The organism is Pseudoduganella violacea, from assembly GCF_014191875.1.
In the GTDB taxonomy this organism is placed as follows: domain Bacteria; phylum Pseudomonadota; class Gammaproteobacteria; order Burkholderiales; family Burkholderiaceae_D; genus Rugamonas; species Rugamonas violacea_A.
Map to the genome: position 1 here is coordinate 224,618 of NZ_JACHXD010000003.1, position 53,689 is coordinate 278,306.

Here is a 53,689-nt window from a genome sequence, read left to right on the forward strand (position 1 = left end):
GACGACCTGATCGAACGCGTGCTGGGCGGCGAGATCCGCGTCTTTCCGCTCTCCTTCCAGCACGCCAACGGCCGCCTGATCGATTGCGAAATCCGCCTGGTGCCGCTGGAAAAGGACAAGCACCACCTGCTGCACCTGCGCCTGCTCGACGTCACCGGCCAGCGCCTGGCCGAAGCCCTGCGCGCGGGCCAGAACAAGCTGCTGGAAATGATCGCGCGCGGCGCGCCGCTGCACGCCACGCTGGACCGCCTGGTGAAGCTGGTGGAAACCCAGTCGCCCGAGCTGCTGTGCTCGGTGCTACTGCTGGACGAGGATGGCCAGCGCATGCGCAGCGGCTCCGCGCCCAGCCTGCCCGGCGCCTATATGGCTGCGATCGACGGCATGGAGATCGGCCCCATGGTCGGCTCCTGCGGCACCGCCATGTACCGGCGCGAAGCGGTGATCGTGTCCGACATCATGCACGATCCGCTGTGGGAGCCCTACCGCGGCCTGGCCAGCGCCTATGGCCTGCGCGCCTGCTGGTCCATGCCCATCATGCTGAATGAAGGCACGGTGCTGGGCAGCTTCGCCATGTATTACCGCGAGGTGCGCCACCCCAGCACGGAAGACCAGCGCCTGATCAGCGTGGCCACCCACCTGGCCGGCATTGCCATCGAACGCACGCGGCGCGAAGCCGAGCTGCAGCAGCACCGCAAGCATCTGGAGGAATTGGTGGCCGACCGCACCGCCGCCCTGCGCCGCGCCAAGGAGCAGGCCGAGCAAGCCAGCGGCGAGCTGGCGCGCGCGCTCGAACACCTGAGCCTGACCCAGGAAGAGCTGGTGCGGCGCGACAAGCTGGCCGCCCTGGGCGCCATCGTGGCCGGCGTGGCGCACGAGCTGAATACGCCCATCGGCAACAGCCTGATGGTGGCCACCACCATGAGCGAGCGCACCAGCGGCCTGCGCGCCGATGTCAACGCCGGCCTGCGCCGCTCGGCGCTGGAACAGTATCTGCTGCAGGCCGGCGAAGCCAATGAGCTGCTGGTGCGCAATCTGACGCGCACGGCCAAGCTGGTGGCCAGCTTCAAGCAGATCGCGGTCGATACCGCCAGCTCGCAGCGGCGCCGCTTCACCCTGGACAAATTCGTGGCCGAACTGGTGCTGCCGCTGGCGGCCACGCTCAAGCATCCCGGCCTGCGCGTGGTGCAGGAGGTCGCGCCGCACCTGGAAATGGACAGCTATCCCGGCCCGCTCGGCCAGGCGCTCTCCAGCCTGTTCGAGAACAGTGTGCTGCACGGCTTCGGCGGGCGTCCGGGCGGCACCATCACCATCGCCGGCCACGCCGTGGGCCAGGACGAGGTCGAGCTGAGCCTGGCCGACGACGGCGCCGGCATCGCGCCCGAGCATCAGGACCGCGTCTTCGATCCCTTCTTCACCACCAAACTGGGCGCGGGCGGTTCCGGCCTCGGCCTGCACATCACGCACAATATCGTCACCGGCGTGCTGGGCGGACGCATCGAACTGCATAGCGCGCCGGGCGCCGGCACCCGCTTCACCCTGCACCTGCCCCTGGTGGCGCCGCGATGAAACAGGCGCTCTGGCCACCCGCCGAAAACGCCGCGGACGCCACGCTGAACCATCTATCGAGCGAATTCCGCGATCCGGCCATGGAGCAGGCTTTCCTGCGCCACCACCTGCGCCTGAGCCAGCGCCAGCTGCGCATGACCTTCTGCTTCTGCGCCTTTTTCTATCTGGCTTTCGTGCTGTCGGATGTGGCCTGGCTCGGCTACAGCGGCCTGACCCTGATGCTGTTCTGCGCCCGCATCGGCGTCGTCACCTGCGCCCTGTTCGGCCTGCTCGCCATCCGCCTGCGGCCCAATTCCGTGGCGCTGACGCGCGCCGTCGCCACCCTGGTCGAGCTGGCCGGCACCGCCGTCTTCCTGCTGATCGTCGCCTTCCGGCCCTCGGAATTCGCGGGCCACGCCATTTCCATGACCATCGTCATCATGGTGCTGTATGTGTATGTGCCGAACCGCCTGCTGCACGCGGCCGCCATCGCCCTGCCCGCCACCCTGGTCTTCGTGCTGATGGCGCGCCACCGGCAAGACATCGAGGCGCTCGGTCTGGTCACCATGGGCCTGCTCCTGCTGCTGGCCAATCTGCTCGGCTATGTGACGGCACGGCGCTACCAGCTGCTGTGGCGCGAAGAATTCCGCACCCAGACCGAACTCAAGATCCAGTCCCTGCGCGATCCCCTGACCGGCTGCTTCAACCGGCGCCACCTGCACGAGCAGCTGATGGAAAACGAAATCATGCGCGCCCAGCGCTACCGCCTAAGCCTGGCCGTCATCATGTGCGACCTTGACCATTTCAAGCGGGTCAACGACGAATACGGCCACGCGGCGGGCGACGCCGTGCTGCAAGCGTTTTCGCGCCTGCTGCTGGCCATGACGCGCGAGAATGTCGACAGCGTGGTGCGCTACGGCGGCGAGGAATTCCTGCTGATCCTGCCCGAGACGGGGCTGGAAGGCGCCACCCTGCTGGCCGAGCGCCTGCGCCGCCGCTTCGAGGAAAGCACGGTGCGCTTCGAAGGCCATAATCTGCAGGCCACCGCCAGCTTCGGCGTGGTGACGGCCGACTTTGCCGACGGCGCCCAGGCGCTGCGGCCGGAAGAGAGCAGCCAGTACAGCCTGATCGCCAAGGCCGACGAATTGCTGTACGCTGCGAAGAATGGCGGCCGCAACCAAGTGCGGGCGCAAGCCCTGTCCTGAATCCGAATTGCCAAATGATTATGCTGAACAAGACTTCCCGCTTTCTGCTGCTGGCCGTGGCCGGCCTCACCCTGAGCACCAGCCTGAGCGCCGGGCCGGCCCCCTGGTATATCTGGCGCAGCAAGATCGACGGCGCCCGCGTCTGCCACCAAACCCCGCTCGGACCGGGCTGGGAACAGGAAAGCGGGCCGTACAAAGATAGTCATTGCGAAAAGTTAGTGCGTGCTCAATAATGGGCCAACAACAAGAAGCAAACGCCTTTTCACTCACCGAGGAGTTCGTATGTTTCAAAATCCCGAGCAATTCGCCTCCGCCACCAAGACACTGTTCGAGTTTCAGCTCGATACCTTCAATAGCTTGACCAGCAAGGCCGTGCAGGCGCTGGAACAGGTGTCGGCCCTGAATCTGGCCACCGCCAGGTCGAATGTGGAAAACACCCTGGCCACCGGCCGCGAACTGAGCGAAGCCAAAGACCCGAAAGCCGTGCTGGCCGTGGCGGCCTCCAAAGTCCAGCCGGGCGTGGCCGACGCCGCCGCCTATAACCAGCAGCTGAGCCAGATCATCGCCGAAATCCAGTCCGAGTTTGCGCGCGCCGCCGAAGCCCATATGGCCGAAGCCAAGTCGAGCTTGAGCGCCCTGATCTACGACGTCACCAAGAATGTGCGTCCGGGCTCGGAAAACGCGGTGCAGATCGTCAAGCAAGCCATCGACAATGCCTTCAAGGGTTATGAGCAGGTGACCACGGCCACGCGTGAAGCCGTCAGCACCTTCGAGGAACAGCTGGCGCGCGCCTCCGCCAGCGTGGCCGAGCATTCCCAGACCCGCCACTGATCCCGCCTCAAGAGCCCTCTTAGCCCCCCCCGTCCCGCGCCTGCACAAATGCTGTGCAAGTGCGGGCGGACGCGATATACTGTATAAATACACAGTTAGGCAAGCGCGTCCGTACACATGATCCGAGTTCTGGAAAACGAATTTTATTACCTGGATAACTTCCACCAGGTGCTGCAGTGGATCGCCGAACGCTATAGCGACTTGCTGACCGACGAGGAAAGCGCCTTCCTGTCCCGTTTCCCCACCCTGCCCCAAGCCTCGCGCGCCCTGTTCGTGCGCATGGTCATGCGCAAGGGCGAACTGTTCCGCGCCTCCAAACTGGTCTATGGCGAAATCGGCTGCGCGCTGGAAGCCTGCCGCCCGCTGTGCGAGCTGGGCTGGGTCGAAGCCGATCCCGAACTTTCGCTCGACGAGCTGTTCGAGCTGCTGCAAAAGCCCGAGATCGGCAGGATTTTCCAGCTCGCGCCGCACGAGCGCCAGGCGCGCAAGGCCGAGCAGCTGGAAGCTTTGCGCGAGCGGCATGCGGGCCGCCACCGCTTCTCGGCCTGGTATGGCCATGCCGGCGACCAGGTCTACCGCATCGTCGCCCAGCCCCTGTGCGACCGTCTGCGCCTTATCTTCTTCGGCAACTTCCACCAGGGCTGGTCGGAGTTCGTGCTGTCCGACCTGGGCGTCTACCGTTACGAGAAGGTGGAGTTCGCGCCGGCCGCGCGCGGCTTCCGCAGCCGGCGCGACATCGACGCCTACCTGGCCCTGCACCAGTGCCGCGAGCGTTTCCTGGACGGTGAGCCGCCGCTGGAAGTGCTGGCCAGCCTGGCGCCGCTGGAATCGGACAATGAATGGCTGCACAGCCGCCGCCACAAGCTGCTGTTCCAGATGGGCCAGCAGCTGGAAAAACTGCGCGACTGGCCCGGCGCGCTGAGCCTCTACCGCGCCACGCCGTATCCCGGCGCCCGCGCCCGCGCCATCCGCGTGCTGGAAAAGGACGGCCAGTTCGGCGCCGCCTACGCCCTTCTGCAGCAGGCCGAGTCCGTGCCGGAAAGCGAGGCGGAACGCCAGTCGCTGCTGCGCATGGGTCCGCGCCTGCGGCGCCAGCTCGGGCATGCGCGCGGCGCCGCGCACAAGCCGGCGCCGCCATTGCGCCTGGATCTGAGCCTGCCCCCGCCACAGGAAGACGGCTGGCATGTGGAAGGCGTGGTGCGCGACCATCTGTGGCGCGCGGAGGCCCCGGTCTACTATGTGGAAAACACCCTGATCAACTCCCTGTTCGGCCTGCTGTTCTGGGACGCCATCTTCTGCGCCGTGCCGGGCGCCTTCTTCCATCCCTTCCATCGCGGCCCGGCCGACCTGCACAGCGCCGACTTCCAGCAACGCCGCGCCGCCCAGTTCGCGGCCTGCTTCGCGCGCCTGGACGACGGCAGCTACCGCGAGGCGATCCGCGCCCGCCTGGCCGAAAAACAGGGCATCCAGTCGCCTTTCGTCTACTGGGAAATCCTCGACGAGGCATTGCTGGAACTGGCCCTGCGCTGCATCCCGGCGGCCCATCTGCGCAAATGCTTCGAGCGCATGCTGCTCGACATCAAGGCCAACCGCAGCGGCTTCCCCGACCTGATCCAGTTCTGGCCCGGGGAGCGGCGCTACAACATGATCGAAGTGAAGGGGCCGGGCGACCGCCTGCAGGACAACCAGCTGCGCTGGATAGCTTACTGCACCCAGCACCAGATGCCGATCTCGGTCTGCTACCTGCAATGGACGGCATAAGCTATACCGCCGCCGTGCGCGCGCTGTGCGAGTTCACGGCCAAGGTAGGCGACCTTGATCTGCGCTTCACGCCCGCGCCCACGGCCCAGGAAGGCATCGCCGGCCATGCCGTCGTCAGCGGGCGGCGCGACGACGATTACGAGCGCGAAGTGAGCCTGTCCGGCGAATTCGGCGCGCTGCGCGTGCGCGGCCGCGCCGACGGCTACGATCCACGCCAGAACCAGCTGGAGGAAATCAAGACCTATCGCGGCGACCTGGCGAAGATGCCGGCCAACCACCGCGCCCTGCACTGGGCCCAGCTCAAAATCTATGGTCATCTGCTATGCCAGGCGCGTGGCCTGGACACGCTGCGCCTGGCCCTGGTGTATTTCGATATCGGCAGCCAGAAGGAAACCCTGCTGCGGGAAGAGATGGACGCCACCGCCCTGCGCGTCTTCTGGGAAGAGCAATGCGGCCGCTTCCTGGCCTGGGCCGAACAGGAAATGGCGCACCGCGCCCTGCGCGACGAGCAGTTGAAGGCGATGCGCTTCCCGCATGGCGAATTCCGTCCCGGCCAGCGCCAGCTGGCTGAAGCCATGTACCGCAGCAGCGCGCGCGGCTGCGCCCTGCTGGCGCAGGCGCCGACCGGCATCGGCAAATCGGTCGGCAGCCTGTTCCCGCTGCTCAAAGCCAGCGCCGAACATGGCTTGGACAAGGTCTTCTTCCTCGCCGCCAAAACCTCGGGCCGACGCATGGCGCTGGACGCCGCCGCCAGCATCACGCGCGGCGCGCCGCTGCTGCCGCTGCGCACCCTGGAGCTGGCAGCCCGGAACACGGCCTGCGAGCATCCGGACAAGGCCTGCCATGGCGAATCCTGCCCGCTGGCGGCCGGCTTTTACGACCGCCTGCCCGCCGCGCGCGCCGCCGCCGCGCGCACAACCATGCTGGAACGCGCCACCGTGCGCGAGATCGCCTTGGCCCACGGCGTCTGTCCCTACTATCTGCAAATGGAGCTGGTGCGCTGGGCCGACGTGGTGGTGGGCGACTACAACTACTATTTCGACATCAGCGCCATGCTGTACAGCCTGACGCAGTTGAACGGCTGGAAGGTGGCCGTGCTGGCCGACGAGGCCCACAATATGGTGTCGCGCGCGCGCAAGATGTATTCGGCGGAACTGGATCACACCAGCCTGCGCCTGCTGCGCAAGAGCGCGCCCGAGGCCTTGAAGAAGCCGCTGGACAAGGTGCACCGCCAATGGCTCGCGCTGGAAAAGGAACAGGATGGCGCCTACCAGGGCTACCCCACCCTGCCCGAGAAATTCATGGGCGCGCTGCAAGCGGCCAGCAACGCCATCGGCGACTATATGGCTGAGCATCCGGCCTGGTTCGACGCCGAGGTACTGGAGTTCTACTTCCTGGCCCTGCATTTCGCGCGCCTGGCGGAAAGCTTCGGCGAGCACTCGCTATTCGATATCAGCAAGGGCGAAGGCGGCCGCGCCGGATCGCTGCTGTGCATCCGCAATATCGTGCCGGCGCCCTTCCTCAAGGCGCGCTTTGAAGCGGCCCACGCCTGCGCCCTGTTCTCGGCCACGCTCAGTCCCTGGAATTATTTCAGCGACACTCTGGGCATGCCCGATAACACCGCCTGGATCGACGTCGAATCGCCGTTTGCCGCCGAGCAGTTGGCGGTGCGCGTGGCCAGCCATATCTCGACGCGCTACCAGCACCGCGAACGCTCGCTGGCGCCCATCGCCCGCCTGATGGGCGAGCAGTACGCCAGCCAGCCGGGCAATTACCTGGCCTTCTTCAGCAGCTTCGATTATATGGACAAGGCGGCCGACCTCTTTTGCGCCGAATATCCGCAGGTGCCGGTGTGGCGCCAGCCGCGCCGCATGGACGAGACGGAGCGCGAAGCCTTCCTGGCCCGCTTCCGCGAGGATGGCCGCGGCATCGGCTTCGCCGTGCTGGGCGGCTCCTTCGGCGAAGGCATCGACCTGCCCGGCGCGCGCCTGATCGGCGCCTTCATCGCCACGCTCGGCCTGCCGCAGATCAATCCCGTCAACGAGCAGATACGCCAGCGCATGGACGCCATCTTCGGCGCCGGCTACGACTACACCTATCTGTATCCGGGCCTGCAGAAAGTGGTGCAGGCGGCCGGCCGCGTGATCCGCACCACCAGCGACCGCGGCACGGTGCACCTGATCGACGACCGCTTCGCGCGGCCCGAAGTGCGCCAGTTGCTACCGGCCTGGTGGCAGGTCGCTTAGGCGGCACACCATCTCGACCTGCCCATAAAACACGCCATCGACGCAAGTCGCTTCGGGCAGCACGCCGTAACGCTGGAAGCCCAGCGATTCGTACAGGGCGATAGCCTGGGTATTGGTTTCCGTCACGTCCAAGGTCAGCAAGCGCAGGTCCGGCAGGCTGCGCGCATGGTCCACAACGGTTTGCGCCAGCCTGCGCGCCAGGCCGCGCCCGCGCTGCTCCGGCCTCACATACACGCCGATCAGGGCGGCGCGATGGCTCTCTTTCTGGCGCGGCTCGCGCAGCAGGGCCGCCGTGCCGAGCAAGGCGCCATCGGCAAACGCGCCAAAGATGGCGGCGGCGGACAGGAAGGCTTCGGTGGAAGCCTGCGGACGCTCCTGCTCCTCTTCAAGGCTGGAGCCGAAAGCCGCCGGCGACTCGCGCAAGGCGTAGACCCGCAAGTCCTGGAAGGCTGCGGCATCGGGGAGAGAAAGTCGTTTTATATCCATAGCAGCATGCTACACTGAATCTCGCGCCCCGGCTCGGGGCCAGACGAGGTGTCCGATGAAACGACTTATGCCGCCGCATCCAGGCCCGCTATCGTTTTCCGTCCTGCTCGCGGCCACCCTCCTGTGCGGCGGCGTCCATGCCGCCGAAGGCAAGACTTTCACCGTCGGCGTAGAAGACTATAAACATTTCCTGCCCTATTCCGAAGTGCGCAACGATCAGTATGGCGGCCTGGGGCGCGATATTCTCGACGCCTTCGCCCGCCACAAGGGCTATGCCTTCGTCTATAAAATCTATCCGCTCAAGCGGCGCGACCGGCTCTTTGTCGACGGCCTGGTGGACCTGGCTTTTCCCGACAATCCCAACTGGGTCGCAGATCTGAAGAAGGACGTGAATATCAGCTACGCGCCCATGCTCGAATTTACCGACGGCGTGCTGGTGCGGCCCGAGAACCTGGGCAAGGGCGTGGGCCGCCTGAAAACCCTGGGCATTCCGCTTGGCTTCACGCCCTACCCTTACCAGCAGCTGATGTCCAGCGGCGCCCTGCGCATCGAGGAAACCGGCGACTACGACAGCCTGTACGACAAGCTGCTGGCCAAGCGCGTCGATGGCGCGTATATGAACACCCGCATCGCCCGCCATTACTGGACCCGCATCCGCAAGGCCGGCCAGCCGCCCCTGGTCTACGATCCGGACCTGCCGCATGCCTCCGGCCAGTGGTACCTGTCCTCGCATAAATACCCGCAGGTGATCGAGGAATTCCGCAAATTCATGCTGAGCAATAAGGCGGAAATCGATGAGCTGAAGAAGAAGTACGAGTTCCAGGCGGCGACCGATCAGTAAGCGGGGGCCGGCATGGCGCGTTCCGCCGCCAATGCCGCCTGCACCGCGGGGCGCGCCGTCATGCGCTGCATGAAGGCCGCCAGCGCCGGCCAGTTTTCCAGGTCGATGTCGAAGAAGCGGGTCCACAGCAGCACCGCGTACAGATAGGCGTCGGCCACACCGAAGCGCGGGCCGCACAGATACTCGTGCCGTTCCAGGGCTTGCACCAGATGGCCGAAGCGTTTGAACAGCTTTTGCTTGAACATCTCCTTCACCTCCGGCGGCATGGCGGCATTGAATTGCAGGGCCAGGCCGGCATGGATTTCGCTGGTGATGAAGTTCAGCCACTCCTGCAGGCGCACGCGCTCCCAACTGCCATTCTGCGGCGCCAGGCCGGTTTCCGGCTTAAGGTCGGCCAGATATTGCAGGATGGCCGGCCCCTCGGTCAGCACCTCGCCGTTCTCCAACTGGAGCGCGGCGACATAGCCTTTGGGATTGATCGCCAGGAAGTCGGAACCGTCGGCCAGCTTTTTGCTCTGGTTGTTGACGCGTACCAGCTCGAACGGCAAACCGAGCTCGCGCAGCACGATATGCGGCGACAGGGAACAGGTGTCGGGGGCGAAATACAGCTTCATGCGAACTCCTTTGATGGAAAGAAGCGCAGTATCTTCGCCCCGGTTACTCTTGTAAAGAAGGCAGAATAATGTTATCTAGGTTCAAAAACTATACCTGGATCGAAGAATGAAAGAGAATATTTCCGGTTGTTCGGTGGAAGAAGCCATGCGTCTGATCGGCGGCCGCTGGCGCATGCTGCTGGTGTCTTTTCTGCTGGAGGGGCCGCGCCGCTTCAACCAGCTACGGCGCGACGTGCCGAATATTTCGCAGCGCATGCTGACCCTGGAATTGCGCGCGCTGGAAGAGGCGGGGCTGGTGCTGCGCACCGTCTATCCCGAAGTGCCGGTGCGCGTGGAATACAGCCTGACGCCGGACGGCCGCAGGCTGGAAAAAATCGTCGAGGTGCTGAAGGAATTCGGACTCTGGCTGAAGGCGCGGCCGGCGGCTTAGGACTGCGCGCGCAACGCATCCGGCCGCAGGCTCAGATCGCGGCGCTCCGGCTCGGGACAGGCGGCCAGCGCCGCCTGCGCGCTGCCCATGAACTCCATCAGGTTCGCCCCATCTTCCGGATACAGCGCATGGCCGAAATTCAGACTCAGGTCGAAGCTCAGCTTCTGCTGCAGCAGCAAGGGCCGCGAAGCGATCATCTGGCCGATGCGCGTGACCTGGCTTTGCACCACGCTGCGGCGGCCGGCCACGCTGAAGATCACGGCGAACTCGTTCAGCCCGATGCGCCCGATCACGTCGCTGGGCCGGCATTCAGCGCTCAGGCGGCGCACGATTTCCGCCAGCATCTGCGGGAACTCGTTGCCCAGCCGATCGCGCGTACTGCGGTCCAGGCCATCGATGCGCATCAACATGACGCCCACATGGCCGCCCTTCTTCTCCGCCTCGTCCAGGCGGGCGCGCAGTTGCTCATAAAGGAAGGACCGGGTGGCCGCGCCGCTGGCCGCGTCGCGCGTGAGCTGGCGCCGCAACTGCTCTTCCCCCTGCAGGGCGGCGTGGTGCATCAGCGCCGCGATCATATCGGCCAGGGTGCGGGCGATGGCAGCTTCATTCTGGTCGAAGGGACGCGGCGCGCTCCACAGCAGCTTGAGCACACCCGCCGCCTGCTCGCCGAACAGCAGCGGCACAATGACCATGGAACGCAGTCCGACGCGGCGGCAGGCCGCCACGTTGACGCGCGGGTCTTCTTCGGAATCGAGGCAGATGGCGGTGCTCTTGCTGGTCAGGCACAGGCCGGACAGGCTGCCTTTGACCGCCATGCGCAGGCCCAGTTGCGGCTCGGCCAGGCCATAGGCCGCGCGGTAGACGATTTCCTCGCCCTCCAGCAGCTCGATCACAGCGCCCTCGGCACCGGTAAGGCGGGCCGCCTCGGCCGACGCCGTATCCATCACAGCAGCGAAATCGGGGCCGATGCGCGCCAGGTCCCGCTGTGCGTCGATCAGCGCCAGCAAGGTGGCAGGCGAAAGGCTGTTGCGCTCAAACTCAGGGGTGGCCACGGCAGATCCTTTGATCGGAGTGGAGGCCAGTCCAGTGTACCAGAGGCCCGGCCTTTGCAATAGCTAGCGCATGATGCTGCGTATTTTCTGGTAGCCGCTGCGACTGATGGGCAGCTTGCGGCCATCCTTCAATACAGCCACATGGCTATCCTTGCTGGCCTGTTCGATACGGCTCACGCATTCGATATTCAATAAATAGGAACGGTGGATGCGTAGGAATTTATCGGCTTCGAGCTGGGTTTCCAGTTCCGACAGGCGCTGGTTCTTGAGGAAGGATTTGCCTTCCGTGTGGATCTGCACATAGTCGTCCTGGGCTTCGATGAAATCCACCTTCTCGCTCGGGATCACATGCACGCGCGCGCCGTCGCGGATCAGGATGCGCCCCAGCGGCCTTGTATGGCTGGCGGCCATTTCGCGCACCACCTCCTCCACCGCCTGCGTCTGCGGCGCGCCAAGACTGGCGCGCGCATTGGCCAGCGCCTGGTGGAAGCGCTGCTGGCTGAAAGGCTTGAGCAGATAATCGATGGCGCGCACCTCGAAAGCTTTGATCGCATACTGGTCGAAGGCGGTAGCAAAAATGAAGCGGGTCTTGCCGTTGACCAGTTCGGCCACTTCAAAGCCATCCAGCTTGGGCATCTGGATATCGAGCAGGACCAAGTCCGGTTCCAGCTCTGTGATCGCCTTCACCGCCTCGAAACCGTTGCCGCATTCGGCCACGATCTCCACGTCCCCATGTTCGGCCAGGTATTCGCGCACCACGCCGCGCGCCAGAATTTCGTCGTCCACAATGATGATGCGCATCGCTTATTCCCCGCCCGTTTCCACCGGCATGATGATCTCCACATTGAAATGCTTCTCGCGTCCGCCCCACTCCACCCGCGCCTCCTGCTGGTAGGTGGCGGCCAGGCGCTGGCGCACATTATTCAGGCCTATGCCCTTGCCGCGGCCAGGCGCCTGGTATTCGTCCATGTCGTTGACGACCGTGATGCGCAGGCGCGAACCATCGCGCCAGGCGGCAATGGTGACGCAGCCGCCTTCCGGCAACTGGCTGATGCCATGCTTGACGGCGTTTTCCACCAGGGGCTGGATGATCATCGGCGGCACCAGGCAATCCAGCGCCTCCTTGTCCAGCGCTTCTTCAACCACCAGGCGCTCGCCGAAGCGCACCTGCTCGATGGAGAGGAAATGGCGGATCAAGGCCATCTCCTCCCGCAGACTGACCTTGCGGTGCGCCTCCATGCCCAGGCTCTGGCGGAAGAAGCTGGCCAGCTGCAAGGTCATGGCGCGCGCGCCCTTGGGGTCCTGCGAAGTTAGCGCGCTGATCGAATTCAGGCTGTTGAACAGGAAGTGCGGGTCGATCTGGGTACGCAACATGCGCAGCTCCGCTTCCTGCGCCAGCAGCTTCGATTCCAGCTCGCGCTTTTCCGCATGGCGGGCGCGCACAAATTCCATGGCCAGATAATTCACCGCCGCCAACAGGCCATACAGCAAGGTGCCGAAAACGAATAGCAACGCGGTCAGGCCAGGAGAAAGCGTCACGCCGGCCCAGCCCGCGCCGGGCAGTTGGCACAGCTCATTCCACATTTCCGCCAAGGCCGTCCACAGCAAGCCCGCCAGCACCGAGGCCGTGCTCAGGCCAAATACGACGGAGAGCAGCTTGCGCTCCCCCAGCGGATTGGCGCGGCATAGATAGTAGGACGAGAAGCCGGCGCTGATGGCGTACACCAGGGTGGACGGCAAGGCAAACAGCAGCGCGTTGACGGCCTTGGCCTGGGTATACACCATGGTGAAACCCGCCAGCGCCACGCCCAGGATGATCCAGACCAGCAGGTATAGCGCCATGCCCCGCCGGCCAGCGAATGGCCCCTGCATCAGTTACGGATTTCCAGCCCGCCCATGATGGCATAGCCGCGCACGATCAGGCGCTTATTGCTGCCCTGGCCGCCGTTGGTACGCTCTTCGAAGCCGCCAAGAATGGGCGTGCCTTCCAGTACCACGGTCCAATCGGTGGGCACTTCGATGGTGATGCCGCCGAACATGCTGAAGACGTTCAGCACGGCCTCGCCTTGAATCGAAGCGTCGCGCAGATCCAGTTCGCAGCCGGCCATCAAGGCGGTTACCTCGCCGCCCCGGAAATCCTGGCTCGAAATACGGCGCTTGTAGCCACCCAGGATGGCCATGATATTCAGCGACTCTTCGCCGTTGCCGTCTTTCAGTCCATATGCCGGCGAACCATCGGCCGCGCGCGAACGCCGGACCGAACGGAATACCACCATCATGCCCGCGCCGATCAGCAGCAGCGGCGCCAGCATGCGCCAGCTCAGGTAAATCAGGCCCAAACCTTTCAGCAGCAGCAGGCCACCCGCTGCTATCAGCAGCACACCGACCAGCGATCCCGAACCGGCGCGCGATTGGGAAATCTTCAGTGCCCCGGCCACGATCAGGATTACCGGCCAGAAGTGGATGCTGGCATTAATATCCATCCAGCCCAGATTATCGAGCAGGAACAGGAAACCGATGACGATGACCGCGACACCGAGCAGGATCTGGCTCGCCGGAGCGTTATGACGGTTGCGGTGCATCTTATTCTCCTTTTTTGGACTCAATGTATTTACCCAGTATCGGCTGCAGGGCCAGAGAAACGCCGCCCATGATAACCATAAACGGCCAGCTGTTGGAGAAGCTCATGCCCCACAGATGTTCGAAGCAGGCGAAGATCCAGAAGGCGAACAGGATTTCGCACACGCCGTCGATGAACATGCGCGCCGTGGTCGGCGGCACCAGCTGGCTGAAGCCGAAGGCGGCGATCACCAGCGGCCAGTAATGCCAGAACTGCGTCACCTTTTTGAAATCGCCATCCTCCAGCCAAAACAGCACGCCGGCGCCGATGATCAAGAGTCCCCAGACCAGCTGCTTGCGGGCGACGCGTATCGAACTGTTCATCTCTGCCTCCTTATGTTTGGAATGATGCAAAGATAGCCATGCAACGCCGGCGGCGAAACAGCTTTTCGGTGAATGGCGGCTGGGACTCGGTGAATGGCGCGTTTTTCAGCGAATGGCGGAAAAGCGGGGATCAACAAAGAAAAGCCCACCGCTTGGGTGGGCTGGCCGCCGGGATGGGACGGGAATGGATTTCAGCTGCGGTTGCTGTCGATGCAGGGTTCGAACATCATCAGCCCCCAGCCTAGTTGGCGCCGGATTTCTTCCGGCGAGGGTGGCGGCGCAACTTCCTGGGTGCGGCGCTCAAGGTATTCGCGTACCACTTCCTTGGATGGATGATTTGCCTGTGTCATGATGACCTCCGCAATGGTGTCGGATCACGCCCTGCGGCTATGCGGGGCGGACCACCGGATCTGGTGCCGGTGCTTCAGGCGACCGGCTTGCCTTGCTTGAGGAGGAGGCGCCACTTTCTGCGTTTTGCTTCTTGCGGCGCTGTCTCTCAATCGCATGGCTTCATCTTAGGGCCGCAGGCCATTCAGCCACTGTTCGACAACACACAAATCCCCCCTCGCTTGCGCTCGCGTTAATGTCGGATTCGGACTACAGCTTTTGCTGCAGGAATTCAAGGAAGCAGCTGATACGCTGCGCCAGTTGGGTATTGCGGTAATAGACCGCGTTGATCTGCTGGCGGAAGCCGGTGCCGTGCTCGCGCAGGATCGGCACCAGGCGGCCGGCCTCGATATCGGCGCGCGTCATGAAATCGGCCAGGCTGACGACGCCCTGTCCCTCCAGCGCCAGCCGGCGCAGCGTCTCGCCGCTGGAGGCGGCCAGCGACGGCGTGATCGGCAGGCTATTGCCTTCGCGCGAACGCAGCGGCCACTGGTTGCCGGCCTCGTAGTGCACAAAGCCAAGCAGGGAATGGCCTTCCAGGTCCTCCGGCGTTTGCGGCGTGCCGCGCCGGCGCAGATAGTCGGGACTGGCCAGGATGTGCAGCGGGCTGGAACTGAGGGCGCGCGCATGCAGGGTCGAGTCGCCCAGCGCGCCGATGCGGATGGCGATGTCGGTGCGGTGCTCGATCAGGTCGGTGATCTGGTCGCGCGTGGTCAGTTCCAGCCGGATTTCCGGATAAAGCCGGCGGAACTCGTCCACATGCGGCACCACGCAATGCAGCATGAAGGACGACGGCGAGTCCACGCACAGCCGCCCGGCCGGCTGCTGGTGGCGGATGCGGATGCATTCTTCGACCTCTTCCATGGAGGCCAGGATCAGGCGTGCCTTGTCTAGCAGCAACTTCCCCTCTTCCGTCAACTCCATGCGGCGCGTGGTGCGCGTGAGCAGCGAAGTTTGCAGCTTTTCCTCCAACCGGCTCAGGGCGCGGCTGACGCCGGAGGTGGTCTGGCCCAGGTGGGCCGAGGCCGCGCTCAGCGTACCGCTATCGATCACGGCCACGAAGATTTTAAGGTCGTCGGAATTGATGTCCATTCTTGATTGTGTGTCAAATTTCCCAGAAGATATGACGGATTTTATCAACAAACTGCAAAAAATCTCCTTGATCTTCTATCGTCCGTATACGCCGCCCCGGCGTTTTGGCGCGGCCCGACAGGCACGCTTCAGTAATGGATTATCTTTTTGATACCGAGGCTTATATTGACAACGTTAGCGGCCGGGTAAAGTTATATTTTCAACAGGCCATTGGGGTATGACTTGCACTCCCCTGGCTGCTAGCAAGGGCTTCTGTTTCGAACAGCACAACACGAATAAGGGGTATTCAAATGAAGAAAGCTTTATTCAGCAAGCTTGCTGCCTCACTACTCTTGACCGCCGGCCTGTTCGCCGCCAGCGCCCCGGCCAGCGCCGATACCACCAGCCTGATCTTTGACGAATATAAAAACGCCGGCTTCTCCATCACCCATATTCCGGGTGCCAGCTTTGTTGACGATTTCCTGTTTTCGGTCGAAGACATTCCCCACTATCCCAGCGGGACCGTGGTTGTCGGAAAAACGTGGGTCGACGGCGCCCGACTGGCCAATTACGGCATCGACTCCATCGAATTCTTCCATGTGGACACGGGTGGCGGCTATACCATGCTGCCGACGACCATTACTTCCGGCCTGCTTGAGTTCTACCACGAGGGGGCGCTCGGCGTCGGCAGCTACGGCTTCCGGGTCACTGGCCACACCCTATTGCCGGGTATGGGCGGCGCCTACGCCGGCACGCTAAATCTGGCGCCCGTGCCGGAACCGGCCGCCTATCTGATGCTGCTGATCGGCGTAGGCTTGCTGGCCTTTACGTCCAAGGCGAAGGAGAACGATAAGCTCGGTTGAAAGCGGCGCCAGCCTCTTTGCAAAACCCGCCAACGGCGGGTTTTGTTTTATGTACACCCGTGCACAAATATTCCCCAGGGCAAAACTTTATTCGGATATTGCAAAATTAACAGTGGCTTGGTTCAAAATTTTTCACTCGAAACCGATAAAACTGTCGCATCCGCCAACATGCGCCCTTACGGTTGCGGAAAGTTTTTGTTACTATCAGTCTCCTATAAAAATCCTGAACTTAAATGGAGAACACATGCTGCGCAAAAAGTTCACGCACTACTTCATCGCCTTGTTTGGCGCCCTCTTCCTGCTTTCGGCACAAGCTGAACAGGCTGCGGTCAAGCTGGGCAATGTCACCATCCTGGCCACCGGCGGCACCATCGCCGGCAGTGGCGCCACCAGCACCACGACCGTAGGGTATACCGCCGCCACCGTCGGCGTGCAGCAGCTGATCGCCGCTGTGCCTGAGCTGGCCAAAGTCGCCAACGTCAAGGGCGAACAAGTCTTCCAGATCGCCAGCGAAAGCATGACCAATGAGCACTGGCTGACCCTGGGCAAGCGCGTGAATGCGCTGCTGGCGCAGAACGACGTGGACGGCATCGTGATCACCCACGGCACCGACACCATGGAAGAAACCGCTTACTTCCTGAACCTGGTAGTCAAGAGCAAGAAGCCCGTGGTACTGGTTGGCGCCATGCGCCCTTCCACCGCCCTGTCGGCGGACGGCCCGATCAATCTGTACAACGCCGTTCTGCTGGCCGCCAGCCAGGAAGCGGTGGGCAAAGGCGTGATGGTCGCGATGGCCGACCAGATTCATAGCGCGCGCGATGTGAGCAAAACCAATACCTCGACTCCGGACGCCTTCAAAACCTCCGAGCTGGGCATGATCGGCTACATCCAAGGCAACAAGCCATTCTTCTACCGCGTTTCGACCCGCAAGCACACCACCGAGACCGAGTTCGATATCGCCAATCTGCAATCGCTGCCGCAGGTGGATATCGTGTACGGCTACGCCAATATGAACACCGTGGCGCTGGACGCCTTCGTCGCCAATGGTGCCAAAGGCATTATCCACGCCGGCACCGGCGATGGCAGCGTAGCGGCCAAAGTAAAACCCGGTCTGGTCGCGGCACGCAAAAAAGGCACGCTGATCGTGCGTGCGAGCCGCGTCGGCCAAGGCATCCTGGCGCGTAATGGCGAAGCCAATGACGATGAATTGGACTTCGTGGTATCCGATACGCTGAATGCACAGAAAGCACGCATTCTGCTGATGCTGGCACTGACCAAAACCAATGACAGCAAAGCCATTCAGCGCATGTTCTATACCTATTAAGAACTGCCCAGGCTGAAATACAAAAAGGCTTTCCGTATATTCGGAAAGCCTTTTTCTTTTATCGGGAGAGGATTCAGAACAGATGGCCTATCTTGGCAATCAGCGCCAGCATCGCCAATAAAGATGTGATTTGAATACTGCCGAGCCAGAATATCTGTCTACGCAATTCGCGAAAACCTTCATCCATGCGACGCTCCAATACATCAATGCGACGCCCAAGAGTCTCCAAGGCCGTACTCAACATCTCCACAGCAGTACCTAAAGCTTCCACCCGTGCCTCAAGCCGCCCAATACGCACATCAAATTCCTGATCGCTCATAGCGCCTCCGCTCACTGTAGTTTAGCACCGAGCCAGCATGCCAGCGCGCGGGCATCACGTTTTACGCGACATCAAAAATCAAGGCTTTGTTACGCCTGCGCCCTGCCTTCACTCTACGTAGTTCACGCCAGGTACTGGCGTGATTACGCCAGCTCTTGATCTGCACCATCGGCGCCATCCTGGCTCAGCACGCGGCGGGCGGCGGCGATGGCTTCGGCGCTCAGCTTTTCCAGCCGCGGCGATTGCACCCGCCACGAATGCCAGTACAGATGAACGTCGAGATAACGGCCAGGCGCCAGATCGGTCAATTTGCCCGTTTCCAGATCGCTGCCGTATTGCTGGGACGGCAGCATGCCGCTGCCTAATCCCAGGCGCACGGCATTTAAAAACGCTTCGGCCGCTGGAATATACAGGCTCGGATAACTGCCAGGCGGCAAGCCTAAAACCTGCTGGATGAAATTCGCCTGCAGCATATCCTTGCGGTCGAATACCACGACCGGCGCCTTGCGTGCCGCTTCCCGTTCAAAACCGGCGCTGAAATAGCGCTCGCGATAATCAGGCGTTCCTAATAGGCTGTAGCGCATAAAACCCAAAGGCTCGACCACGCAACCACGCATCGGCAAAGGCTGGCTGGAAATACAGGCGATCGCCTGCCCCAATTCCAGCAGCGAATAAGTATGGTCCTGGTCATCCAGCGTGATATCCAATAAAAGACGCTCGCGGATTAAAAACGGGGCTAATTCCGGCAATAGCCAGGTCGCCAGCGTGTCGTTATTCACGGCCAGCGCCACGCTTAATGGACGGCCGCCATCTTCTTCCAACTCGGCGAAAAACTCCTGTTCCAGCAAACGGCTGCGGCGCAGATATTGCAGCAGCCGCTGCCCTGGCCCGGTGGCGCGGCAGGGACGGCTGCGCACCACCAGCGGCGCGCCGATGGCGGCCTCCATGGCGCTGACGCGCTGGGAGACGGCCGAGGGGGTCAGGTGCAGGCTGGCGGCGGCCTGTTCAAAGCTGCCGCTGTCGAGAACGGCAAGCAGGGCCTCGCTTTGGCGGGAATCGAGCAGCATGGATTTCTTTCTTTAGAAATTTTAAGCATTCCTGACGAATATTAATTCAGCTTCATCTATGCGTGCAAGAAAGGGACAATATGCGTTTTGCATCTAAAGAAGGGGCAAATCATGCTATTTGCACAAAGTTATTTGAACGGGCTGGGCCTCGGCGCCAGTCTCATCATGGCCATCGGCGCCCAGAACGCCCATGTGCTGCGCACCGGTATCCAACGCTCGAACGTGGGCGTGACCGTGGCGGCCTGCATCGTCATCGACGCTTTGCTGATCGGTCTTGGCGTGGCGGGCGCGGGGGCCCTGATCCAGGATTCCCCGCTGCTGCTGGGCCTGGCGCGCTGGGGCGGCGCCGCCTTCCTGATCTGGTATGGCTTGCGCAGCTGGAAATCGCTGCTGGGCAGCCACAGCCTGGACCTGGCCAGCCAGAGCGCCACGCCGACCGCGCGCAAGGCCCTGGTCAGCGTGGTCGCCCTGTCCCTGCTCAATCCCCATGTCTATCTGGACACGGTGGTCCTGCTGGGCAGCGTGGGCGGCAGCTATCCGGTCGAGCAGCGGACCAGCTTCTCGGTCGGCGCCATGACCGCTTCGGTCCTGTGGTTCTGCGCCCTCGGCTTCGGCGCCGTGCGCCTCTCCAATGTGCTGCAGCGCCCCATCGTCTGGAAAATCATCGAAGGCTTGACCGGCGCCATCATGCTGGCCCTGGCAGCCAGCCTGATTCTGCGCGGCTAATTAATGCCTTCAACCGGGAAACCAAGCGCAAGAAGCTAATGCACTGGACGGATGAATGTCCCATCCGCCGCATTTAGGATACACTTCGACGCTATTTAATTGATATTTTCTTTATGACATGAAAAAAGACTACACAAATGAAATTGACCTGCTACGTTTCCTCGCAGCCATTGCGGTAGTCTTTTTCCACTGGGGCTTCCTGGGCTATGCGGATGGCACTATCGCTATGTCCTATGATGTCCTCGGAAGAGCAAGCCAGTATGGCTACCTGGGGGTGCAGCTCTTTTTCATCATTAGTGGCTTCGTCATCATCATGAGCGCGGGCAATGCGACGGTGGCCTCGTTTACGATTGCCCGCATCATTCGCCTCTACCCGGCTTACTGGCTATGCTGCACGCTGTCCTTCATCGCCATCCTGAGCTTTGACCAGACCAAATTCAGCGCGAGTCTGTCAACTTATCTATATAACATGACCATGCTGGAGGGCTTTCTATCCAAGCCTTTCATCGATCATTCCTACTGGACACTGACGGTCGAGATCAGGTTCTACTTCCTGGTTGCCCTTGTCATTCTGCTTGGTCAAATTCGCAAGGCCGAGCTGTTTGTGCTCGGCTGGTTGGCCGCCATCATTGCGCTGGAATTTTATCCGGTAGCGTTCCTGGCCAAGCACCTGATGCAGAAGTTCGCACCGTACTTCATTGCCGGCACCCTGTTCTACTTCATCCGGGCCAATGGGCTGTCCGCGCGCCGCATCGCCGCGCTCGTCGTAAGCTGGGCAATGGCAGTGCGCGCCAGCCTTTCTCAAGCGAACGAACTTAGCGCACAGAACTCGATCAGCTATGATCCTGTGATAGTGGGCGTTGTGATAAGTATCTTCTTTGTCGTCATGTTTCTGGTTGCGATCAGGAAGACCGGCCGTCTGGGCAGCATGAAATGGACGCTGCTGGGTTCACTTACCTACCCGCTCTATTTGATTCACCAGACCGTTGGCTTCCTCATTTTCAATGCGCTCTACCCTGCCGTGAACCGGCATCTGCTGTTCTGGGGCACCCTCGCCGGCGCGCTGTGCTTCGCCTATCTCGTGACGACCTATGTTGAGCAACGCTATGCCTCACGCCTGCGCAGTGTGCTGACCATGGCCTGGGTCCCTTTCGATTCGCGCCTCCAGGCTCTTGGTCAAAAACTGCGCAACGTGGCTTGACCGCTCGCTGCATACTCAAGCCGCTTCGGCATGGGCCTCGCTGATGGTTTTGTACTGCGCCAACTGGTTTTCCATCAGATAGTGGTAGAGGCCGGCCGTGTCCTGCATCAATTCGCGGTGGCTGCCTTGCTGCGCGATGCGGCCCTGCTCCAGCACCAGGATGCGGTCGGCCTTCACGATGGTCGAATAGCGGTGGGCGATGATGATGGTGGTGCGGCCCGCCATCAGCTTGTCCAGCGCATTCTGCACCTGCACCTCGCTGGCCGAATCGAGCGCGCTGGTGGCCTCGTCCAGGATCAGGATGCGCGGATTGCGCAGCAGGGCCCGGGCGATCGCCACGCGCTGTTTCTGGCCACCCGAGAGCTGCACGCCGCGCTCGCCGACGATGGTCTCGTATCCCTGCGGGAAAGCCTGGATGAAGTCGTGCGCGTTCGCCAATCTGGCGGCGGCCATGACTTCTTCCAGCGAGGCTTCGCGCTCGGAGACGGCAAAGGCGATATTCTCGTAGATCGATCCCGAAAACAGCGAAGGCTCCTGTTCGACGATGGCGATATTGTCGCGCATGGCGCTGGCATTCGCCGGCGTCAGCACCGTGCCGTCGAAGCCGATGCTGCCCTGCTGGGCCTCGTAAAAACCGAGCAGCATGCTGGCGATGGTGGACTTGCCTGCGCCTGAGGCGCCGACCAGCGCGATCTTCTCGCCCGCCGCGATGGTGAAACTGATGCCGCGCAGGGCCAGCTTGTCCGGCCGCTCCGGATAGGCGAACACCACGTCGCGGAAGGCCACATTGCCTTGCAGCGCCAGCGCCGCCACCGGCGGCGCGATCTCTTCCTGCTCGCCGATCAGCTCAAAAATCCGCTCGGTGGCGCCGATGGTGCGCATCCACTCGCTCCAGAAGTCCGTCACCGCGCTGGCGGCGTCGGTCACCATGGTCGAGTACAGGATGAAGGCGGTCAGCTCGCCGATGGTCAGCGCATCCTCCAGAATCAGTTTTGCGCCGAACCATAAGGTCACCAGCAAACTCATATACACCAGGAAGATGGACCAGCCGCGGAAGGCCGCCATCATGCGCGTGGTGGACAGGGAGACGTTCAGCGCATCCTCGGTGGACTGGCCATAGCGCCGCGCCGCCGTCCGGCCCTGGTTGAAAGCATGCACCAGGCGGATATTGGCCAGATGCTCGTAGGCGGTCTTGCCGCAATCGGCCTGGCTTTGCTGCATATTGCGCGAATGCTTGCGGATACGCTTGCCGCCCCAGTGCGACAGCAGCAGGCTGGCCGGAATGAAGAAGGCCAGCATCAAGGTCAGCGCCGGAGAAATAATCAGCAGCATGGTCACGCCGCCAATCAGGATGCACAGGCAGCGCAGGGAAATCGCCGCGCCCATGGTCAGGGTTTCGTGCAGCACCTCGACATCGGCCGTCAAACGGTTGCTCAACTCGCCCACATTGTGACGGTCGAAGAAACTGATCTTCTTGCCGATCAGCGCTCCGAACAACTGGCGCCGGATGCGCGTGACGATCATATAGCCGGTCGATTCAAACAGATAGTAGCGCAGCGTGGTGGCGATCGCCTGCAGGATGAACACGCCCAGCATCAGCGAGCCAAGCATGATGAACCACGATTCGCTCTTCTTCTCGCTCATGCCGTCGATGAAGTAGGCGATGGCCTTGGGATAGGCCAGCTGCACCATCACCGTCAGGACCATGAACAACAGGCCCAGCGCCAGTCGGCCGGCGAAAGGACGCAGCAGCTGCAGGCGTTCCAGGTGGGGATTGGTTTTGCGCGAGGAGGACGTCATGCCGCCGCCTCCGTTTCCATCTCGGCGTCCCCTTCGGCGTCGTCCAGTTGCCCGCGGAAGCTGAGCCAATTTTCGTCGCCGATCATGCCGCCCGCTTCCAGGCTGCCGCTCTCGTTCAGGAACATATAGTAAGGCGAGGTCATGGTCGGATTCAGCACCTTGAATTCATCGGTTGAGACGCGCATGGTCACGCCAGGCAAGGCGGTGCCGCGCAGGAAGCGGCGTAAGCGCCATTTCGCTTCGCGGCTGACCAGCCACATATCGAGTCCCGCCTCGTCGGCGCGCGCCAGCATGCGGCCGATTTCGGGCAGCTTGGATTTGCATTTGGGGCAGCCGCTGGAAAGGAAAAGCAGCACCGCCGGCCGCGGTCCCGCCGTGAAGACGGCCTTCTTTCCGCCTCTCATCGGCTTGCCCCGCACCTCAGGCACCGGCTCACCCACCGGCAGCGTGAAGTCCTGGCCCTGGGCCGCCATCATATTGCGCACGGAACTGAGCAGGCTGAAGGTGAGTTTCAGGTTCAGCGCCACGCTGAGCGCCAGGATAATCAGCACGGCATACAGCACATTCGCGTCCATCACACATATCCTTTCGACGAATGCACCAGCAGCATGGCCAGATCATGGAATTCGATGGCGATGACCGTCAGGATCAAGGCCAGGGCGGCAGCCGTCAACAGCGCGGGCCAGGCCATGACGGCCGCGCCCGCGAAAGCCAGATAAAAGGCCGCGCTCAAGATCACCAGCACATTGCGCAGCAGGTCGAAACCCGATACCGAACGTTCCGACTCGCCGAAACAGCTGCACTTGACGATGCCCTCTTTCACATACTTGTAGCCGATGAAGGTGGTGAAGCAGGAGAACAGCAGCAGCGCCGCCAGCATGCCCTGGTAGCTGAAGGCGATGCCGGCCACGATCAGCAGGGCCAAACCGGATTCCAGCCCCACCAAGGCGGGCGCCAGCCAGGCGCTAAAGCCACGCCCCAGGCCCAGCGATTCCGTCAGATTGGTCTGGAACTGGGCGAAAGTGCGGTACTTGCCCAGCGCCGCGAAGAACAGCAGAAAGGCCAGGAAATAGCGGAAGACTTCCGCGATGAAGACCGCCGCCATCAGTAGGCCGCCTCGGTCCAGCGCGGGTGGTAGCCGCCTTCGGCGCGTTCGCGCAGCTTGACGCCGTCGCGCGTGGCCATCAGGGCGTCGATCCACGGCTCAGCATCGGAGTGGTTGATGCCGCGGCCCACGGTTTTCTGGATCAGGCGCGACACTTCCCAGGATAGCGCCTCCACTTCCGGTTCGCGCCGGATGTTCAGACCCATGGCGGCCAGTTCGCCGCGCGTGATCGGATAGCCGTGCGAGTGGAAGCCGTACATCAGCTGCTTGAGGATCTTGCGCCGCGCCTCCTCGCCCGCCTGCGGCAGCTGGAACGCCAGCAATTCCTCGCCGATCTGTTCCAGTTCCAGCGTGGTGCGGTAAAAGGCCGTCAGTGTCGGTGGGAAGATGCTGCCGCACAGCAGGGACAGCGCCTGCATGCGCGCCTCTTCCGAACTGACGCCGAACCAGTCTTCGCTCATGGCGCCGAACATCTTGATGTCCATGCTGGAGAACATGCTGGCCGCCTCGTCGTCCGACACGCCGCCATGCAGATGCGGATCGATGGGCGAGAAGATGGCCAGGTCGCCGGCGATGATCTCGTCGGCCGCCAGCGCCAGGATGGTGCTGGACGACTCGCAGTAATACGGCACGATGAAACTCAGGCGGTCGCAGAATTCGCGCAGCAACAAGGCGATGCGGCGCGCCGCCACCACCGCGCCGCCGCGCGACTGGATCAGTACATCGAGCCGCGGCGAGTGGCCCATTTCGCGGCATTGTTCGTACAACGCGGGCAGATGCTCCATGTCCAGGCGCGAAGCGGCAAACACCAGCACCCGGCTCTGGCGGCTTTGCTCCAACTGGCGGATCAGGGCTTGGGCGGGAAACTCTTTCAAATGCGGCATGCGGCCTCCTGGCTGAGACGGTCGGCGACGGCGTCCAGCATCTTGAATTCGGGGATCAGCTGTTCCACGTACAGGAACTGGCCGCTCGGATTGTTTTCGAGGAAGACGTATTCGCCTTCGGGCGTAACGATCAGGTCGAGCGCGCTGTAGTTCAGGCCATAGCTCTGCACGAAGACCAGGCAGCGTTCCTTGACCTCGTCGGGCAGCTCGGTCGCTTCATACAGGATTTCGGCCGACATATCGCGCGAATCGACGGCCGTGCGCGGATCGTCCTGCGAATGCAGCTTGGCGGCGAAGATGCGGCCGGCGATGATGGTCACGCGCAGCTCGTACTGCTTGTGGATGTATTCCTGGAAGTGGCAAGCCACCTCGCTGACGGCATCCAGGCTTTCCATCATCTCGTCGGTGACGATGGTGGTGGCCAGGCCGGTGGCGATACGGTCCTCGTCGGCCACGGCTTCCGCGCCCAGCATCGGCGAGGACAGGCATTTGAACACCAGGTCGCCCTGCACACTCTCCTTGAACGCCCTTACCCGCTCGGGCGAATTGGTGACGATGGAAGCGGGCACGCGGAAGCCCATCGTCATCGCGCGCTGCAACTGCTCGCCCTTCCACATGGCGCCGCGCAGCGCCACCGGGTGGCTCATCCAATAGCAATCGAGGGTGTAGAGAAGGCCGAACAAGGCATGTTCGGTTTCCATTTTGGCGTAGGCGCGCTCCTGTGCCGACAGGTCTTCGCTGGCGAAAGCGAAATCGGCGGGCTTGCGCGTCCACACGGCACCCACCTCGGCCAGATCGATGCTGGCGCCGGTCGGCAGGTGGCGGATTTCACTGCTCATCTTATTGTTGGTGAACAGCTGGCAGATTTGATAGTCGCGGGGGAAGGCATCCAGGTTGATGCGGAAAACGGCGCAGTCGCGGGCCGTCAGCAAGGGCACAACAAGATCAGCATGCAGATCAAAACTATTGGTGACGATCAAAACCTTTTTTGCCATGAATCTCTCTCGTGAAAGAAAGGGCCGGCCCCAGGCCAGTCCCTTTACTTATTCGATCAGCACCACACGCCTTGGTCGCCATCCCATGGCCACTGCATTTCACGCTCGTAAGGGCCGGAGCAGCCTGCGCGGGCGACGCCGTCGCGCTGCTTCCACTGGGCGGCAGGCGCCGCTTGTTTTTCCTTGTTTTCCGCCAGGCGGAAGGCAAACAGTTGCTGTGCTGGTTTTTTATCGCTTTGTTTCATGCTTCATCCTTAAAGTAGAACAAGAACAAGCCCCGCCCCGGCGGGGCTTGCGATCACAACTTAGGCGCAGCTAATGCCAAAGTCAGGGCTGCCGGCGCGGCTAGAAGCGCGTTCGACCGGGAAGGAGCAGCCAGCGGTGGCAACGCCATCACGGACTTTCCATTGGGCTTGCGGTTTGGCCTGGGCTTTTTTCTCGGCCAGCTTGAAAGCAAATACCTTCATTTGCGTTTTCATTAAGTCTCCTGTTAGGCGCAATACAGGCCATTGTCGTTGCCGCCAAAACGGCTACGGTCACGCTCGGAAGGGAAGGTGCAGCCAGCGGTGGCGACGCCATCGCGGACTTTCCATTGAGCTTGGGCTTTCGACTGATCCTTTTTCTCCGCCAGCTTGAAGGCGAACGATTTGACTTCTTTCTTTTGCATCTGTCTCATCCTTTCCTGTGATTAGCAATACATGCCATTGTCGGTATTCCAGGTTCCGGTATACCTTTCGGTATTCATACCGGTACAGCCCGCAGTGGCCAGACCATCGCGGGTTTTCCACTTGGCTTCAGGCTGGGTGGGTTTGGCCGGCTTCTCAGCCAATTTGAAAGCGAACGAACGAGGTGTTTTCCGCGTATTTTTCACGACTTACTCCTCCAGAGGACGATGCCATCGCAATAGCAGAAATCAGCAATACCAGCCTTCGTCGCGTATTTTGGCGTTGCCGGCTTGGACATAACGTGGGTCCACTTGGCCGGAGCACCCGGCTACCGCCACACCATCACGGACTTTCCACTGCGCCCCGGATTTGGATTCTTCCTTTTTTGCAGCCAGTTTGAATGCGAACGATTTAACGTCTTTCTTTTGCATTTCCCTCATCCTTTCGTTTAGTCGTAAATAACGAGAACTCAGCAATAAATACCGTTATCCTTGCCGCCCAGGCGCGGATAGCGCTCGGCAGGGAAAGTACAGCCGGCCACAGCCACGCTTTCGCGGGCTTGCCATTGCGGCGTGGCTTTGGCTGGATCGGCTTTTTTATTGGCCAGTTTGAATGCGAACAGTTTCGGTTGAGCAGAACGGGTTTTCATTTGCGGCCTCCAAGTTAGCAATAGACGCCACTGTCACCGCCCATGCGGTTCCTAGTGCGTTCGATCGGTGCGGAGCAGCCGGCAATGGCCACGCCTTGACGTACCTGCCACTGCGCTTGCGGCTTGGCTGGCGCGGCTTTCTGGCCGGCCAGTTTGAATGCAAACAGCTGGGGTTGAGCTGGACGGGTTTTCATCGCGGACCTCCGGCTTAGCACAGAATGCCGGTATCGCGGCCAAGGCGGCCGGTATTACGTTCGGACGGCATTGTGCAGCCAGCGGCAGCCACGCCATCGCGCGCTTTCCACTGTGCTTCCGGTTTGGTTTGCAGCGCTTTCTTTTCGGCTAATTTGAAGGCAAACAGCTTATTGCTCTTTTGTTCTTTCATTCCTACTTCTCCCATTAAAGATTTCAGAAACAAAGATTAACCACAGCCATGAATATGGCTGATTTACCCCACCCTTCCGGATCGAATAAAAAGAGGATCCCCTCCAGTATTCAAATACCGGATCAGAGCAAGCGGATGGAGATAAATTGTGGGCGGGCAGCCCGTTTCAGCGAAGCGGGCCAGCTGGCGGCGTATCAGCAGTAAATGCCGTTATCGCGGCCGCGTAGACGTTCGGCACGCGCGTCGGGGCCGGTGCAGCCGGCTTGGGCGACACCCTCGCGGGCCTTCCATTGGGATTGATGAGCCAGGGATTTCTTTTCGGCCAGTTTGAATGCAAACAGCTTAGTCTCATTATTTTGATTTTTCATTTCCATCTTTCATAGAGGATTTTGAATTAACCCAGCGTATGCCACTTATGGTGGCAAAATTAATCCTAGTCCAACATTACATTTCGGTCAAGAAGAAAATATCGTCATGCGCCAATTGCATATTCGCGGCTATTAAATACTAATTAGAAAGTTATTTAATATCTTTTTGCAAGTTAATAGGCAAAACGGAGGGAAAGATGAGAAATCAAAACTGGCCTGCCCAGCTGGGTTCGAACCAGCGACCCTCAGCTTAGAAGGCTGACCAATTTTAATTTTCCATAGTTTCCCCATCATTCCCAAAACGCCCTTCCTCATAGGGGAAATGCCGATTTTCGGCTACTTTTACCCTCGCAAACTTTCCCTTGCATTTCCCGAATTTGCTAAAATTTGCCTACATGGTGCCTACATGGTGCCTACACGGCGCCTATACAGAGAGGTGAGATGGTGGCAAAGCTCAATTTCACGGCGGACCGGGTGGCCAGCTTCCAGTGCGAAGACGGCAAGCAGCAGTCCATATTCTGGGACGCCAAGGCGCCGGGCTTGGGCCTGCGCGTGACCAGCGCCGGCGCCCGGTCCTATATCTTTGAGACACGGCTCAACGGCAAAACCATCCGCATTACTGTGGGCGATGTCCGGACCTGGACGGTAGGTAAGGCCCAGGCCGAAGCGACCAAGTACAAGGCGATGACCGACCAGGGCATTGACCCGCGCCAGCTGCGCGCAGACCAGCTCGCCCAGGCAGAAGCGGTACGCGCCGAGGCCAAACGGCAGGACTTGAAACTTGGCGACGTCTGGCCCCTCTACCTTGAGGCCCGGCGTGCGCGTTGGGGCGAGCGACATTATCAGAATCACATCAACTTGGCGGCTGAAGGCGGCCAGGAGAAGATGCGCGGCAAGGGAGAGACGGTCGCCGGCCCGCTGGCGCCATTGATGAAGCTGCTGCTGTCCGAGCTTAGCGGTGCCGAGATTGCCGAATGGCTGGAGCGCGAGGCGGCCACCAGGGCCACCAATGCGGCGCAGAGCTACCGCATCCTGCGTGCTTTCATCCGCTGGGCGGATGACCAGCCCGCATACCGTGGCCTGGTGCCGCAGCAGTCGTACAGCGCCAGCAGCGTGCGCGACGTGGTACCTAAGAGCAAAGCCAAGGATGGCGACAGTTTGCAACGCGAGCAGCTGAAGGACTGGTTTGCCGCGATGCGTAAGATACCCAATCCTACTATCAGTGCCTACCTGCAAGGCCTGCTGCTGAATGGCCCACGCCGCGAGGAACTGGCCGCACTGCGTTGGGAAGATGTCGATTTCGCGTGGCGCAGCATGACCATCCGCGATAAGGTCGAAGGCACGCGGACCATCCCTTTGACGCCCTATTTCGCCAGCCTGCTGCTGGAACTCAAGCGCATCAACAACACGCCGCCCACCGTCCGCCGAATGCGCACCCTTGAGGCTACAGGCCGGGCCTGGGCGCCCTCCCCTTGGGTCTTCAGCAGCTCCACGTCGGAGAGCGGCCATATCGCTGAGCCGCGCATAGCCCACACCGACGCACTCGCGGCCGCCGGCCTGCCGCATATATCCTTGCACGGCCTGCGCCGGTCTTTCGGTACACTATGCGAGTGGGTCGAAGTGCCAAGCGGCGTATCGGCGCAAATCATGGGCCACAAGCCTAGCGCCCTGGCAGAGAAGCACTACCGCCGCCGGCCGCTGGACCTACTGCGCAAGTTCCACGACCAGATTGAGGTCTGGATGCTTGAGCAGGCCTGCATTGAGTTCCAACCAGCGCCAGCAGGATTGCGCGTAGTCACGGCCGCCTGACCACATCAGGCACGATTTACGCTGCAACCTACCTTTAGCGGGGGAAAAGTCGGCTCCTTCACCGACCTGGTTGCAGCACCTATTTCATGAAGGCGCACACCTGAAGGGGTGCCACCGTGTCTTATCTCACGCTGCCGGAAGCGGCCGCATACATCAATCGTCGTTCCTCTCATAAAATCGAGCCAGCTGCGTTGCTCCGAGCGGGCGTGCACGGCGCGCTGCTCATATCCGCGCCATTCAGTGGTTTCATGCGAAATATGACCTATAGCAGAAATGAAGATGTCCTTGGCCTCTTGATTATTCCGCCTCGTCATCTGCTAGAAATTGAGCTTGAGGGTGAAACGCGGATTTTGGGGGCTCTCAGTCTGGACGGTGGGGCGATGTACTCGCCACAGGTGAAAAGGACGTCACAACAACTTGTCATACTCGTCTCGGAGTTGGACCGCTTCATCCCGATGTTGTGCAGCCCTCTAAGTGATGACACCGCGCAGCCGTCCGTTGAGGAACTGCCGCGTATGCAGAATGCTTGGGACACTGAGGTCTTGAGCAAGCTGCAGTATGACGCGAATCAACCCGGAATTACTCACCGGAAGTTAGCAGAAAAGCATGGCGTGAGCCGTCAAATGATAGGGAAAATGCTTGTAAGGGCGAAGGAGCAGCTTGGCCCGGTCAAGGCGACTGCCTTCGATGGTTTGAAGGTGCGCAACCGCAAATAGTGGTTGCGTTGCGTGGTTGCGCAAATAGGTCGCAACCCCGCATGAATGCTAGGTCGCAGGTTGCGGCAATCAGTTTCGCAGGTTGCCATGCGTAGATTTCTACATCGTTAAATCCGAGAAAGGGAAAACGATGCAAGCAATCCACCTGCCACCCGCCCTGGCTACTGTCGCACAAGGGCGTGACCACATCACAACCCAAGAGTTTGCTCGCGCCATGTGCTGCGCGCCGCAGACTGCGCTGAAAAACCATTGCCTCAAGGGCGAGTGCTACGGAGTGCGTCCCATCAAGCGCGGCAAGCTGCTGCTGTGGCCTGTTGCTGATGTTGCTCACGCACTGAGCGGAGCAGCGTAATGAACCGCCCGCCACCGACGCCACAAATGAAAAAGTCAGGGGATGCTGGGGAGCGCCCTGACTCTTTCGGAACTGCTGTATCTGGCTTGTATTCTACCCCAGTTGCCCAAGTTTTGGGCCAGCCCACCCCGACGATGTCGAGCCGAGAAATTGCGCTGCTGACCGAAAAGCAGCATCAGCACGTAAAGCGCGACGTCGAAAAGATGCTGACTGAGCTAGGGGAAGATGTGTCCAAATTTGGACGTATCTACATTGACGGCATGAACCGCGAACAGACCGAATACGCGCTGGACCGCGAGCTAACTGACGTGCTGCTGACGGGCTACAGCGCCGTCCTGCGCCGCAAGGTAATCGCCCGTTGGCGCGAGCTGGAGACTGCCGTGGCGCCGGCCGTGCCCACCAGCCTATCCGGTGCCCTGCGCCTGGCTGCCGAACAGGCGGAGCTTATCGAGCGACAGCAGGCCGAACTGGCCAGTGCGGCGCCGGCGGTGAAGTTCGTTGACCGGTACGTCGACAGCACGGGCCTGAAGGGGTTCCGCCAGGTCTGCAAGCTGATTGGAGCGAACGAGAGCAATTTCCGCACTTTCCTGACCAAGCGAGAAATCATGTACCGTCTTGGCGGTGAGTGGATGCCCTACGCCCAGCATATAAAGGCGGGGCGCTTTGTGGTGAAAGCTGGTACAGCTGATTCCAGCAGCCACGCTTTCAACAGTGCAAAATTCACTCCGCGCGGCGTTCAATGGGTCGCCGGCGAGTATGCCAAGTACCTGCTGACAGCAAATCAGGCGGCTGAATGATTACCGCCGCTCATAGGCTGGGCGGCGTGCTACTGCGCCCCTTGCCGCCACCACCACCGTGCGCGCTGGTGCTACTGGCGCTGGTATGTGCGGCCGTCAAAGGGTGCGCATGACCGATGCACTGTATCTGCGGCTCAAGAGCTTGAACACCCGGACCGTGCGCGGCGTGACATCACCCAAGAACATCGTCCGGCTGGCCGCCATGCACAACCTGCGCGAGATTCAGGCCGAGCTTGGCGCCACCGCCGCGAGCGGCATCAACCCTGCGCGCATGAACCTGAACTATCAGCTGCGCGGCCCGGCCTCCGCCGACGAGGTGGCCGGGCTGGCGCTCGCGCTGCTGGACAATGCCGGCGTGACCACACTCCGTCGGGACGCCAGCATGGCGCTGGAGCTGGTCGTCAGCCTGCCGGCCACCGCCGCTATCGACCACCGCGAATACTTTGCCGCCGCCGTGGCATGGGCCGATGCTTTTTTCGCCGTGCCCATCTTGAGCGCCGCCGTCCACCTGGACGAAGCCGCGCCGCATTGCCACATTCTGCTGCTACCGCTGGTTGCCGGCCGCATGCAGGGCGGCGCGCTCGCCGGCGGCCCAGCCAAGATTCGCGCCATGCTGGCCGACTTCCAGCAGCAGGTGGCGCAGCGCTTCGGCCTGACCCACCAGCCGCGCGCAAAGCGCCTCAGCAAGCCGAACAGGGATGCGGCCGGGCGCATGGTACTGGACGCACTACGCGCACGCCCTGAGCGCCTGAGCGAGCCCGCTATGCACGATGCGCTTGTCTCCGCCCTCGGCAGCCAAGCGGAGACGCTGCTGGCGCTGCTGGGCTTGAGCTCCCCCATCGCCAAGACCAAGGCCAAGAGCTTTGCTGACATCATGACGGCGCCGTGCAAGCCCGAACGCCCCACCCGCGCACCGAAGTCTATAGATGTCGGAGTGAAATCTATAGACGTTGCTGCGAGTGCGGAGAGCGACACTATCCAAAATTCGACAACGTCTATCCTGTGTATAGACGTTCCCTCTTCAATTCACTCTTTCCCTGCCGATGGGGTGCAGATTCGCCACCCCATCCCCGCCGGCGCCGATAACACCCAACACTCGGACAGCACACAGGAGGGCGTCCAACCTCTGGACACCCAGCTGCCAGGGATTGAACAGCCCAAGCAAACCGCGGCAATAGGGAAAACATCGTTTCCCAGCAAGGGAACATCGCTCCGGCAGCCACGCCACACCAACGACCATCAGCGCCATCGAGATGCTGACTATGCGGCCACCAGTTGGGACTGCGAGCGTGGCGAGTTCGTACAGGCAACAGGCCCACCACATGGCCTCTGCTACCTGTATCCATGATCCAATCCCGTCCCGGCGGCACCGGGGAATCGCAAAGAAGGCAACAAGATGAAACTGAAATTGAACAAGGATGGTTCGGCCGTCGTCCGCAATGGCGCTCCGGTCTATGTACTCGACAACGGCGCAGAACGAGAAATTGACGGCGCCGCCGCATGGAAGCTCGCTTTGGGCAAACACTTCGAAACCTCGCCGGTAATGTCCAGCCTAAAAATCCCGCATGACCTGGCCACCGCAGCTTTCTCCGATTCATTCCGCATCGAGGGCGGTAAGCTGGTCGCCGTTGACAAGCACGGCATCCAGCTCTATTCGGGCACGCGCTTTGGCGAGGTGGCAAACTTCGACGAGGCATTCGCTCAGCTGGTTGACCGCTATCCAAGCAAAGATATGATTCTGCGCCAGAGTGGTGCGTCTAGCACCGCCGTTTCTGGTGGCGAGCAAGGAACTGGCAACACCATCACACGCTCGCAGTTCGACTCCATGCCATCCGCCAGCAAAGCCAAATTCATCAAGGAAGGCGGGAAGATTGTCGATGGCGCTACGGAGCACTCCAGCAGCCCCGCTCCAGCAAGGGTCAATGGCAAGACCATCACGCGCGCCGCCTTCGACGTGATGCCGCACATGGAGCGAGCCGCGTTCTTTAAATCGGGAGGCACAATCGATGATTGACCGAAATCGGCCCGCTGAGCGGTCAGCGCTACTCGACTAAGCAACACCATTCGGCAAGGCTCGTTCGCGTCTCTATGGCACGATTTGTGGCCTTGCCAGATACACGGAGATGAATGTGAAGGACCAAGAACTAACCACTGCCGCGCTACGCTGGCACGCTGTCCACGTACGCCGCCTGGCAGCAGGAAAGGAGAAGCGAAAGCTGGATACTCAGCTCAAAGCCAACGGCATTTCGGCGTTCTCGCGTTTACACGCCCAACAGAGCGAAACCGCGCTCCAATTGACAACGCTCAAGCGCAAAGAACTGGCCGCCTTACGCGCCCTAGCCAAAGCCTGCGCAAAACAACGCGGCCACTTACTGGACGCCGACGTCATCGAACTGGATGGCACCACATTCCTGCTACCAGCCGCAGCGTAAGCGCATCTTCCTTGACCCACCTTGACGAATAGAAATCATGCCCACCCTACCCGGACACGTCTGCGCTTATATCGTTGCCGCCCTGGCCTGCTATGAGACGCCCGAACAAGTTGCCACCGCCGTAAAGCAGAAATTTGGCTTAGTGCTGACCCGCCAGCGCATTGAAGCGTGGCATCCTGAGCGGCGCGCCGGCGTCAGGCTGGGCGCGCACTGGCGAGAACTGTTCTACGACACGCGCCGCAAGCTGCTGGCCGAGGTGGAGAACATTCCGATTGCCTGCCGGTCGTACCGGCTCAAGGTGTTGCAGCGTGTGGCCGAGCAGGCCGAGGCGGCCAGCAACCTGCCGCTGGCCATGCAGGTGATGGCGCAGGCCGCGCGCGAGGTTGGCGCCGAGCGGTGTTGACGGCTTCACTCAGCATCGCCAGCACGCCTCGCGCACTATTCCAATCTGCTCAGTTTCGAAACGCGCACCAACCCGGAGAGCGAGCATTCATGCGGGTTGGGGAATGTCTAAAGCCGACCGTTTCGCAACGATAAGTACGCAATTTCACATCGCTGCGCGCCAAAACGAACTTTTCAAAAGGAGCCAATATGCCCAGGTGGACCGATGCCGCGCGCGCCAAGCAGGCCGCCATGATTGCGTGCTGGAAGCCATGGCAGGCCGCCACCGGCCCGCGTACTATCACCGGCAAGGCCAAGGCCGCACGCAATGCAGACAAGGGCGGTGACGCCGGCCGGGCGCAACGCCTGGCCGATGCTCAAGCCGAGCTGGCGGCGGCGCTGGTCAAGGTGCAGCGGCTGACCGGCCGACGCAGGAAATAGGCTCAGAATTAGAGCCTATCTTTGCAGCTGGCGCTGCTTGGCAAAACACAGACCTTTGCCGCTCAGTATCGTGCGCCGACCACTTCACAAAGAATGTTGCCATTTCGCCATCCAAAGAACGATTTGAGACGATGGCCAATTCTGACCGCCGAAAACTGCGCAGCGAAGCCTTCGCCGTGGATAACGCACTGTGGGTGGCGAAAACCGAGGGCACCACACCTGCGATGGACTACCTGCAGGAAAAGGGCGTACCACAGGATGTTGCACTGCGCGTGCTGGGTGGGCCTGAGTTCCACCGGCAGCATCGTGACCGCAGACAGGGCAAGCGCGAATAGCGCCGTGAATGCGGTAAATCCAGCATCGCTTGCAACCTGCTCCACGGAACTGTTCCCCGATGAGGTGGTGAATCGCCCCCACCGCCAAGCGTAAGCCGCCCACCTGCACGCCCGCCGCGTCATCGCCGACCAGCGCCAGCAGCAGGCCCGCGCCGCTAAGTCCGATTTCAAATCCGACTTCATGCACAGGCGCGCCGGCCCCGAAGATTCGGGCGAGGCCAGGGCGGACCGAAAGGGGGTGGCGTTTCACCATCTCCTTGCCGAGCCGGCGTCAGGCGGGAACGCAGTGCCAAGGGGGGGGCGACGCCAGCCATGCAACGCCGCGCGCCGCCAGCCCGAACCCAGCCGGTTGCAGCTAGCTCATCCTGCCAGCACCGTGCTACCCTGTTGCGAGCCGCGTGCACGCCCGGTGCACGGCGTGCGTCCGCAATGCCGACGCTATGCGGGCGCATTGCCAGGGCAGTGCTGACGCTCGTCTAAATGCGGGAAAATCCCGTATTTGCTGCGGCCACGCGGCACGGCTCCAGCCAGCTGCAAAGGGTGTCGCGAAATGCTACTCCCTTGTGCGGGCCACGCAGGCACCCACGCGTGGCTGACGCGTGATGCACGCGTTGCGGAGTCATGTCGATACCGAACGCGTGCGAACGCAACCAAACGCATGGCGGCGACAATGCGGCCACACCGCAACGAGGCAGCCGCATAACGCCAATGCAGGCCAGCGGAAACCTAGCCGGCTCCGATAGGGTTCCTGAAGGGTTCCGAAAGGGTTGCGAGGGCTCCAGCGGTTCGGCGGCAATGGCGCATTCGCACCCCTAAATGCTTACGGAGCGAGATTGGCGAGAGGTGATGCTCGTATTTCGCGTGATCGCCGCCTGCGACTACCCACCAGCATCTTCAAAGCACCATGCCCACTGCACGGACCCGAGATGGTGGATCTGGCGCGTGGCGTAAGCGCGCCCTCGTGGGGGCAAGAACTTGGGGCCGATTCGATGGATACCATCGAATAACGATGGCTGCACAGCCACGATAGCCGCGGCAGTGGTCACGCGACTTGCAAGTATTCCGTCCGTAACCGCAAGATACGTGCAGACTTCGCGCCGGTCATACTTGAAGTGAGCAAAGATACGCACGTAGGCGGCGGCCTGCGAATAGCTCGCAGCAAACTTGGCATCGTGCTCGCGCGCCGTCTCGCGCTTCAGCAGAAATTTCAAGGGGTCCGAGGTGCTGACGGCAGTCAGCTTCTCTGACCATCCCACTCCACCATCATCCGCCTCGCGTTCCTCATCAATGCGAACCGATTTCCGCATGTGCCAATCACCACGTCGCACGTTGTTTAGATTCACCGCCCGTATCACTAAATCTTGATCGGCTGGCTCTGAGAAGTCGATGGGCTTGCCGCGGCGCTCCCCGATTTCGTGCGCGACTACCCACGCATCACCTTGCAAATCGCCCTCCGATACTTCATGACGCGTCGCTCTGGCGATGCGGCAAAAGCTACTTTTCATTTTGGCGAGGAATAAGTTAAATGCAGAGTCCATACAGAGGCAGCCGCAGCGGGGTCGATATGGCACCGTATTCTGATCAAATTATTATTGGCAGAAAAGTCAACTTTCGAAAACATTGATTTGTCTACGGTTAATCTCTTCTGGGGAAAATTCCTTGACGGTTTACCTCTCGCTGGCCTATGCTAAAAAAGCACCGGACAAAGACGGTGCCGGGTTTGGCGACCTGGTAGAAGCAAAAGGCGCACTGGCCGCGCAAGCGGCTTTTTCATGTGTGCTTGCTTTCGCACGCCTTCAATGAGCGGCGGTAGCAGGGGTACCGCAAGGTACGCCGGTTTCCTTTTGCACCGGTTCGCCAACCCTGCTATTCGCTGCTCCCCCCGTTTGGCGACGGGTGGCGCGGTCTCACCGCAAAAGGAGGCAACACCATGCCAGGCACCACCACGCCCAGCGCCAGCACGGCGCAATCGCAATCCCTCACCATCCACCAGTTGACTGTACCGCCGCGTGCCGGCGTCGCCATTACCGACTACCTCACCGACGCCAAGCTCATGCGCTATGAGGTTGAAACGCTGTGTTCGTACATGCTCTGGCTTCGCGCCTGGTGGGAGCGGCGCGGCGAGGCCATCCGCACCGCTGACCAGCTCGCCGCCGCGCACGTCCACGACCACTTCATCGACGGCGCCGGCTTCGCGCGCACCATCACCCGCCGCGCTGGGTTCGAACTGGACGAGCAGCGCATGCGCGATTACAGCTGGGGCCGCAGCGTGCAGACCTTCCATGCAGCTGGAGGTGCCCAATGAGCGCTGCGACCATCACCAGCATCACGCTGGCCACCGCCATGACCGCTTACGAACTGTTCTCCGCCGCATTCAGCGTGCCGCGCGACCCGCGCAGCCCCGCATACAAACAAGGCGTGCTGGCGGCGCTGAAGTTCCGCATTGAGGGCCGCCGCATCCTCAAGCCATATGAGGCTGGCACCGCCGAGGATGACGCCTACTATGCCGGCATCGCTGAGGGCCACGCCATCTGGCGCCGCACCCAAGCAGAAAGCGCAGGTGCAGCATGAAGGCCGACAACTTCCCGCCTCTGGTGCTGGCCAGCGCCAGCGCACCGGGCGCCAACCTGATTGCAGCCGCACCCACAATGGAAGACCTGGCCGCTACCCAGCGCTACGACATCCGCACAGCGGCCGGCATCACGCTGTGGCGTGAGATTACGCTGACCGACGTGCCGCGCCTGATCAAGCTGCGCCGCGAGCTGCCGGACTTGTATCCCGAATGGCAGCAGGACTTGGTGGCGCACCCGCTACGGGAAGGGCCGCTGCAGGCTAGCAGCCAGGCGCCAAGGGACGGCCTCACCGTCGCCTCCCTGGCCGGCCAGGTCGAGCCGCTGGTGTACGCCGGCGGCAGCTTGGGCCTGAACCTGGGCACGATAGAAATTTACGTTCACACGCCCACGCGAGCGGCGGACGTATCGCTGAGCGCGGCGCTGCAGCATCTTGACCTGTTCGAACCCGTCAGCCGGACTCACCTGGTACTGCAAGTGGAATGGTGGTTCGATGTGAAGCTGAACCGAGGTGTCGCATGAGGCCGCCGACCGAGGACGAGGCCCGGCGCTCGCGCTGGTGCCCGACACGCTGACCAGCGAGGAACGGCGCATGCTGACTCGCTACCGCGCCACGGCGCTCGAATGGCGCGCCGACATCTTGGACTACGTGAACATGGTGGCCAAGATGTTCCCGCTGGAGCGGGCGCCGCGCTCAGCAACCAGGCAGCGTATCCGCCTGGCCGGCTTGGATGAGAAGGAAAAGCCGAGGTGAGCCCCAGCAAGTCGCACCGCGATTCCGCGAGGTCGCGCGCAGTAGATGCGTCCAATCTTGGACGCCTTACAACCCCTTCTAGGCCCATCGCAAACCCGTGTAAAGGAGCTGTCGCAGATAAGTCTTGCAAAAGCTGACCTTTACTTGGACGGCCCGGCTAACAATTTTGGCAGGTATTGCAATGCCTTCACGTCTCGGTCAGCAAAATATTTTGCAGCCTTTTGTGGCAACCAGACCGTATTGAAATGTGCACGGAAATCGGCCAAATACTCATTCGGATACAGCCTAGCGCTGACAACTCGTCCATCGGTGTATCTGTGCTGGTACGAGGGGAAATCAGCTGGATTGACGCCTTTTTCCTTTCGTATCCATGCCGAAAACATTTTGCCCTCCGATATGTCCGGCACCATGCCTTCAGGCAGAGTGTATCCCCCAGACTCCAAGGGGGCGATTAGCCCGAAAGTTAGTTCATTGAGAATTGAGAAGTGAGTTGCTGGAATTTCAGCGCGGTTGGCCATATAGCGCTGCAAATGCACAGGCATGGTGTTCGGCATGCCGCCGCGAATGCCCCCGGACATCCATTCATATACCCATTTCGTGACCTGGACAGCGAACTTCGCGGAGAGCCACTGACCGAGGTTGATGGCAACTTGGGGATGCACCCATGTGCCCTGCGTACGGGCATCGCCACCGGTATTGGTATGTATTAGAAGCGCAGTAGGCATTTTTAAATCGGCCTCAAGCTCAACCAAGAATGCAATCGTGTTGCTGTTGCGCCGATAGTCGCTCCAGTTCTTGCCACTCGCTTTGCACAGGGCCGTGGCGTTGATGTACCCATCCACTGCCCGTTGGTCGATTATGGAACCATCGGTTTCGTGAGGGATAAGTGCGAGCGTAAGTTGATTAGACATATCTGACCTTGGTGCTGAAAAGACACTGGAATGGAGGGCATGAGTTGCATGAATTTTCGATACGCGTCTGGCGCAGGCCGAAAATTTGGCAGTTCGACGCAATCCAATGATACAGAGGTGCAATGGGGAAATTCTAACTAATTATCACAATTTCTGTTGAGGGAGTGTGTGTTAGAAAACGAACGATTTCTAACATCCATGCAAAGCAACGAATATCCGTGTTGGAAAAATATCCATTGCACTTTCTAACAGGTGGAGATATTCTGACAGTGTTTTCCAACAGTCTAACGGAGAATCACATGGCAACCTTCGCATACGGCCGCGTCAGCACCACCGAACAGAGCGCAGACAACCAACGTATCGAAATCGAGGCGGCTGGACACCAAGTCGATTTCTGGTTTGCGGATACCATCAGCGGCAAGACGAGCGCCACCCAGCGCCCGCAGTTCTCCGCTCTGCTCCGTCAAATTCGGAATGGTGAGACGCTGGTGGTGGCGAAGCTGGACCGCCTGGGCCGTGACGCGCAGGACGTCGGCGCCACAGTCAAGCTGCTGGCCAGCCGCAAGATTGCCGTCATCGTACTCCAGCTGGGCAAACTGGACCTAACCTCGCCGGCCGGCAAGATGATGCTGACCATGCTGGCCGCCGTGGCTGAGATGGAGCGGGATTTACTGGTGGAACGGACCCAAGCCGGCCTGGCCCGTGCGAAGAGTGAAGGCAAGACGTTGGGCCGTCCGTCAAAGACTACCGCCGAGCAGCGCGCTGACATCATCGCCAAGTACGCCGCAGGCGAGAGCGTCAGCGCCTTGGCGCGTATGTACGCTGTGTCACGCGCCAATATTCTGGGCGTAGTGAAGCCAGCCTGAGGGTTTGCCGTCCCCTCGGGGCCTCTGTGCTGGTCACGGGGATGCGATGTAGCTCACCGCGTTACAAAGCATGCCGGCCCCGAGGAAAAAGAAGCCCAGGATAAATAAAAGAAATCCTAATTTATCCTGAATATTGAGCAGGACCGAGGAGGCTCCGAGCACCACTTCATGCTCTTGCCGCAATCCATCCATTCGGTTAAACAGCTCTTTAATATTGTTATCGTGGATGACCAAGCAATTGGTAACCCACTCTAAAATGTGCTTGGCGCGCCACGCAAGAATTAGTGAGCCCAAGCCAGCGAAGGCAGAACCGATTAGCTTTAAGATTGTCGGCAAATCAGATGGGAAATGCATTCATTCATCCTTTCGAAAAACCTACACAGTGCCTACACAAAAATACCAGATACAAAAAAAGGACTTGAGAATTTCTCTAAGTCCTTGATTTTATGGCCTGCCCAGCTGGGTTCGAACCAGCGACCCTCAGCTTAGAAGGCTGATGCTCTATCCAACTGAGCTATGGGCAGTGTGGAGACGGCGCGAAAACGCCGGGAGAAATGAAAAACGGGCTGTCACAGACAACCCGTTTCTTTTTGAATTTTGGTCGGAGTACAAGGATTCGAACCTTGGACCCCCTGGTCCCAAACCAGGTGCGCTACCGGGCTGCGCTACACTCCGATAAACGCATTGTACTCCTTGCCGCTATGTGGCGTCAATGTAACGGGCGAACTCAGGCAGCGAGCGGCACGCTGACCTTGTCGGCGATGCGGCGCGCCATGCTTTGCGCGTGTTCGGCGTTGCGCGCCTCCACCATCACACGGATCAGCGGCTCGGTGCCGGAGGCGCGGATCAGCACGCGGCCGCTGTCGCCCAGCTCGCGCTCGACCAGTTCCTTCTCGGCCACCATGGCGGCGTTTTTCTGCCAGTCGAAGCCGGCCGGCACGCGCACATTGATCAGGGTTTGCGGGAACAGCTCGACTTCGCCGGCGATCTGGGCCAGGGTCTTGTTGCTGCGCTTGAGCGCGCTCAGCACCTGCAGCGCCGAGATGATGCCGTCGCCCGTGGTGTGCTTGTCCAGCGCCAGCAGGTGGCCGCTGCCCTCCCCGCCCAGGATCCAGCCTTTTTCCTGCAGCACTTCGAGCACGTAGCGGTCGCCCACCTTGGCGCGCGCGAAGCCGATGCCTTTTTCCTTGAACGCCACTTCCAGCGCCATATTCGTCATCAGGGTGCCGACGGCGCCCGGCACGGGGCCGGTGGCCAGGCGGTCCATCACCATCACGTACAGCAGCTCGTCGCCGTTGTACAGGCGGCCGTTGGCGTCGCACATGATGAGGCGGTCGGCGTCGCCATCGAGCGCAATGCCGAGGTCGGCGTCATGCGCCAGCACGGCGGCGGCCATGGCTTTCGGCGCGGTGGCGCCGTGGCCGTCGTTGATATTGAAACCGTCCGGCTTGTTGCCGATCGGGACCACTTCCGCACCCAGTTCGTGGAACACGTGGGGGGCGATATCGTAGGCGGCGCCGTGGGCGCAATCGACCACGATCTTCAGGCCGCGCAGGTCCAGCTCATTGGGGAAGGTGCTCTTGCAAAATTCGATGTAGCGGCCCTTGGCGTCATCCAGGCGCTTGGCGCGGCCCAGCTTTTCCGAATTGACGCAGCCCATGGGTTGCTCCAGCAGGGCTTCGATGTCCAGCTCGACTGCGTCGGGCAACTTGGTGCCCTGGGCCGAGAAGAATTTGATGCCGTTGTCCTGGAAAGGATTGTGCGAGGCCGAAATCACCACGCCGGCCGACAGGCGCAGCGCGCGCGTCAGGTAGGCGATGGCCGGGGTCGGCATCGGGCCAGCCAGCATCACGTCCACGCCGGCGGCGGAGAAGCCCGCCTCCAGCGCCGCTTCCAGCATATAGCCGGAAATGCGCGTGTCTTTGCCGATCAGCACGGTGGGCCGCGCCATGCCGGCGGCGGCCGTCTTGGCCAGCACCTGGCCGGCCGCGTAGCCGAGGCGCATTACGAATTCAGGGGTGATCGGCGCGGCGCCGACCAAGCCACGGATACCGTCGGTACCGAAATATTTGCGTGCCATATGAAATCTCTTCTTGTGTGTTGAACTGCAAGCCCTATTCTTATTGGGCGGCTTGCCATACCTTTAAAGCATCTACCGTTTCCGCCACATCATGCACCCGCACGATCTGGGCGCCATGCGCCACCGCCGCCAGCGCCCCGCCGATGCTGCCGGCCAGACGCTGCTCGACCGGCTTGCCGGTCACGGCGCCGATCATCGACTTGCGCGAGACGCCGGCCAGCAGCGGCAGGCCGAGTTCGGCGACCAGCCGCCGTCCGGCCTTCAGTAAAGCATAGTTGTGTTCCACGGTTTTGCCAAAACCAAAACCGGGATCGATCCACAGCCGCTCGCGCTCGATGCCGGCCGCCGTCAGTGCCTCCACCCGTTCGCGCAGGAAAGCCACGACGTCGGCCACCACGTCGCCATAGGCAGGATTGTGCTGCATCGTTGCAGGATTATCAAGCATATGCATGATACACAAAGCGCAGTCGCTGCCGCGCACGGCATCGATGGCGCCCGGCGCGCGGAAGGCGTTGATGTCGTTGATCATGTCCACGCCGGCCAGAATCGCTTCGCGCATCACGGTCGGCTTATAGGTATCGACCGACACTGGCGTGCCGCTGTCGCGCAGCGCATACAGCACCGGCAGCACGCGCCGCAGCTCTTCCTCCAGCGGCAGCGCCGGGGCGCCGGGACGGCTCGATTCGCCGCCCACATCGATGATGTCGACGCCCTCGCCCACCATGCGTTCCGCATGCGACACGGCGTATTCCAGGCTGTGGTGCTGGCCGCCATCGGAGAAGGAATCGGGCGTGACATTGAGAATGCCCATGACGAGCGGGCGTGGCGGCAAATTGAAGCGGCCGAAATGGATCTGAGGCATGGATTGTGTGGGCTAAGAATGGAAAAAAGGGCGAGGATTCCTCCTCACCCTTTCTATTGGCGCGGTCCGGGCTTAAGCCGGCGCCGTCGCATTGGGCGAAATGCCGGTATCGCCGCCGCCGGGCTGCTTGCGCAGCGTGACGCCCGCTTTCGGCGGACGCGGCTCGTGGCCGGCCATGATGTCGTTGATCTGCTCGGCATCGATGGTTTCCCATTCCAACAGGGCCTTGGTCATCATTTCGACCTTGTCGCGGTTTTCTTCGAGCAGCTTGCGCGCCAGCGCATACTGCGAGTCGAGGATGTTGCGGATTTCGGCGTCGACCTTTTGCTGGGTCGCTTCCGAGATGGTCTTGTTGGTGCCGCCCAGGAAACCTTCGTTCTGGGTGTCTTCGTACACCATCACGCCCAGCGCGTCCGACATGCCGAAACGCGTCACCATCGAGCGGGCCAGCTTGGTGGCGCGCGAGAAGTCGTTGGCGGCGCCGGTCGACATCTGGCCGACGAAGATTTCTTCCGCGATACGGCCGCCGAACAGGATGGAAATTTCTTCCAGCATCTTGTCCTTGTAGCCGGACAGATTGTCGTGCTCAGGCAGCTGCCAGGTCAGGCCCAGCGCCCAGCCGCGCGGCATGATGGTGACCTTGTGCACCGGATCGGCCTTCGGCAGCAGCTTGGCAACGACGGCGTGGCCGGACTCGTGGTAAGCCGTGTTGCGGCGCTCTTCCTCGCGGATAATCATGGACTTGCGCTCCGGACCCATGAAGATCTTGTCCTTGGCGTCCTCGAAGTCCTGCATATCGACCAGGCGCTTGCTGCGGCGCGCGGCGAACAGGGCCGCTTCGTTGACCAGGTTGGCCAGGTCGGCGCCCGAGAAGCCGGGCGTGCCACGGGCCAGGATGTCGGCTTTCACGTCGGTGCCGATCGGCACTTTGCGCATATGCACGTTCAGGATCTGCTCGCGGCCGCGGATGTCCGGCAAGCCCACCGACACTTGGCGGTCGAAACGGCCGGGACGCAGCAGCGCCTTGTCCAGCACGTCGGCGCGGTTGGTGGCAGCCACCACGATCACGCCGGACGAGGCTTCGAAGCCATCCATTTCCACCAGCAACTGGTTCAGGGTCTGCTCGCGCTCATCGTTGCCGCCGCCCATGCCGGCACCGCGGTGACGGCCAACGGCGTCGATCTCGTCGATGAAGATAATGCAGGGCGAATGTTTTTTCGCGTTCTCGAACATATCGCGCACGCGGGACGCACCCACGCCGACGAACATTTCCACGAAGTCGGAACCGGAGATCGAGAAGAACGGCACCTTGGCCTCACCCGCGATGGCGCGCGCCAGCAGGGTTTTACCGGTGCCGGGAGGACCGACCATCAGCACGCCGCGCGGAATGCGGCCGCCCAGTTTCTGGAACTTGGTCGGGTCTTTCAGGAAGTCCACGATCTCGGTGACTTCTTCCTTCGCTTCGTCGCAGCCGGCGACGTCGGCGAAAGTCACGGTGTTATTGGTTTCATCGAGCATGCGCGCCTTCGATTTGCCGAAGGAGAAAGCGCCGCCCTTGCCGCCGCCCTGCATCTGGCGCATGAAGAAAATCCACACGCCGATCAAGAGCAGCATCGGGAACCAGGAGACGAAGACCTGCTGCAGGAACGATGGCTCTTCCGGCGGCTTCACATCGAAGCGCACGCCGTTTTCGCGCAGGTCGCCGATCAGGCCGCGGTCCAGATAGGTCGCGGTGGTGCGCACCTTGGATTCGTCGATCTTGGTGGCGGTAATGGTATTGCCCTCGATCGTCACATCCTTGATGCGGCGGGCTTTTACCTCATCCAGCAGATCGGAATAAGCGATGGTCTTGCTGCCGCCAGCCATGCTGTGGTTGTCAAATTGCTTAAACAGCATAAATAACAACAGGGCAACAACTACCCAGATGGCAGATTTGGAAAACATGTTATTCACGAAAACTCCTTGGATGCAGCGCGCATCTGTTACCGGTACTAGAAACTGATTTTACTCGTAATGGACAGGCCGTGCCAGAAACCTGCCCCACCGGTGCGTGATTTTGGCCGCGCACGGGCTGAAAAACGTCATGTTAACCCCAATCCAACGCCCTTCCGCAGCCGATGTGCGGTCCATGCGGCCAAATACAAGGGCTAAAACATCGGATTCGTGATTAATTTTGCACCGGATGTTTCAAACCCCGGCCCAAAAGGAAGATTTCGGACGATTTATCGCGGCTGGCTTTCGGCTTCTTTTGCTTGACGACTTTGAACTCTTGCTTAAATTTCTCGTAAATCTGGGTAAAGCCCATATCCTTGAAACACTTCACCAGCAAGGAACCGCCCGGTTTCAGATGGTGCTGGGAGAATTCGATGGCGATATCGATCAAATCTTCCATGCGCGCCGCGTCGGCGGTGGCGATGCCCGACAAATTGGGCGCCATATCCGACAAGACCAGGTCCGCTTTGCGTCCCTGCAACACTTCCGCCAATTGGTCGAGGATTTCCTGTTCGCGGAAATCGCCCTGGATGAAATGCATATCGGCGATCGGCTCCATGGGCAGGATATCCAGGCCGATAATGGTGCCATTGATGCCGCCGCCCTCCTTGCCCGCCAGCTTACGCCGCGTGTACTGGCCCCAGGAGCCGGGCGTGCAACCCAGGTCGACGATCAACTGGCCGGAGTGGATCAGCTTTTCGTCTTCGTCGATCTCTTTCAGCTTGTAGGCGGCGCGCGCGCGGTAGCCGTCCTTCTTGGCGGCCTTCACGTAAGGATCGTTAATATGGTCGTGCAACCAGTTTTTGTTTAATTTGTTCTTTGCCATATCGCGTAGAATAGCGCCTTTAAGAGAACTACCCAAAAAAATATTATGTTGAAACTAACACCCGTTGAGCGCAGTGCACTGCGCGCCGAAGCACACGCGCTGAAGCCTATCGTCCTCATTGGGGAGGCCGGCCTGACGCCTGCCGTGATGAAGGAAATCGAACTGGGCCTGGATTCCCACGGCCTGATCAAGGTACGCGTGTTCGGCGACGACCGTGACGCCCGCATCGAAATGTACGACACCATATGCGCCGAACTCAGCGCCGCTCCCGTGCAGCACATCGGCAAGCTGCTGGTGCTGTACCGCCCGAAAAAGGAAGTGGAAAAAGCCCGCAGCGCCAAAGCCGGTAAAGGCATGCGCATGGTCACCATCGTCAAGCCCAGCGCCAGCGGCACCAAGAAACCGTCCGTCAGCAAGGTTATGCTGAAAGGCAATGAACGCGTTACAGAAGGCGGCACCATCAAGCGCGCCAAGGCCCGCCAGAAGAGCACCAAGAAGACCTTGCTCAACGACTGATCTTCACAGTCCGAAATACAGCGGGGAAGACGGGACGCCAGTCCCGCTTCCCCGTTTTTTATTGCCCGTTTTTTAGCTATTTACTGTTTGACCACCAGCCATACGGCCAGCAGGCTTTGCAGCAGATAGATGCAGCTGGAAATCCCGTGCAGCATGCCGAAACGGCTCTTCGCCGCGCTTTCCATCACGCCGGACGCACCGGCGGCGGCGCGCAGCTCGGCCATCATCGGCTGCAGGCCAAAATGGCTGATGACGGTGCACAGCGCCATGGCGGCCACCAGGGCCAGCACGGTGCGGCGCCGTTTGGCGTCCCAGTCGCGCGTCGCGGTCCAGATCAACAGCACCATGGCCGCGCCGCAGCCCAGCGACAGCAAGGCCTGGGCGTGGAACATGCTGCCGGCGATACTGCCGGCCAGCACGCGGTCGCTCAGCGTGGCAAACAGGGTCGGCGCCACCAGGTAGCCGACCGTCCACAGGCTGCCCGCCCACAGGGCCGCCACCAGCAGCCTGACGCGCGGCAGCATCAGATGTAGCGCACGTCGATGATTTCGTACTCGCGCGGGCCGGACGGCGCCTGCACTTCCACCACGTCGCCGGCGGCCTTGCCGATCAGCGCGCGCGCGATCGGCGACGTCACGGAAACCTTGCTCAGTTTGATATCGGCCTCGTCGATGCCGACGATCTGATAGCTCACCTTCTGGCCCGATTCCAGGTCTTCCAGGTCGACGGTGGAGGCAAACACCACGCGGCCGTCGGCGTCGAGCTGGGTCGGGTCGATCACTTGCGCGCTGCTCAGTTTGCCTTCCAGTTCCGCAATGCGGCCTTCCACGAAGGCCTGGCGCTCCTTGGCCGCATCGTATTCGGCGTTTTCCGACAGGTCGCCATGCGAGCGCGCTTCGGCGATCGCGTCAATGACAATGCGGCGCTCCTTGGTCTTCAACTGATGCAGCTCTTCTTTCAAAAGCTCTGCGCCGAATTTGGTAAGTGGAACTGAAGTCATAATTTACCTGCTATTTACGTTATTCCCAAAGAAAAAGCACAGAGCCCGCACCTTGCTACAGCGCGGGCTCTGTGGTCGTGGTCCTGCTTAACTTCTAAAGGGCTTAGTGTAAGGTTTTATGCAGGCCTTGTAAATCGTACACGCGCAACTCGTCCAGATGGCGAATGCCCGCCACCGCCGCCTCGGCGCCGGCGATGGTGGTGTAGGTCGTCACGCGCGCCGCCAGCGAGGAAGTGCGGATCGCGCGCGAATCGGTGATGGCGCTGCGCTTCTCTTCCACGGTGTTGATCACCAGGACGATCTCGTGGTTCTTGATCATGTCGACCACGTGCGGACGGCCTTCGACCATCTTGTTGACCGGCGTGACCGGGATGCCGGCGGCGGCGATCACCGCGGCCGTGCCCTTGGTCGCCACCAGCGAGAAGCCGGCATCGACCAGGTCGCGCGCCACTTTCACGGCGCGCGGTTTGTCCGAGGCTTTCACCGACAGGAAGACCTTGCCCGACTTCGGCAGCTTGACGCCGGCGCCCAGCTGCGACTTGACGAAGGCTTCGGCGAAGGTGCTGCCCACGCCCATGACTTCACCGGTCGATTTCATCTCAGGACCGAGGATGGTATCCACGCCCGGGAATTTCACGAAGGGGAAGACGGCTTCCTTGACGCTGTAGTAGGACGGCACGACTTCCTGGGTGATGCCCTGCTCGGCCAGCTTCTGGCCCACCATGCAGCGCGCGGCGATCTTGGCCAGCTGCAGACCGGTCGCTTTCGACACGAAAGGTACGGTACGCGAAGCGCGCGGGTTCACTTCCAGCACATAGACCACGTCCTTGGTTTCGCCGTTGGCTTCCTGCTTCTGGATGGCGAACTGCACGTTCATCAGACCGACCACGTTCAGACCCTTGGCCATCAGCGCGGTCTGGCGCTTCAGCTCATCGATGGTGTCCTGCGCCAGCGAGTAAGGCGGCAGCGAGCAGGCCGAGTCGCCCGAGTGCACGCCAGCCTGTTCGATGTGTTCCATCACGCCGCCGATGAAGGTGGTTTCGCCGTCGGAGATGCAGTCCACGTCGCATTCGATGGCATCGTTCAGGAAGCGGTCCAGCAGCACCGGCGAATCGTTCGACACTTTCACCGCTTCGCGCATATAGCGCTCCAGGTCGCGCTGCTCGTGCACGATTTCCATGGCGCGGCCGCCCAGCACATAGGATGGGCGCACCACCAGCGGGTAGCCGATTTCCTGCGCCAGTTGCAGCGCCTCTTCCTCGGTGCGCGCGGTGCGGTTAGGCGGCTGGCGCAGGCCCAGGTCGTGCAGCAGCTTCTGAAAGCGCTCGCGGTCTTCGGCCGCGTCGATCATATCCGGCGAGGTGCCGATGATCGGCACGCCGTTGGCTTCCAGGTCCAGCGCCAGTTTCAGCGGGGTCTGGCCGCCGTACTGCACGATCACGCCGACCGGTTTTTCCAGCGCCACGATTTCCAGCACGTCTTCCAGCGTCAGCGACTCGAAGTACAGGCGGTCGGAGGTGTCGTAGTCGGTGGACACGGTCTCCGGATTGCAGTTGACCATGATGGTCTCGTAGCCGTCTTCGCGCATCGCCAGCGCGGCGTGCACGCAGCAGTAGTCGAATTCGATGCCCTGGCCGATGCGGTTAGGACCGCCGCCCAGCACCATGATCTTCTTCTTGTCGGTCGGATTGGACTCGCACTCTTCGTCATAGGTCGAGTACATATACGCGGTATTGGTCGCGAATTCCGCGGCGCAGGTATCGACGCGCTTGTACACCGGACGGATGTTGAGCTCATGGCGCTTCAGGCGCACGGCGGTGTCCGTGGTCTGCAGCAGGAAGCCCAGACGACGGTCGGAGAAGCCTTTTTGCTTCAGCTTGAACAGGGTGTTGCGGTCCAGATTGTCCAGCTTCTGGGTGTCGAGCCACAGCTCCAGGTCGACGATCTCCTTGATCTGGATCAGGAACCACGGATCGATCTTGGTCAGCTGGTGCACTTCCTCCAGCGTGAAGCCCTGGGCGAAAGCGTCGCCCACATACCAGATGCGCTCAGGACCAGGCTCGCCCAGCTCTTCTTCCAGCTTCTCGCGGTCCTTGGTTTTTTCGTTCATGCCGTCCACGCCCACTTCCAGGCCGCGCAGGGCTTTCTGGAACGATTCCTGGAAGCTGCGGCCGATCGCCATCACCTCACCCACGGATTTCATCTGCGTGGTCAGGTGGTGGTCGGCGGTCGGGAACTTCTCGAAGGTGAAGCGCGGCACCTTGGTCACGACGTAGTCGATCGAAGGCTCGAACGAGGCCGGGGTCTGGCCGCCGGTGATCTCGTTGCGCAGCTCGTCCAGCGTGAAGCCCACGGCCAGCTTGGCCGCCACCTTGGCGATCGGGAAGCCGGTGGCTTTCGAGGCCAGCGCCGAGGAACGCGACACGCGCGGGTTCATCTCGATGACGATCATGCGGCCGTCTTTCGGATTGATCGAGAACTGCACGTTGGAGCCGCCGGTATCGACCCCGATCTCGCGCAGCACGGCCAGCGAGGCGTTGCGCATGATCTGGTATTCCTTGTCGGTCAGGGTCTGCGCCGGCGCCACGGTGATGGAGTCGCCGGTGTGCACGCCCATCGGGTCCAGGTTTTCGATCGAGCAGATGATGATGCAGTTGTCCGCCTTGTCGCGCACCACTTCCATCTCATACTCTTTCCAGCCGATCAGCGATTCTTCGATCAGCAGTTCGGAGGTGGGCGAAGCTTCCAGGCCGCGTTTGCAGATGGCTTCGAATTCTTCTTCGTTGTAGGCGATGCCGCCGCCGGTGCCGCCCATGGTGAAGGACGGACGGATGATAACCGGGAAGCCCAGCTCGCGCTGCACGGCCCAGGATTCTTCCATCGTGTGCGACACGCCCGAGCGCGCCGAACCGAGGCCGATCTTGGTCATCGCATCCTTGAACTTGGAACGGTCTTCGGCCTTGTCGATGGCTTCCGGCGTGGCGCCGATCAGTTCCACCTTGTATTTATCCAGCACGCCGTGCTTGTGCAGGTCGAGCGCGCAGTTCAGCGCGGTCTGGCCGCCCATGGTCGGCAGGATCGCGTCCGGACGCTCCTTGGCGATGATGCGTTCCACCACCTGCCAGGTGATCGGCTCGACGTAGGTGACGTCGGCCATGTCCGGATCGGTCATGATGGTCGCCGGATTGCTGTTGACCAGAATGACTTTATAACCCTCTTCGCGCAGCGCCTTGCAGGCCTGGGCGCCGGAATAGTCGAATTCGCAGGCCTGGCCGATGATGATCGGGCCGGCGCCAATAATCAGGATGCTTTTAATATCAGAACGTTTTGGCATTTATTTCTTCTCCGCGGCTTCCATCATCGAGATGAAGCGGTCAAACAGGTAGGCGACGTCGGTCGGGCCAGGCGAGGCTTCCGGGTGGCCCTGGAAGCAGAACGCCGGCGTATCGGTGCGGGCAAAGCCCTGCAGCGAACCGTCGAACAGCGAGTTGTGCGTCACGCGGCAGTTGGCCGGCAGGGTCGCGGCGTCCACGGCGAAACCGTGGTTCTGCGAGGTGATCAGCACCTGCTTGCTGTCCAGATCCTGCACCGGGTGGTTGGCGCCGTGGTGGCCGAATTTCATCTTCAAGGTTTTCGCGCCCGAGGCCAGGGCCATGATCTGGTGGCCGAGGCAGATGCCGAAGACCGGAATGCCTTTCGCCATCAGGTCCTTGGTGGCCTTGATCGCATAATCGCATGGCTCCGGATCGCCGGGACCGTTGGACAGGAAGACGCCGTCCGGATTCAGCGCCAGCGCCTCTTCCGCCGTGGACTGGGCCGGCAGCACCGTCACCTTGCAACCGCGCGAAGCGAGCATGCGCAGGATGTTGCGCTTCACGCCATAGTCGAAGGCGACCACGTGGAAGCGTGGATTCTCCACCTTGCCGTAGCCCTCGCCCAGCGTCCACTCGGTCTCGGTCCACTCGTAGGCGGTCTTGGTCGAGACCACCTTGGCCAGGTCCATGCCGGCCAGGCCCGGGAAGGAACGCGCCAGTTCCAGCGCCTGCGCCACGGAAGGCTCATTGCCCAGCGTGCCGGTCAGGATGGCGCCGGCCTGCGCGCCTTTTTCGCGCAGCAGGCGCGTCAGCTTGCGCGTGTCGATGCCGGCGATGGCGACGATGTTCTCGGCCTTCAGGTAATCGGACAGGGATTGGGTGGAACGGAAGTTCGAGGCCAGCAGCGGCAGGTCGCGGATGATCAGGCCGGCGGCGTGGACTTTGCTCGACTCTACGTCTTCAGGATTGATGCCGTAGTTGCCGATATGCGGATAAGTCAGGGTGACGATCTGGCGGCAATAGCTGGGATCGGTCAGGATTTCCTGATAACCGGTGATAGAGGTATTAAAGACGACTTCGCCCGTCGTGTGACCGGCGGCGCCAATAGAAAAACCTTTGAAGATGGTTCCGTCAGCGAGAGCCAGGATGGCTGGAACGGCTGGGCCAGAAAAAAATGGCGGCAAGGGCAACTCCTGATAAAGTTACCGTAGCGACGCCACGTCAGACGACCGGCAAGGAACCGGGCTTGAGGGCCGGCTTGCAGGTCAGATGAAAATGGAGGATGTGGTAGGCGCTACGGTCTATGGTGATTGGCTAAACCTTTGAATTATAGCCCAATTTCACCCTTTCGGCAATGCCACCCCAAGCCACGCTGACGTGATTGCTGCTTTCGCCTACACCAAAGCGGCGATGCCCGCCTTGGCGATCTGCGCATCTTCCGAAGACTTGACGCCGGACACGCCAACCGCGCCGATGGTGTGGCCGTCGACCACGATATTCACGCCGCCTTCGAGCAAACCTTCCACTTCGGGCGCGCTCAGGAAGGAGACGCGGCCGTTATTGATCAGCTCCTCATAGATGCGCGATTCGCGCCGACCCAGGGCCGAAGTACGCGCCTTGGCCGGCGCGATGTGGGAAGAGATCGGCGCCGCGCCGTCCAGGCGCTGCAGCCACAGCATATGGCCGCCATCGTCGCAGATGGCGATGGTCACGGGCCAGTTATTGGCCTTGGCTTCCGCTTCGGCCGCGGCCGCGATTTTCTTTACGTCGTCGAGGGTCAGAAAGGGCTTGCTTTGCATCGGCTGGTTCCTTTTATCAAGTGCTTAGTTGGCGGCCGGAGCCGGGCTTTCGCGCATGGTTTTCAGCTTTTGCTTGAGCTGGGCCATGGCCGCCATGGTGGCGCGCTCGCCAGCCTGGATGGCCTGGGCGCGGTTGCTGAAGTCATTGCTGGCCATGCGGCCCAGCGGCGGCTGGATCACGATATCGGCCTTCTTCAGCTCGAACTGGTTGATGCGCTGGCCCATGATGCTGAAAGTCTGCATCAGCACTTCCAGCGACGAGATCGCCGCCTGGGCGTCGGTCTGGGTCGAAATATTGACGGCGATGATGAAGTCCGCGCCCATCTCGCGCGCGAAGCGCACCGGCACCGGCGCCACCAGGCCGCCATCGACATAGGTATGGCTGCCGATGGTCACCGGCTGGAACACGCCCGGCACGGCCGAGCTGGCGCGCACCGCCATGCCGGTATTACCGCGCTGGAAGAGGATGGGCTGGCCATTTTTCAGGTCAGCCGCCACGGCGCCGAACGGGATCTTCAGCTTTTCGATGGGGCGGTGCTGCACGGCTTTATTGACATAGCTTTGCAGCGCCTCGCCTTTCAGCACGCCCGACGACTTGCCGAACAGCGGCATGGCCCAGTCGGAGATTTCGGCCTCGTTCATATCGTAGGCCATGCGCTGCAGCTTGCTGGCCGAATTGCCGGCCGCGTACAAGGCGCCGACCACGCTGCCGGCGCTGGTGCCGACCACCAGGTCCGGCACGATGCCCTGCGATTCGAGCGCCTTGATCACGCCGATATGGGCGAAGCCGCGCGCGGCGCCGCCGCCCAGGGCCAGGCCGATCTTGATCTTGCGCTGAGCGGGCGGCGCCACCACCACCGGCTGCTGCGGCGGCGCGACAATCGGCGTTTCCGGCGTGGCAGGCGCACCCGGCACCGGGTTCAGCGGCGGCACATAGGGCTGCTTGGGTTGCGGGGACGGCGTGGTGCAGGCGGCCAGCAAGGCGGCCGCCAGAAGGGGAATCAGGCGTTTCAATAGCATTGGGATAAACAGATCTGCTCGTTTTCGGCGGACAGATTGTATCGCAAGACGCGTCGCCGGCCTTGAATTGCAGCTTAAACCGCTGCGCCAGCATGGCGACCTGGCTGCCGCACCGGCCGGCACCGCATCCGCGGCACCGGCCGGACGGCGGAT

The 53,689-nt window shown here is 61.4% G+C and carries 66 protein-coding genes and 2 tRNA genes (1 of these 68 only partly in view); 29 read left to right on the forward strand and 39 right to left on the reverse strand.

Annotated features, from left to right (window positions below; translation table 11 throughout):
* From FHS03_RS06775 to FHS03_RS06795, 6 genes are all read left to right on the forward strand, one after another.
* On the forward strand, positions 1-1,566 hold the 3' portion of the coding sequence (locus FHS03_RS06775; protein ID WP_183440260.1) for an ATP-binding protein. Its footprint begins 630 nt before the window's first position; 1,566 of the gene's 2,196 nt are visible here — the last part of the coding sequence; its start codon lies beyond the left edge, outside the window; the stop codon is at positions 1,564-1,566.
* Positions 1,563-2,750, forward strand: a complete 1,188-nt coding sequence (locus tag FHS03_RS06780; protein WP_183440261.1) for a GGDEF domain-containing protein — start codon at positions 1,563-1,565, stop codon at positions 2,748-2,750. The genes FHS03_RS06775 and FHS03_RS06780 overlap by 4 nt, the downstream gene beginning before the upstream one ends.
* 14 nt (positions 2,751-2,764) lie before the next feature.
* On the forward strand, positions 2,765-2,983 hold the full coding sequence (locus FHS03_RS06785; RefSeq protein ID WP_371871613.1) for a hypothetical protein: 219 nt from the start codon (positions 2,765-2,767) through the stop codon (positions 2,981-2,983).
* Positions 2,984-3,032: 49 nt separating this feature from the next.
* Positions 3,033-3,581 carry a phasin family protein gene (locus FHS03_RS06790; protein ID WP_183440262.1) on the forward strand — a complete coding sequence of 183 codons (549 nt, stop codon included), beginning with the start codon at positions 3,033-3,035 and terminating at the stop codon, positions 3,579-3,581.
* Between the two features lie 117 nt (positions 3,582-3,698).
* Positions 3,699-5,342: a VRR-NUC domain-containing protein gene (locus tag FHS03_RS27915; protein WP_221208064.1), complete on the forward strand. Its 1,644-nt coding sequence runs from the start codon at positions 3,699-3,701 to the stop codon at positions 5,340-5,342.
* A complete protein-coding gene (locus FHS03_RS06795) occupies positions 5,330-7,588 on the forward strand; it encodes an ATP-dependent DNA helicase (protein ID WP_221208065.1) in 2,259 nt (752 codons plus the stop codon). Before FHS03_RS27915 ends, FHS03_RS06795 begins: the two co-directional genes overlap by 13 nt.
* Here the strand turns inward: FHS03_RS06795 and FHS03_RS06800 are convergent.
* Complete coding sequence (locus FHS03_RS06800; RefSeq protein ID WP_183440264.1) at positions 7,562-8,074, reverse strand: GNAT family N-acetyltransferase; 513 nt, start codon at positions 8,072-8,074, stop codon at positions 7,562-7,564. The two genes, FHS03_RS06795 and FHS03_RS06800, sit on opposite strands and share 27 nt — an antisense overlap.
* A 55-nt stretch (positions 8,075-8,129) precedes the next feature.
* Between FHS03_RS06800 and FHS03_RS06805 the strand changes: the two genes are divergently transcribed.
* Positions 8,130-8,915, forward strand: coding sequence for a substrate-binding periplasmic protein (locus tag FHS03_RS06805; protein WP_183440265.1), 786 nt, complete (start codon positions 8,130-8,132; stop codon positions 8,913-8,915).
* On the opposite strand, the gene gstA is transcribed toward FHS03_RS06805, so the two are convergent.
* A complete protein-coding gene (gstA, locus tag FHS03_RS06810) occupies positions 8,909-9,529 on the reverse strand; it encodes a glutathione transferase GstA (protein ID WP_183440266.1) in 621 nt (206 codons plus the stop codon). The genes FHS03_RS06805 and gstA overlap by 7 nt on opposite strands.
* Before the next feature lie 106 nt (positions 9,530-9,635).
* Between gstA and FHS03_RS06815 the strand changes: the two genes are divergently transcribed.
* Positions 9,636-9,959: a winged helix-turn-helix transcriptional regulator gene (locus tag FHS03_RS06815; RefSeq protein WP_176348452.1), complete on the forward strand. Its 324-nt coding sequence runs from the start codon at positions 9,636-9,638 to the stop codon at positions 9,957-9,959.
* On the opposite strand, the gene FHS03_RS06820 is transcribed toward FHS03_RS06815, so the two are convergent.
* The 7 genes from FHS03_RS06820 to FHS03_RS06850 form a co-directional block, all read right to left on the reverse strand.
* On the reverse strand, positions 9,956-11,011 hold the full coding sequence (locus FHS03_RS06820; protein WP_183440267.1) for a sensor domain-containing diguanylate cyclase: 1,056 nt from the start codon (positions 11,009-11,011) through the stop codon (positions 9,956-9,958). The two genes, FHS03_RS06815 and FHS03_RS06820, sit on opposite strands and share 4 nt — an antisense overlap.
* A gap of 63 nt (positions 11,012-11,074) precedes the next feature.
* Entirely contained in the window at positions 11,075-11,812 is a 738-nt protein-coding gene (locus tag FHS03_RS06825) for a LytR/AlgR family response regulator transcription factor (protein ID WP_183440268.1), read from the reverse strand.
* Positions 11,813-11,815: 3 nt separating this feature from the next.
* A complete protein-coding gene (locus FHS03_RS06830) occupies positions 11,816-12,853 on the reverse strand; it encodes a sensor histidine kinase (protein ID WP_307729529.1) in 1,038 nt (345 codons plus the stop codon).
* Between the two features lie 29 nt (positions 12,854-12,882).
* Complete coding sequence (locus FHS03_RS06835) at positions 12,883-13,593, reverse strand: LiaI-LiaF-like domain-containing protein (RefSeq protein WP_183440270.1); 711 nt, start codon at positions 13,591-13,593, stop codon at positions 12,883-12,885.
* A 1-nt stretch (position 13,594) separates the two neighbouring features.
* Positions 13,595-13,954: a LiaF transmembrane domain-containing protein gene (locus FHS03_RS06840; protein ID WP_183440271.1), complete on the reverse strand. Its 360-nt coding sequence runs from the start codon at positions 13,952-13,954 to the stop codon at positions 13,595-13,597.
* Between the two features lie 191 nt (positions 13,955-14,145).
* A complete protein-coding gene (locus FHS03_RS06845; RefSeq protein ID WP_183440272.1) occupies positions 14,146-14,304 on the reverse strand; it encodes a hypothetical protein in 159 nt (52 codons plus the stop codon).
* 247 nt (positions 14,305-14,551) lie between these two features.
* Complete coding sequence (locus FHS03_RS06850; RefSeq protein ID WP_183440273.1) at positions 14,552-15,433, reverse strand: LysR family transcriptional regulator; 882 nt, start codon at positions 15,431-15,433, stop codon at positions 14,552-14,554.
* Positions 15,434-15,723: 290 nt separating this feature from the next.
* Here FHS03_RS06850 and FHS03_RS06855 point away from each other — a divergent pair, with 290 nt between their 5' ends.
* Positions 15,724-16,275 carry an FxDxF family PEP-CTERM protein gene (locus FHS03_RS06855; RefSeq protein WP_183440274.1) on the forward strand — a complete coding sequence of 184 codons (552 nt, stop codon included), beginning with the start codon at positions 15,724-15,726 and terminating at the stop codon, positions 16,273-16,275.
* A gap of 244 nt (positions 16,276-16,519) precedes the next feature.
* Positions 16,520-17,599 (forward strand): type II asparaginase, encoded by a 1,080-nt coding sequence (locus FHS03_RS06860; RefSeq protein ID WP_183440275.1) that lies wholly within the window; start codon positions 16,520-16,522, stop codon positions 17,597-17,599.
* Between the two features lie 73 nt (positions 17,600-17,672).
* On the opposite strand, the gene FHS03_RS06865 is transcribed toward FHS03_RS06860, so the two are convergent.
* Both FHS03_RS06865 and FHS03_RS06870 read right to left on the reverse strand, forming a co-directional pair.
* The gene (locus tag FHS03_RS06865) at positions 17,673-17,918 is read right to left on the reverse strand and encodes a hypothetical protein (protein WP_183440276.1); all 246 of its coding nucleotides are present in this window, start codon (positions 17,916-17,918) and stop codon (positions 17,673-17,675) included.
* Positions 17,919-18,061: 143 nt separating this feature from the next.
* Positions 18,062-18,985, reverse strand: coding sequence for a LysR family transcriptional regulator ArgP (locus tag FHS03_RS06870; RefSeq protein WP_183440277.1), 924 nt, complete (start codon positions 18,983-18,985; stop codon positions 18,062-18,064).
* Between the two features lie 111 nt (positions 18,986-19,096).
* On the opposite strand from FHS03_RS06870, the gene FHS03_RS06875 reads away from it, so the two are divergent.
* Entirely contained in the window at positions 19,097-19,711 is a 615-nt protein-coding gene (locus FHS03_RS06875) for a LysE/ArgO family amino acid transporter (RefSeq protein WP_183440278.1), read from the forward strand.
* Positions 19,712-19,829: 118 nt separating this feature from the next.
* Positions 19,830-20,912, forward strand: coding sequence for an acyltransferase family protein (locus tag FHS03_RS06880; protein ID WP_183440279.1), 1,083 nt, complete (start codon positions 19,830-19,832; stop codon positions 20,910-20,912).
* Positions 20,913-20,927: 15 nt separating this feature from the next.
* On the opposite strand, the gene FHS03_RS06885 is transcribed toward FHS03_RS06880, so the two are convergent.
* The 13 genes from FHS03_RS06885 to FHS03_RS06945 all read right to left on the reverse strand — a co-directional run bounded on the left by FHS03_RS06885 (position 20,928) and on the right by FHS03_RS06945 (position 27,763).
* Positions 20,928-22,712: an ABC transporter ATP-binding protein gene (locus FHS03_RS06885; protein ID WP_183440280.1), complete on the reverse strand. Its 1,785-nt coding sequence runs from the start codon at positions 22,710-22,712 to the stop codon at positions 20,928-20,930.
* On the reverse strand, positions 22,709-23,287 hold the full coding sequence (locus FHS03_RS06890) for a thioredoxin domain-containing protein (protein WP_183440281.1): 579 nt from the start codon (positions 23,285-23,287) through the stop codon (positions 22,709-22,711). Before FHS03_RS06890 ends, FHS03_RS06885 begins: the two co-directional genes overlap by 4 nt.
* Positions 23,287-23,817 carry a MauE/DoxX family redox-associated membrane protein gene (locus FHS03_RS06895; RefSeq protein ID WP_183440282.1) on the reverse strand — a complete coding sequence of 177 codons (531 nt, stop codon included), beginning with the start codon at positions 23,815-23,817 and terminating at the stop codon, positions 23,287-23,289. Before FHS03_RS06895 ends, FHS03_RS06890 begins: the two co-directional genes overlap by 1 nt.
* Complete coding sequence (locus tag FHS03_RS06900) at positions 23,817-24,701, reverse strand: SDH family Clp fold serine proteinase (protein WP_183440283.1); 885 nt, start codon at positions 24,699-24,701, stop codon at positions 23,817-23,819. The genes FHS03_RS06895 and FHS03_RS06900 overlap by 1 nt, the downstream gene beginning before the upstream one ends.
* Complete coding sequence (locus tag FHS03_RS06905; protein WP_183440284.1) at positions 24,689-25,696, reverse strand: ATP-grasp domain-containing protein; 1,008 nt, start codon at positions 25,694-25,696, stop codon at positions 24,689-24,691. Before FHS03_RS06905 ends, FHS03_RS06900 begins: the two co-directional genes overlap by 13 nt.
* 56 nt (positions 25,697-25,752) lie before the next feature.
* Positions 25,753-25,941, reverse strand: coding sequence for a hypothetical protein (locus tag FHS03_RS06910; protein ID WP_176348470.1), 189 nt, complete (start codon positions 25,939-25,941; stop codon positions 25,753-25,755).
* A 60-nt stretch (positions 25,942-26,001) separates the two neighbouring features.
* On the reverse strand, positions 26,002-26,175 hold the full coding sequence (locus FHS03_RS06915; RefSeq protein ID WP_183440285.1) for a hypothetical protein: 174 nt from the start codon (positions 26,173-26,175) through the stop codon (positions 26,002-26,004).
* A gap of 11 nt (positions 26,176-26,186) precedes the next feature.
* The gene (locus FHS03_RS06920; RefSeq protein WP_183440286.1) at positions 26,187-26,363 is read right to left on the reverse strand and encodes a hypothetical protein; all 177 of its coding nucleotides are present in this window, start codon (positions 26,361-26,363) and stop codon (positions 26,187-26,189) included.
* A gap of 246 nt (positions 26,364-26,609) precedes the next feature.
* Positions 26,610-26,792: a hypothetical protein gene (locus tag FHS03_RS06925; RefSeq protein WP_183440287.1), complete on the reverse strand. Its 183-nt coding sequence runs from the start codon at positions 26,790-26,792 to the stop codon at positions 26,610-26,612.
* 38 nt (positions 26,793-26,830) lie between these two features.
* Positions 26,831-27,010 carry a hypothetical protein gene (locus tag FHS03_RS06930; RefSeq protein ID WP_183440288.1) on the reverse strand — a complete coding sequence of 60 codons (180 nt, stop codon included), beginning with the start codon at positions 27,008-27,010 and terminating at the stop codon, positions 26,831-26,833.
* Positions 27,011-27,024: 14 nt separating this feature from the next.
* Positions 27,025-27,204, reverse strand: a complete 180-nt coding sequence (locus tag FHS03_RS06935) for a hypothetical protein (RefSeq protein ID WP_183440289.1) — start codon at positions 27,202-27,204, stop codon at positions 27,025-27,027.
* A gap of 14 nt (positions 27,205-27,218) precedes the next feature.
* Positions 27,219-27,428 carry a hypothetical protein gene (locus FHS03_RS06940; protein ID WP_183440566.1) on the reverse strand — a complete coding sequence of 70 codons (210 nt, stop codon included), beginning with the start codon at positions 27,426-27,428 and terminating at the stop codon, positions 27,219-27,221.
* A 161-nt stretch (positions 27,429-27,589) separates the two neighbouring features.
* Positions 27,590-27,763: a hypothetical protein gene (locus FHS03_RS06945; protein WP_183440290.1), complete on the reverse strand. Its 174-nt coding sequence runs from the start codon at positions 27,761-27,763 to the stop codon at positions 27,590-27,592.
* Positions 27,764-28,207: 444 nt separating this feature from the next.
* Here FHS03_RS06945 and FHS03_RS06950 point away from each other — a divergent pair, with 444 nt between their 5' ends.
* From FHS03_RS06950 to FHS03_RS06995, 10 genes are all read left to right on the forward strand, one after another.
* Positions 28,208-29,572: a tyrosine-type recombinase/integrase gene (locus FHS03_RS06950; protein WP_183440548.1), complete on the forward strand. Its 1,365-nt coding sequence runs from the start codon at positions 28,208-28,210 to the stop codon at positions 29,570-29,572.
* A 116-nt stretch (positions 29,573-29,688) separates the two neighbouring features.
* Positions 29,689-30,288: a hypothetical protein gene (locus FHS03_RS06955; RefSeq protein WP_183440291.1), complete on the forward strand. Its 600-nt coding sequence runs from the start codon at positions 29,689-29,691 to the stop codon at positions 30,286-30,288.
* Between the two features lie 130 nt (positions 30,289-30,418).
* The gene (locus tag FHS03_RS06960) at positions 30,419-30,640 is read left to right on the forward strand and encodes a hypothetical protein (RefSeq protein WP_183440292.1); all 222 of its coding nucleotides are present in this window, start codon (positions 30,419-30,421) and stop codon (positions 30,638-30,640) included.
* Complete coding sequence (locus tag FHS03_RS06965; RefSeq protein WP_229426095.1) at positions 30,640-31,437, forward strand: phage antirepressor KilAC domain-containing protein; 798 nt, start codon at positions 30,640-30,642, stop codon at positions 31,435-31,437. The genes FHS03_RS06960 and FHS03_RS06965 overlap by 1 nt, the downstream gene beginning before the upstream one ends.
* 109 nt (positions 31,438-31,546) lie before the next feature.
* Complete coding sequence (locus tag FHS03_RS06970) at positions 31,547-32,785, forward strand: plasmid recombination protein (RefSeq protein WP_183440293.1); 1,239 nt, start codon at positions 31,547-31,549, stop codon at positions 32,783-32,785.
* Between the two features lie 48 nt (positions 32,786-32,833).
* On the forward strand, positions 32,834-33,451 hold the full coding sequence (locus tag FHS03_RS06975; RefSeq protein WP_183440294.1) for a DUF6651 domain-containing protein: 618 nt from the start codon (positions 32,834-32,836) through the stop codon (positions 33,449-33,451).
* 115 nt (positions 33,452-33,566) lie between these two features.
* Positions 33,567-33,869 carry a hypothetical protein gene (locus FHS03_RS06980; protein ID WP_183440295.1) on the forward strand — a complete coding sequence of 101 codons (303 nt, stop codon included), beginning with the start codon at positions 33,567-33,569 and terminating at the stop codon, positions 33,867-33,869.
* A 37-nt stretch (positions 33,870-33,906) separates the two neighbouring features.
* Complete coding sequence (locus FHS03_RS06985) at positions 33,907-34,272, forward strand: DUF2280 domain-containing protein (protein WP_183440296.1); 366 nt, start codon at positions 33,907-33,909, stop codon at positions 34,270-34,272.
* A 188-nt stretch (positions 34,273-34,460) separates the two neighbouring features.
* Positions 34,461-34,691, forward strand: a complete 231-nt coding sequence (locus FHS03_RS06990) for a hypothetical protein (protein WP_183440297.1) — start codon at positions 34,461-34,463, stop codon at positions 34,689-34,691.
* 131 nt (positions 34,692-34,822) lie between these two features.
* Complete coding sequence (locus FHS03_RS06995; RefSeq protein WP_183440298.1) at positions 34,823-35,026, forward strand: hypothetical protein; 204 nt, start codon at positions 34,823-34,825, stop codon at positions 35,024-35,026.
* 878 nt (positions 35,027-35,904) lie between these two features.
* Here FHS03_RS06995 and FHS03_RS07000 read toward each other — a convergent pair.
* On the reverse strand, positions 35,905-36,564 hold the full coding sequence (locus FHS03_RS07000) for a hypothetical protein (protein ID WP_183440299.1): 660 nt from the start codon (positions 36,562-36,564) through the stop codon (positions 35,905-35,907).
* A 121-nt stretch (positions 36,565-36,685) separates the two neighbouring features.
* On the opposite strand from FHS03_RS07000, the gene FHS03_RS07005 reads away from it, so the two are divergent.
* From FHS03_RS07005 to FHS03_RS07025, 5 genes are all read left to right on the forward strand, one after another.
* The gene (locus FHS03_RS07005) at positions 36,686-36,829 is read left to right on the forward strand and encodes a hypothetical protein (RefSeq protein ID WP_183440300.1); all 144 of its coding nucleotides are present in this window, start codon (positions 36,686-36,688) and stop codon (positions 36,827-36,829) included.
* Between the two features lie 127 nt (positions 36,830-36,956).
* Entirely contained in the window at positions 36,957-37,331 is a 375-nt protein-coding gene (locus FHS03_RS07010) for a hypothetical protein (RefSeq protein ID WP_183440301.1), read from the forward strand.
* Positions 37,328-37,597 carry a hypothetical protein gene (locus FHS03_RS07015; RefSeq protein WP_221208067.1) on the forward strand — a complete coding sequence of 90 codons (270 nt, stop codon included), beginning with the start codon at positions 37,328-37,330 and terminating at the stop codon, positions 37,595-37,597. Before FHS03_RS07010 ends, FHS03_RS07015 begins: the two co-directional genes overlap by 4 nt.
* A complete protein-coding gene (locus FHS03_RS07020; RefSeq protein ID WP_183440302.1) occupies positions 37,594-38,118 on the forward strand; it encodes a hypothetical protein in 525 nt (174 codons plus the stop codon). The genes FHS03_RS07015 and FHS03_RS07020 overlap by 4 nt, the downstream gene beginning before the upstream one ends.
* A gap of 70 nt (positions 38,119-38,188) precedes the next feature.
* Positions 38,189-38,350, forward strand: a complete 162-nt coding sequence (locus FHS03_RS07025; protein WP_183440303.1) for a hypothetical protein — start codon at positions 38,189-38,191, stop codon at positions 38,348-38,350.
* Between the two features lie 140 nt (positions 38,351-38,490).
* Here FHS03_RS07025 and FHS03_RS07030 read toward each other — a convergent pair whose 3' ends face one another.
* Positions 38,491-39,261, reverse strand: a complete 771-nt coding sequence (locus FHS03_RS07030; RefSeq protein WP_183440304.1) for a KilA-N domain-containing protein — start codon at positions 39,259-39,261, stop codon at positions 38,491-38,493.
* Positions 39,262-39,560: 299 nt separating this feature from the next.
* Between FHS03_RS07030 and FHS03_RS07035 the strand changes: the two genes are divergently transcribed.
* Positions 39,561-40,127, forward strand: coding sequence for a recombinase family protein (locus FHS03_RS07035; protein ID WP_183440305.1), 567 nt, complete (start codon positions 39,561-39,563; stop codon positions 40,125-40,127).
* A 33-nt stretch (positions 40,128-40,160) separates the two neighbouring features.
* On the opposite strand, the gene FHS03_RS07040 is transcribed toward FHS03_RS07035, so the two are convergent.
* The 7 genes from FHS03_RS07040 to FHS03_RS07070 form a co-directional block, all read right to left on the reverse strand.
* On the reverse strand, positions 40,161-40,481 hold the full coding sequence (locus FHS03_RS07040; protein ID WP_183440306.1) for a hypothetical protein: 321 nt from the start codon (positions 40,479-40,481) through the stop codon (positions 40,161-40,163).
* A gap of 93 nt (positions 40,482-40,574) precedes the next feature.
* Positions 40,575-40,651, reverse strand: a tRNA-Arg gene (locus tag FHS03_RS07045).
* A 74-nt stretch (positions 40,652-40,725) separates the two neighbouring features.
* A tRNA-Pro gene (locus FHS03_RS07050) sits at positions 40,726-40,802 on the reverse strand.
* Positions 40,803-40,854: 52 nt separating this feature from the next.
* A complete protein-coding gene (gene glmM / locus FHS03_RS07055; protein ID WP_183440307.1) occupies positions 40,855-42,207 on the reverse strand; it encodes a phosphoglucosamine mutase in 1,353 nt (450 codons plus the stop codon).
* 40 nt (positions 42,208-42,247) lie between these two features.
* Positions 42,248-43,069 carry a dihydropteroate synthase gene (gene folP, locus FHS03_RS07060; protein ID WP_183440308.1) on the reverse strand — a complete coding sequence of 274 codons (822 nt, stop codon included), beginning with the start codon at positions 43,067-43,069 and terminating at the stop codon, positions 42,248-42,250.
* A 72-nt stretch (positions 43,070-43,141) separates the two neighbouring features.
* Positions 43,142-45,022, reverse strand: a complete 1,881-nt coding sequence (gene ftsH / locus FHS03_RS07065; protein ID WP_183440309.1) for an ATP-dependent zinc metalloprotease FtsH — start codon at positions 45,020-45,022, stop codon at positions 43,142-43,144.
* A 214-nt stretch (positions 45,023-45,236) separates the two neighbouring features.
* Entirely contained in the window at positions 45,237-45,887 is a 651-nt protein-coding gene (locus FHS03_RS07070) for an RlmE family RNA methyltransferase (protein ID WP_183440310.1), read from the reverse strand.
* Positions 45,888-45,932: 45 nt separating this feature from the next.
* On the opposite strand from FHS03_RS07070, the gene FHS03_RS07075 reads away from it, so the two are divergent.
* Positions 45,933-46,403 (forward strand): YhbY family RNA-binding protein, encoded by a 471-nt coding sequence (locus FHS03_RS07075; protein WP_050408461.1) that lies wholly within the window; start codon positions 45,933-45,935, stop codon positions 46,401-46,403.
* Positions 46,404-46,483: 80 nt separating this feature from the next.
* Here the strand turns inward: FHS03_RS07075 and FHS03_RS07080 are convergent, their stop codons facing one another.
* The 6 genes from FHS03_RS07080 to FHS03_RS07105 form a co-directional block, all read right to left on the reverse strand.
* Positions 46,484-46,930 (reverse strand): DUF4149 domain-containing protein, encoded by a 447-nt coding sequence (locus tag FHS03_RS07080; protein WP_371871630.1) that lies wholly within the window; start codon positions 46,928-46,930, stop codon positions 46,484-46,486.
* Complete coding sequence (gene greA / locus FHS03_RS07085; protein ID WP_050408463.1) at positions 46,927-47,403, reverse strand: transcription elongation factor GreA; 477 nt, start codon at positions 47,401-47,403, stop codon at positions 46,927-46,929. Before greA ends, FHS03_RS07080 begins: the two co-directional genes overlap by 4 nt.
* 103 nt (positions 47,404-47,506) lie before the next feature.
* Entirely contained in the window at positions 47,507-50,737 is a 3,231-nt protein-coding gene (gene carB, locus FHS03_RS07090; RefSeq protein WP_183440312.1) for a carbamoyl-phosphate synthase large subunit, read from the reverse strand.
* On the reverse strand, positions 50,738-51,901 hold the full coding sequence (gene carA, locus FHS03_RS07095) for a glutamine-hydrolyzing carbamoyl-phosphate synthase small subunit (RefSeq protein ID WP_183440313.1): 1,164 nt from the start codon (positions 51,899-51,901) through the stop codon (positions 50,738-50,740).
* A gap of 210 nt (positions 51,902-52,111) precedes the next feature.
* Entirely contained in the window at positions 52,112-52,516 is a 405-nt protein-coding gene (locus FHS03_RS07100; protein ID WP_050408466.1) for a GlcG/HbpS family heme-binding protein, read from the reverse strand.
* Between the two features lie 24 nt (positions 52,517-52,540).
* Positions 52,541-53,536 (reverse strand): patatin-like phospholipase family protein, encoded by a 996-nt coding sequence (locus tag FHS03_RS07105; RefSeq protein WP_183440314.1) that lies wholly within the window; start codon positions 53,534-53,536, stop codon positions 52,541-52,543.
* Positions 53,537-53,689 lie beyond the last annotated feature (153 nt).

Coding starts and splice junctions, on each gene's coding strand:
- FHS03_RS07035 (WP_183440305.1), top strand. CDS start 39,561: ATGGCAACCTTCGCATACGGCCGCGTCAGCACCACCGAACAGAGCGCA.
- FHS03_RS06890 (WP_183440281.1), bottom strand. CDS start 23,287: ATGGACGCGAATGTGCTGTATGCCGTGCTGATTATCCTGGCGCTCAGC.
- greA (WP_050408463.1), bottom strand. CDS start 47,403: ATGACTTCAGTTCCACTTACCAAATTCGGCGCAGAGCTTTTGAAAGAA.
- FHS03_RS07075 (WP_050408461.1), top strand. CDS start 45,933: ATGTTGAAACTAACACCCGTTGAGCGCAGTGCACTGCGCGCCGAAGCA.
- FHS03_RS06845 (WP_183440272.1), bottom strand. CDS start 14,304: ATGACACAGGCAAATCATCCATCCAAGGAAGTGGTACGCGAATACCTT.
- FHS03_RS06825 (WP_183440268.1), bottom strand. CDS start 11,812: ATGCGCATCATCATTGTGGACGACGAAATTCTGGCGCGCGGCGTGGTG.
- FHS03_RS06865 (WP_183440276.1), bottom strand. CDS start 17,918: ATGAGCGATCAGGAATTTGATGTGCGTATTGGGCGGCTTGAGGCACGG.
- FHS03_RS06850 (WP_183440273.1), bottom strand. CDS start 15,433: ATGGACATCAATTCCGACGACCTTAAAATCTTCGTGGCCGTGATCGAT.
- FHS03_RS06930 (WP_183440288.1), bottom strand. CDS start 27,010: ATGAAAACCCGTTCTGCTCAACCGAAACTGTTCGCATTCAAACTGGCC.
- FHS03_RS06915 (WP_183440285.1), bottom strand. CDS start 26,175: ATGAAAACGCAAATGAAGGTATTTGCTTTCAAGCTGGCCGAGAAAAAA.
- gstA (WP_183440266.1), bottom strand. CDS start 9,529: ATGAAGCTGTATTTCGCCCCCGACACCTGTTCCCTGTCGCCGCATATC.
- glmM (WP_183440307.1), bottom strand. CDS start 42,207: ATGGCACGCAAATATTTCGGTACCGACGGTATCCGTGGCTTGGTCGGC.
- FHS03_RS07030 (WP_183440304.1), bottom strand. CDS start 39,261: ATGTCTAATCAACTTACGCTCGCACTTATCCCTCACGAAACCGATGGT.
- FHS03_RS06960 (WP_183440292.1), top strand. CDS start 30,419: ATGCAAGCAATCCACCTGCCACCCGCCCTGGCTACTGTCGCACAAGGG.
- FHS03_RS06855 (WP_183440274.1), top strand. CDS start 15,724: ATGAAGAAAGCTTTATTCAGCAAGCTTGCTGCCTCACTACTCTTGACC.
- FHS03_RS06840 (WP_183440271.1), bottom strand. CDS start 13,954: ATGAACAGTTCGATACGCGTCGCCCGCAAGCAGCTGGTCTGGGGACTC.
- FHS03_RS06995 (WP_183440298.1), top strand. CDS start 34,823: ATGGCCAATTCTGACCGCCGAAAACTGCGCAGCGAAGCCTTCGCCGTG.
- FHS03_RS06920 (WP_183440286.1), bottom strand. CDS start 26,363: ATGCAAAAGAAAGAAGTCAAATCGTTCGCCTTCAAGCTGGCGGAGAAA.
- FHS03_RS07000 (WP_183440299.1), bottom strand. CDS start 36,564: ATGGACTCTGCATTTAACTTATTCCTCGCCAAAATGAAAAGTAGCTTT.
- FHS03_RS07040 (WP_183440306.1), bottom strand. CDS start 40,481: ATGCATTTCCCATCTGATTTGCCGACAATCTTAAAGCTAATCGGTTCT.
- FHS03_RS06805 (WP_183440265.1), top strand. CDS start 8,130: ATGAAACGACTTATGCCGCCGCATCCAGGCCCGCTATCGTTTTCCGTC.
- FHS03_RS06905 (WP_183440284.1), bottom strand. CDS start 25,696: ATGGCAAAAAAGGTTTTGATCGTCACCAATAGTTTTGATCTGCATGCT.
- FHS03_RS06780 (WP_183440261.1), top strand. CDS start 1,563: ATGAAACAGGCGCTCTGGCCACCCGCCGAAAACGCCGCGGACGCCACG.
- FHS03_RS27915 (WP_221208064.1), top strand. CDS start 3,699: ATGATCCGAGTTCTGGAAAACGAATTTTATTACCTGGATAACTTCCAC.
- FHS03_RS06870 (WP_183440277.1), bottom strand. CDS start 18,985: ATGCTGCTCGATTCCCGCCAAAGCGAGGCCCTGCTTGCCGTTCTCGAC.
- FHS03_RS06925 (WP_183440287.1), bottom strand. CDS start 26,792: ATGCAAAAGAAAGACGTTAAATCGTTCGCATTCAAACTGGCTGCAAAA.
- FHS03_RS07070 (WP_183440310.1), bottom strand. CDS start 45,887: ATGGCAAAGAACAAATTAAACAAAAACTGGTTGCACGACCATATTAAC.
- FHS03_RS06880 (WP_183440279.1), top strand. CDS start 19,830: ATGAAAAAAGACTACACAAATGAAATTGACCTGCTACGTTTCCTCGCA.
- FHS03_RS06990 (WP_183440297.1), top strand. CDS start 34,461: ATGCCCAGGTGGACCGATGCCGCGCGCGCCAAGCAGGCCGCCATGATT.
- FHS03_RS07100 (WP_050408466.1), bottom strand. CDS start 52,516: ATGCAAAGCAAGCCCTTTCTGACCCTCGACGACGTAAAGAAAATCGCG.
- FHS03_RS06975 (WP_183440294.1), top strand. CDS start 32,834: ATGAAACTGAAATTGAACAAGGATGGTTCGGCCGTCGTCCGCAATGGC.
- FHS03_RS06985 (WP_183440296.1), top strand. CDS start 33,907: ATGCCCACCCTACCCGGACACGTCTGCGCTTATATCGTTGCCGCCCTG.
- FHS03_RS07015 (WP_221208067.1), top strand. CDS start 37,328: ATGAGCGCTGCGACCATCACCAGCATCACGCTGGCCACCGCCATGACC.
- FHS03_RS07025 (WP_183440303.1), top strand. CDS start 38,189: ATGCTGACTCGCTACCGCGCCACGGCGCTCGAATGGCGCGCCGACATC.
- FHS03_RS06800 (WP_183440264.1), bottom strand. CDS start 8,074: ATGGATATAAAACGACTTTCTCTCCCCGATGCCGCAGCCTTCCAGGAC.
- FHS03_RS07010 (WP_183440301.1), top strand. CDS start 36,957: ATGCCAGGCACCACCACGCCCAGCGCCAGCACGGCGCAATCGCAATCC.
- FHS03_RS06945 (WP_183440290.1), bottom strand. CDS start 27,763: ATGAAAAATCAAAATAATGAGACTAAGCTGTTTGCATTCAAACTGGCC.
- FHS03_RS06835 (WP_183440270.1), bottom strand. CDS start 13,593: ATGCACCGCAACCGTCATAACGCTCCGGCGAGCCAGATCCTGCTCGGT.
- FHS03_RS06885 (WP_183440280.1), bottom strand. CDS start 22,712: ATGACGTCCTCCTCGCGCAAAACCAATCCCCACCTGGAACGCCTGCAG.
- FHS03_RS07105 (WP_183440314.1), bottom strand. CDS start 53,536: ATGCTATTGAAACGCCTGATTCCCCTTCTGGCGGCCGCCTTGCTGGCC.
- FHS03_RS07020 (WP_183440302.1), top strand. CDS start 37,594: ATGAAGGCCGACAACTTCCCGCCTCTGGTGCTGGCCAGCGCCAGCGCA.
- FHS03_RS06860 (WP_183440275.1), top strand. CDS start 16,520: ATGCTGCGCAAAAAGTTCACGCACTACTTCATCGCCTTGTTTGGCGCC.
- FHS03_RS06785 (WP_371871613.1), top strand. CDS start 2,765: ATGATTATGCTGAACAAGACTTCCCGCTTTCTGCTGCTGGCCGTGGCC.
- FHS03_RS06895 (WP_183440282.1), bottom strand. CDS start 23,817: ATGGCGGCGGTCTTCATCGCGGAAGTCTTCCGCTATTTCCTGGCCTTT.
- FHS03_RS06970 (WP_183440293.1), top strand. CDS start 31,547: ATGACCGATGCACTGTATCTGCGGCTCAAGAGCTTGAACACCCGGACC.
- FHS03_RS06830 (WP_307729529.1), bottom strand. CDS start 12,853: ATGGCGCTATACCTGCTGGTCTGGATCATCCTGGGCGTGGCGCTGGCG.
- FHS03_RS06795 (WP_221208065.1), top strand. CDS start 5,330: ATGGACGGCATAAGCTATACCGCCGCCGTGCGCGCGCTGTGCGAGTTC.
- FHS03_RS06790 (WP_183440262.1), top strand. CDS start 3,033: ATGTTTCAAAATCCCGAGCAATTCGCCTCCGCCACCAAGACACTGTTC.
- FHS03_RS06965 (WP_229426095.1), top strand. CDS start 30,640: ATGAACCGCCCGCCACCGACGCCACAAATGAAAAAGTCAGGGGATGCT.
- carB (WP_183440312.1), bottom strand. CDS start 50,737: ATGCCAAAACGTTCTGATATTAAAAGCATCCTGATTATTGGCGCCGGC.
- folP (WP_183440308.1), bottom strand. CDS start 43,069: ATGCCTCAGATCCATTTCGGCCGCTTCAATTTGCCGCCACGCCCGCTC.
- FHS03_RS06815 (WP_176348452.1), top strand. CDS start 9,636: ATGAAAGAGAATATTTCCGGTTGTTCGGTGGAAGAAGCCATGCGTCTG.
- FHS03_RS06910 (WP_176348470.1), bottom strand. CDS start 25,941: ATGAAACAAAGCGATAAAAAACCAGCACAGCAACTGTTTGCCTTCCGC.
- FHS03_RS06935 (WP_183440289.1), bottom strand. CDS start 27,204: ATGAAAACCCGTCCAGCTCAACCCCAGCTGTTTGCATTCAAACTGGCC.
- FHS03_RS06875 (WP_183440278.1), top strand. CDS start 19,097: ATGCTATTTGCACAAAGTTATTTGAACGGGCTGGGCCTCGGCGCCAGT.
- FHS03_RS06900 (WP_183440283.1), bottom strand. CDS start 24,701: ATGCCGCATTTGAAAGAGTTTCCCGCCCAAGCCCTGATCCGCCAGTTG.